44 protein-coding genes and 9 pseudogenes are annotated in these 57,671 nt (G+C 60.6%); 31 read left to right on the forward strand and 22 right to left on the reverse strand.

From position 1 onward, the window contains the following. Positions 1-40: 40 nt before the first annotated feature. The 3 genes from tnpB to ACFFDA_RS12295 form a co-directional block, all read right to left on the reverse strand. Positions 41-394 (reverse strand): IS66 family insertion sequence element accessory protein TnpB, encoded by a 354-nt coding sequence (tnpB, locus tag ACFFDA_RS12285; protein ID WP_404478929.1) that lies wholly within the window; start codon positions 392-394, stop codon positions 41-43. Beyond that, positions 391-834 (reverse strand): IS66-like element accessory protein TnpA, encoded by a 444-nt coding sequence (gene tnpA / locus ACFFDA_RS12290; protein WP_404478930.1) that lies wholly within the window; start codon positions 832-834, stop codon positions 391-393. Before tnpA ends, tnpB begins: the two co-directional genes overlap by 4 nt. A gap of 359 nt (positions 835-1,193) precedes the next feature. Continuing rightward, complete coding sequence (locus ACFFDA_RS12295) at positions 1,194-2,303, reverse strand: IS110 family transposase (protein ID WP_404478931.1); 1,110 nt, start codon at positions 2,301-2,303, stop codon at positions 1,194-1,196. Positions 2,304-2,542: 239 nt separating this feature from the next. On the opposite strand from ACFFDA_RS12295, the pseudogene ACFFDA_RS12300 reads away from it, so the two are divergent. Further along, positions 2,543-3,375 (forward strand): annotated as a pseudogene (locus ACFFDA_RS12300) (transposase); the annotation flags it as partial. A gap of 187 nt (positions 3,376-3,562) precedes the next feature. On the opposite strand, the pseudogene ACFFDA_RS12305 reads toward ACFFDA_RS12300, so the two are convergent. Further along, positions 3,563-4,856: pseudogene (locus ACFFDA_RS12305) on the reverse strand (IS110 family transposase). Between the two features lie 154 nt (positions 4,857-5,010). Between ACFFDA_RS12305 and ACFFDA_RS12310 the strand changes: the two are divergent. The 3 genes and pseudogenes from ACFFDA_RS12310 to ACFFDA_RS12320 all read left to right on the forward strand — a co-directional run. Next, positions 5,011-5,358: pseudogene (locus ACFFDA_RS12310) on the forward strand (integrase core domain-containing protein); the annotation flags it as partial. Positions 5,359-5,570: 212 nt separating this feature from the next. Beyond that, the gene (locus ACFFDA_RS12315) at positions 5,571-6,368 is read left to right on the forward strand and encodes a hypothetical protein (RefSeq protein WP_404478932.1); all 798 of its coding nucleotides are present in this window, start codon (positions 5,571-5,573) and stop codon (positions 6,366-6,368) included. Between the two features lie 68 nt (positions 6,369-6,436). Continuing rightward, positions 6,437-6,850, forward strand: a complete 414-nt coding sequence (locus tag ACFFDA_RS12320; RefSeq protein WP_404478524.1) for a hypothetical protein — start codon at positions 6,437-6,439, stop codon at positions 6,848-6,850. A 1,068-nt stretch (positions 6,851-7,918) separates the two neighbouring features. On the opposite strand, the pseudogene ACFFDA_RS12325 reads toward ACFFDA_RS12320, so the two are convergent. The 4 genes and pseudogenes from ACFFDA_RS12325 to ACFFDA_RS12340 all read right to left on the reverse strand — a co-directional run. Further along, a pseudogene (locus tag ACFFDA_RS12325) lies at positions 7,919-8,217 on the reverse strand (transposase); the annotation flags it as partial. 84 nt (positions 8,218-8,301) lie between these two features. Next, positions 8,302-8,607, reverse strand: a complete 306-nt coding sequence (locus tag ACFFDA_RS12330; protein WP_404478525.1) for a hypothetical protein — start codon at positions 8,605-8,607, stop codon at positions 8,302-8,304. Between the two features lie 97 nt (positions 8,608-8,704). Beyond that, entirely contained in the window at positions 8,705-8,980 is a 276-nt protein-coding gene (locus ACFFDA_RS12335; RefSeq protein ID WP_404478526.1) for a hypothetical protein, read from the reverse strand. Between the two features lie 379 nt (positions 8,981-9,359). Further along, positions 9,360-9,809, reverse strand: coding sequence for an Rrf2 family transcriptional regulator (locus ACFFDA_RS12340; RefSeq protein ID WP_404478527.1), 450 nt, complete (start codon positions 9,807-9,809; stop codon positions 9,360-9,362). 109 nt (positions 9,810-9,918) lie between these two features. Between ACFFDA_RS12340 and ACFFDA_RS12345 the strand changes: the two genes are divergently transcribed. Genes ACFFDA_RS12345 through hmpA form a run of 3 tightly spaced genes read left to right on the forward strand, consistent with a single transcriptional unit; the run spans position 9,919 to position 11,888 of the window. Further along, positions 9,919-10,359, forward strand: a complete 441-nt coding sequence (locus ACFFDA_RS12345) for a group III truncated hemoglobin (protein ID WP_404478528.1) — start codon at positions 9,919-9,921, stop codon at positions 10,357-10,359. Then, positions 10,356-10,631 carry a DUF1971 domain-containing protein gene (locus ACFFDA_RS12350; RefSeq protein ID WP_404478933.1) on the forward strand — a complete coding sequence of 92 codons (276 nt, stop codon included), beginning with the start codon at positions 10,356-10,358 and terminating at the stop codon, positions 10,629-10,631. The genes ACFFDA_RS12345 and ACFFDA_RS12350 overlap by 4 nt, the downstream gene beginning before the upstream one ends. A gap of 45 nt (positions 10,632-10,676) precedes the next feature. Next, positions 10,677-11,888 carry an NO-inducible flavohemoprotein gene (gene hmpA / locus ACFFDA_RS12355; protein ID WP_404478530.1) on the forward strand — a complete coding sequence of 404 codons (1,212 nt, stop codon included), beginning with the start codon at positions 10,677-10,679 and terminating at the stop codon, positions 11,886-11,888. Between the two features lie 260 nt (positions 11,889-12,148). On the opposite strand, the gene ACFFDA_RS12360 is transcribed toward hmpA, so the two are convergent. After that, positions 12,149-12,562: a MarR family winged helix-turn-helix transcriptional regulator gene (locus ACFFDA_RS12360; RefSeq protein ID WP_404478934.1), complete on the reverse strand. Its 414-nt coding sequence runs from the start codon at positions 12,560-12,562 to the stop codon at positions 12,149-12,151. Positions 12,563-12,635: 73 nt separating this feature from the next. Between ACFFDA_RS12360 and ACFFDA_RS12365 the strand changes: the two genes are divergently transcribed. After that, positions 12,636-14,420 (forward strand): chloride channel protein, encoded by a 1,785-nt coding sequence (locus tag ACFFDA_RS12365; RefSeq protein WP_404478533.1) that lies wholly within the window; start codon positions 12,636-12,638, stop codon positions 14,418-14,420. An 89-nt stretch (positions 14,421-14,509) separates the two neighbouring features. After that, positions 14,510-14,800, forward strand: a complete 291-nt coding sequence (locus ACFFDA_RS12370) for a hypothetical protein (RefSeq protein ID WP_404478535.1) — start codon at positions 14,510-14,512, stop codon at positions 14,798-14,800. A 171-nt stretch (positions 14,801-14,971) separates the two neighbouring features. Here ACFFDA_RS12370 and ACFFDA_RS12375 read toward each other — a convergent pair whose 3' ends face one another. Then, positions 14,972-15,106, reverse strand: a complete 135-nt coding sequence (locus ACFFDA_RS12375) for a hypothetical protein (protein WP_404478935.1) — start codon at positions 15,104-15,106, stop codon at positions 14,972-14,974. 397 nt (positions 15,107-15,503) lie between these two features. Here ACFFDA_RS12375 and ACFFDA_RS12380 point away from each other — a divergent pair, with 397 nt between their 5' ends. The 3 genes from ACFFDA_RS12380 (at position 15,504) to ACFFDA_RS12390 (ending at position 19,692) form a co-directional block, all read left to right on the forward strand. Then, the gene (locus ACFFDA_RS12380) at positions 15,504-17,507 is read left to right on the forward strand and encodes a serine hydrolase domain-containing protein (protein ID WP_404478936.1); all 2,004 of its coding nucleotides are present in this window, start codon (positions 15,504-15,506) and stop codon (positions 17,505-17,507) included. Positions 17,508-17,707: 200 nt separating this feature from the next. Continuing rightward, positions 17,708-18,184 (forward strand): hypothetical protein, encoded by a 477-nt coding sequence (locus tag ACFFDA_RS12385; RefSeq protein WP_404478937.1) that lies wholly within the window; start codon positions 17,708-17,710, stop codon positions 18,182-18,184. A gap of 134 nt (positions 18,185-18,318) precedes the next feature. Next, complete coding sequence (locus ACFFDA_RS12390) at positions 18,319-19,692, forward strand: transposase (protein WP_404478921.1); 1,374 nt, start codon at positions 18,319-18,321, stop codon at positions 19,690-19,692. Positions 19,693-20,294: 602 nt separating this feature from the next. On the opposite strand, the gene ACFFDA_RS12395 is transcribed toward ACFFDA_RS12390, so the two are convergent. Together ACFFDA_RS12395 and ACFFDA_RS12400 are read right to left on the reverse strand one after the other, a co-directional pair. Beyond that, positions 20,295-20,729 carry a hypothetical protein gene (locus ACFFDA_RS12395; protein ID WP_404478938.1) on the reverse strand — a complete coding sequence of 145 codons (435 nt, stop codon included), beginning with the start codon at positions 20,727-20,729 and terminating at the stop codon, positions 20,295-20,297. 281 nt (positions 20,730-21,010) lie between these two features. Further along, entirely contained in the window at positions 21,011-21,928 is a 918-nt protein-coding gene (locus ACFFDA_RS12400) for a recombinase family protein (RefSeq protein ID WP_404478939.1), read from the reverse strand. Positions 21,929-23,181: 1,253 nt separating this feature from the next. Between ACFFDA_RS12400 and ACFFDA_RS12405 the strand changes: the two genes are divergently transcribed. Continuing rightward, positions 23,182-24,393 (forward strand): IS256 family transposase, encoded by a 1,212-nt coding sequence (locus ACFFDA_RS12405; RefSeq protein ID WP_404477663.1) that lies wholly within the window; start codon positions 23,182-23,184, stop codon positions 24,391-24,393. A 609-nt stretch (positions 24,394-25,002) separates the two neighbouring features. On the opposite strand, the gene ACFFDA_RS12410 is transcribed toward ACFFDA_RS12405, so the two are convergent. Together ACFFDA_RS12410 and ACFFDA_RS12415 are read right to left on the reverse strand one after the other, a co-directional pair. Further along, positions 25,003-26,025: a ParB/RepB/Spo0J family partition protein gene (locus ACFFDA_RS12410; protein WP_404478940.1), complete on the reverse strand. Its 1,023-nt coding sequence runs from the start codon at positions 26,023-26,025 to the stop codon at positions 25,003-25,005. 923 nt (positions 26,026-26,948) lie between these two features. Further along, positions 26,949-28,130, reverse strand: coding sequence for an AAA family ATPase (locus ACFFDA_RS12415; RefSeq protein ID WP_404478941.1), 1,182 nt, complete (start codon positions 28,128-28,130; stop codon positions 26,949-26,951). Positions 28,131-28,876: 746 nt separating this feature from the next. Between ACFFDA_RS12415 and ACFFDA_RS12420 the strand changes: the two genes are divergently transcribed. From ACFFDA_RS12420 to ACFFDA_RS12440, 5 genes and pseudogenes are all read left to right on the forward strand, one after another. Next, positions 28,877-30,247 carry a replication protein RepA gene (locus ACFFDA_RS12420; protein ID WP_404478942.1) on the forward strand — a complete coding sequence of 457 codons (1,371 nt, stop codon included), beginning with the start codon at positions 28,877-28,879 and terminating at the stop codon, positions 30,245-30,247. A 411-nt stretch (positions 30,248-30,658) separates the two neighbouring features. Continuing rightward, positions 30,659-31,431: pseudogene (locus ACFFDA_RS12425) on the forward strand (ImuA family protein). Between the two features lie 212 nt (positions 31,432-31,643). After that, positions 31,644-33,182 (forward strand): Y-family DNA polymerase, encoded by a 1,539-nt coding sequence (locus tag ACFFDA_RS12430; RefSeq protein WP_404479255.1) that lies wholly within the window; start codon positions 31,644-31,646, stop codon positions 33,180-33,182. Continuing rightward, positions 33,179-36,470: pseudogene (locus ACFFDA_RS12435) on the forward strand (error-prone DNA polymerase). Before ACFFDA_RS12430 ends, ACFFDA_RS12435 begins: the two are co-directional and overlap by 4 nt. A 4-nt stretch (positions 36,471-36,474) precedes the next feature. Next, positions 36,475-36,762, forward strand: coding sequence for a hypothetical protein (locus ACFFDA_RS12440; protein WP_404478943.1), 288 nt, complete (start codon positions 36,475-36,477; stop codon positions 36,760-36,762). 1,606 nt (positions 36,763-38,368) lie between these two features. On the opposite strand, the gene ACFFDA_RS12445 is transcribed toward ACFFDA_RS12440, so the two are convergent. From ACFFDA_RS12445 to ACFFDA_RS12455, 3 genes and pseudogenes are all read right to left on the reverse strand, one after another. Continuing rightward, positions 38,369-39,280 carry an NAD(P)H-hydrate dehydratase gene (locus tag ACFFDA_RS12445; RefSeq protein ID WP_404478944.1) on the reverse strand — a complete coding sequence of 304 codons (912 nt, stop codon included), beginning with the start codon at positions 39,278-39,280 and terminating at the stop codon, positions 38,369-38,371. Further along, positions 39,273-39,970: pseudogene (locus ACFFDA_RS12450) on the reverse strand (phosphoglycerate mutase family protein). Before ACFFDA_RS12450 ends, ACFFDA_RS12445 begins: the two are co-directional and overlap by 8 nt. Positions 39,971-40,409: 439 nt before the next feature. After that, positions 40,410-40,988, reverse strand: coding sequence for a hypothetical protein (locus tag ACFFDA_RS12455; RefSeq protein WP_404478945.1), 579 nt, complete (start codon positions 40,986-40,988; stop codon positions 40,410-40,412). A gap of 124 nt (positions 40,989-41,112) precedes the next feature. On the opposite strand from ACFFDA_RS12455, the gene ACFFDA_RS12460 reads away from it, so the two are divergent. The 3 genes from ACFFDA_RS12460 (at position 41,113) to ACFFDA_RS12470 (ending at position 42,404) form a co-directional block, all read left to right on the forward strand. After that, on the forward strand, positions 41,113-41,523 hold the full coding sequence (locus tag ACFFDA_RS12460; RefSeq protein ID WP_404478946.1) for a hypothetical protein: 411 nt from the start codon (positions 41,113-41,115) through the stop codon (positions 41,521-41,523). A gap of 65 nt (positions 41,524-41,588) precedes the next feature. Beyond that, positions 41,589-42,212 carry a YbhB/YbcL family Raf kinase inhibitor-like protein gene (locus tag ACFFDA_RS12465; protein ID WP_404478947.1) on the forward strand — a complete coding sequence of 208 codons (624 nt, stop codon included), beginning with the start codon at positions 41,589-41,591 and terminating at the stop codon, positions 42,210-42,212. A 6-nt stretch (positions 42,213-42,218) separates the two neighbouring features. After that, positions 42,219-42,404 carry a hypothetical protein gene (locus tag ACFFDA_RS12470; protein WP_404478948.1) on the forward strand — a complete coding sequence of 62 codons (186 nt, stop codon included), beginning with the start codon at positions 42,219-42,221 and terminating at the stop codon, positions 42,402-42,404. Here ACFFDA_RS12470 and ACFFDA_RS12475 read toward each other — a convergent pair. Then, positions 42,379-43,560, reverse strand: a complete 1,182-nt coding sequence (locus ACFFDA_RS12475; RefSeq protein WP_404478949.1) for an IS256 family transposase — start codon at positions 43,558-43,560, stop codon at positions 42,379-42,381. The two genes, ACFFDA_RS12470 and ACFFDA_RS12475, sit on opposite strands and share 26 nt — an antisense overlap. 135 nt (positions 43,561-43,695) lie before the next feature. Here ACFFDA_RS12475 and ACFFDA_RS12480 point away from each other — a divergent pair. The 3 genes and pseudogenes from ACFFDA_RS12480 to ACFFDA_RS12490 form a co-directional block, all read left to right on the forward strand. Continuing rightward, positions 43,696-44,073: pseudogene (locus ACFFDA_RS12480) on the forward strand (nucleoside deaminase); the annotation flags it as partial. A gap of 66 nt (positions 44,074-44,139) precedes the next feature. After that, on the forward strand, positions 44,140-44,772 hold the full coding sequence (locus ACFFDA_RS12485) for an SOS response-associated peptidase family protein (RefSeq protein ID WP_404478950.1): 633 nt from the start codon (positions 44,140-44,142) through the stop codon (positions 44,770-44,772). Positions 44,773-45,258: 486 nt separating this feature from the next. Further along, positions 45,259-46,422, forward strand: coding sequence for an alpha/beta hydrolase family esterase (locus ACFFDA_RS12490; protein ID WP_404478951.1), 1,164 nt, complete (start codon positions 45,259-45,261; stop codon positions 46,420-46,422). A gap of 26 nt (positions 46,423-46,448) precedes the next feature. Here the strand turns inward: ACFFDA_RS12490 and ACFFDA_RS12495 are convergent, their stop codons facing one another. Beyond that, positions 46,449-47,294: an N-formylglutamate amidohydrolase gene (locus tag ACFFDA_RS12495; RefSeq protein WP_404478952.1), complete on the reverse strand. Its 846-nt coding sequence runs from the start codon at positions 47,292-47,294 to the stop codon at positions 46,449-46,451. Between the two features lie 14 nt (positions 47,295-47,308). Between ACFFDA_RS12495 and ACFFDA_RS12500 the strand changes: the two are divergent. From ACFFDA_RS12500 to ACFFDA_RS12515, 4 genes and pseudogenes are all read left to right on the forward strand, one after another. After that, positions 47,309-48,248, forward strand: a pseudogene (locus ACFFDA_RS12500) (transglutaminase N-terminal domain-containing protein). Positions 48,249-48,253: 5 nt separating this feature from the next. Next, on the forward strand, positions 48,254-49,069 hold the full coding sequence (locus tag ACFFDA_RS12505; protein ID WP_404479256.1) for a transglutaminase family protein: 816 nt from the start codon (positions 48,254-48,256) through the stop codon (positions 49,067-49,069). Positions 49,070-49,556: 487 nt separating this feature from the next. After that, positions 49,557-50,459 (forward strand): Ku protein, encoded by a 903-nt coding sequence (locus ACFFDA_RS12510; RefSeq protein WP_404478953.1) that lies wholly within the window; start codon positions 49,557-49,559, stop codon positions 50,457-50,459. Between the two features lie 3 nt (positions 50,460-50,462). Next, positions 50,463-50,720 (forward strand): hypothetical protein, encoded by a 258-nt coding sequence (locus tag ACFFDA_RS12515; RefSeq protein WP_404478954.1) that lies wholly within the window; start codon positions 50,463-50,465, stop codon positions 50,718-50,720. Positions 50,721-50,724: 4 nt separating this feature from the next. Here ACFFDA_RS12515 and ACFFDA_RS12520 read toward each other — a convergent pair whose 3' ends face one another. Beyond that, positions 50,725-51,030 carry a KTSC domain-containing protein gene (locus tag ACFFDA_RS12520; RefSeq protein ID WP_404478955.1) on the reverse strand — a complete coding sequence of 102 codons (306 nt, stop codon included), beginning with the start codon at positions 51,028-51,030 and terminating at the stop codon, positions 50,725-50,727. A 32-nt stretch (positions 51,031-51,062) separates the two neighbouring features. On the opposite strand from ACFFDA_RS12520, the gene ACFFDA_RS12525 reads away from it, so the two are divergent. The 3 genes from ACFFDA_RS12525 to xth are packed head-to-tail and all read left to right on the forward strand — an operon-like array spanning position 51,063 to position 55,368. Beyond that, positions 51,063-51,983 carry a GNAT family N-acetyltransferase gene (locus ACFFDA_RS12525; protein WP_404478956.1) on the forward strand — a complete coding sequence of 307 codons (921 nt, stop codon included), beginning with the start codon at positions 51,063-51,065 and terminating at the stop codon, positions 51,981-51,983. Positions 51,984-52,042: 59 nt separating this feature from the next. Beyond that, positions 52,043-54,559 (forward strand): DNA ligase D, encoded by a 2,517-nt coding sequence (gene ligD, locus ACFFDA_RS12530; protein ID WP_404478957.1) that lies wholly within the window; start codon positions 52,043-52,045, stop codon positions 54,557-54,559. Continuing rightward, positions 54,556-55,368, forward strand: a complete 813-nt coding sequence (xth, locus tag ACFFDA_RS12535) for an exodeoxyribonuclease III (protein WP_404478958.1) — start codon at positions 54,556-54,558, stop codon at positions 55,366-55,368. Before ligD ends, xth begins: the two co-directional genes overlap by 4 nt. Positions 55,369-55,982: 614 nt before the next feature. On the opposite strand, the gene ACFFDA_RS12540 is transcribed toward xth, so the two are convergent. Further along, positions 55,983-56,576, reverse strand: a complete 594-nt coding sequence (locus ACFFDA_RS12540) for a DUF1989 domain-containing protein (protein WP_404478959.1) — start codon at positions 56,574-56,576, stop codon at positions 55,983-55,985. Further along, positions 56,573-57,238 (reverse strand): guanitoxin biosynthesis heme-dependent pre-guanitoxin N-hydroxylase GntA, encoded by a 666-nt coding sequence (gntA, locus tag ACFFDA_RS12545; protein ID WP_404478960.1) that lies wholly within the window; start codon positions 57,236-57,238, stop codon positions 56,573-56,575. Before gntA ends, ACFFDA_RS12540 begins: the two co-directional genes overlap by 4 nt. Positions 57,239-57,671: the final 433 nt, after the last annotated feature.

Genomic DNA, 57,671 nt, shown 5'->3' on the forward strand with positions numbered 1-57,671 from the left:
TCGCCCAAGCAAAAAGCCCGGAATTGGGCCAATTATCGCGTCAAAGTTGGGCCGGTGTGCGCGTTGGTTCGGGCGCCACCGTGCGCCGCCAATCCATCGCCTCGATCAGCAAGGCGAACTGGGCCGGGGTCAGCACAACGCCGCCCTCGATGAGCGGGGGCCACACGAAACGGCTGCGTTCCAAACGCTTTGCGAACAGGCAAAGCCCGCTGCCATCCCAGTGCAGCGCCTTCAGATAATTGCCACTCTTGCTGCGAAATAGGAACATATGACCGCCGTAGGGCTCGACCGCAAACAAAGGTCGCACCAGCGCGGCAAGCCCGTCGAACCCGAGCCGCATGCTGACCGGCTTGCTCGCCAGATAGACCTTGGTGCCCGGCGCCAGCGAGATCATGCGACATCCCGCAAGGCGCGCAATACCCGCGCCAGGGCTTTCTCGTTGACGTAGCTGTCCACGGACAGACGGATGCCGCTGGGCAGATCGATGTCGATTGCACCGGGGCGATTGCCCGGATGCGGACGGGTCAGTTCTTCGATAGTAGCGGGCTGGGGCGGCGCTGGCGGTGGCGCCATCGGCGTAGGGGCAAGCGCTTGGCCTGACGGCTCAGCAACCGAGCCATAGGCAATGAATTGCAGCGGTTCGCCTGAGAGCTTCTCTGCCTCCCGGCGCATCCTTCGCCAGCCATGGATCAGCCCCGGCGACATCCCCAATCGTTTAGCCACGCCCACGATCGTGGCCTTGGGCTCATCGCACATCGCCAGAACCGCCGCGCGCTCCTCGTCTGAATACCGGCGGCGGCGCTCCACCCCGGTGATGATCTCGACCCTATCCAACGCACTCTCCTTACGCAGTGCGAATGGACACTGCGTAAGGCTGGCTCATCGCGGTGGCGCATCAACCTGGCAACACGACCAAGGCCGGACGCTCTGATGTCCGTTGTCAACTCGGTAGACGCGAGGATTGGGCCACGGGTTGTGGCGGCTGAATGTGGCCGCGTACAGGTGGAGGTGGGATCGTTAGACCGTCGGTGATCAAGCTCTGATGCGCGGATTGGATACCGCAGTTCCGAGTATGCGTCCGGGGCTGATCCGTTCTTACTGCGGGCGTCGGCTAGGCCGGCCACAAAACGTCCGTCGGATGTTCCCCTGCCGATGATCCCACCCCCGCCGGTACGCGGGGTCGGTGGCAGATGTCAGGCTGGTTGGGCTTCGCGGGCTGCTGCCCACATGAAGCCAACCAGTTCCCTTGCGACCGCAGTACACACAACAGTGCTCTTCTTGCCCTTGGCCGTGAGGGCGCGGTATCGCGCGGAGAGGCGGCTCTGGGCTTTCCAAGCGATTTCACGGACGGCAGGCGTCGTTTTCTCCAGCAGGTAGAGCTTCCTCGCTCCAACCTTGGGGGCATAGCGATAGCTCCAGGCGCTCTCGACCAACAACTGGCGCATCCGGGTATTGCCGGCCTTGGTTATGCCTCCTCGTCTCACCGTATCACCGGTTGAGCGCTCGCTTGGCACCAGCCCGATGTAGGCCATGAGCTGCCGGGGATTGTCGAAACGCCGCATGTCACCGATCTCGGTGACGAAGGTGATCGCCACGATGAGATCGACGCCCCGCAGCGCTTGCAAGGCGCGCACGACCGGCTCCAATTCCCACTGGGAGAGAAACTCCTCGATTGCGTGCTCAAGGCGAGCCACACGCTCCTTGGCGACGCGCACGGCATCAACCATTTCCTGAAGCGCGATCTGATGCGCAGGGTGGTCAAACCGTTGCTCTTGCAGCCATTTGAGGTGCCGTGCGCCCCATGTTTTCTTGCCCGGGTAGCTCGTCCCGTGCTTCAGAAGCAATGCGCTGACCTGCTGGCGATGTACGCGTAAAATCTCAACTGCTGCGGTGCGGGCACGTATCAGATCGCGGATCGCTTCATGGGCTTCATCCGGCACCCAGACTGCCGTAAGTTCCCCAGCGCGCAGCAGCTTCGCCAGTTCAATGGCGTCGCGCCGGTTCGTTTTCACTCTGTCCCCGGCGCGTTTGGGTATCAGTGAAGGTGCGATCACCGTGCATGGATAGCCCATCGATGTAATCTGCCTGTATAGCCCGTAGCCAGTCGGTCCCGCCTCATAGCAGAAATGCAATTGCTGATGCCGGCTTGCGAGGCGCTGCACCATTCGCCGCATCGCTTCGGGGGTAGCAGCCAGCTCACCCAGATAGCGCACCTCGCCTCCGCGCTCCCCATCCGCCACAGCGACGGCATTCCGTGCTTTTGCGACATCGATACCGACGAAGACTTCTGTAGAATGATCCACGGCTCGTCCTCCTGTGATGAGGATCGACTCGGCCCGTCCGAGGAACCCTCGGATGCGCAGTGTAGGGCGAGCCACTCAAGGCGCGCAGACGGACATACGGTCTTACCGGAAATGCGGCGATTATCGCGTCAAATCTGCACCGGCAGGCGGGGCGGATCAGGGGGCACTGTGCGCTGACCTGCCCCCCGAAAGGTCCCTCATTCTGATGTAGAGTCTGCCCACGAGGAAGGAGCAGACGCATGAGGAAGAGCCGTTTCACCGAGGCGCAGATCATCGGGATGATCAAGGAACAGGAGGCAGGGCTTCCAACGGTCGAGGTTTGCCGGAAGCACGGCCTGAGCACGGCGACCTTTTACAAGCTGAAGGCGAAGTACGGCGGCATGGAGGTTTCCGATGCCCATCGGTTGCGGCAGTTGGAGGACGAGAACGGCAAGTTGAAGCGGCTCCTGGCCGACAGCATGCTGGACAACGCGATCCTGAAAGACCTGCTGGGAAAAGGCTGACGACGCCAGGCCAGCGGCGCGACGTGGCGCTCGGTGTGATGCGGGACTACCAAGTCTCACAGCGTCGGGCCTGCGTGCTGATTGGCGTCGATCCCAAGACGGTCAGGCGCGAACGCCCGTCGGACCACGGAGCCATCCGCGAAGCCATGCGGGAGATCGCAGGGCAGCGCCGTCGGTTCGGCTATCGCCGGATCGGCGTCATGCTGGAACGCAAGGGCATGAGCATGAACCACAAGAAGCTCTACCGGCTATATCGGGAAGAAGGCTTGTCTGTACGCCGACGCCGCGGCCGCAAGCGCGCCCGAGGCAGCCGGACGCCGGTGCCGGGAGCACTATGTCCTGGTGACCGCTGGTCGATGGACTTTGTCGCCGATACATTTGGCGCGTCGCGCAAGTTCAGGATTCTGGCGATCAACGATGATTGCTGCCGGGAGAACCTATGCCTGGCGGCGGACACCAGCATCTCGGGGGCTCGAGTGGCGCGCGAACTGGATGCGCTTGTTCGCCTGCATGGGAAACCTGCTTGCATCGTCAGTGACAACGTCCTGGGTAGGGAAGCAACGGCGAGATTTGGCCAGCAGGTCTCTATGCGCCGACAATGATCGGCACGGCATGCATTCTGAGCCAGATGGCTTCCACCGTCAACGGGATCGCTCTCTGCCATAGCAAACACAGGATCCAGCGGCGCCGAAGCCACCGTGGTCCTCACCGTCCTTAGAATGAGATACGCACCCAGGTGGAAGGCCCGAACATTATCTACAGGGTCGCTTTCGCGCCCTCACGGCACTTGCAGAGAGGGGTCCTTCCACCTGGCACCCGGCCGTTCGACGAACGGCCGGTACTCTGTCCCCGTCTTGACGACGGCGTGAGCCACGCGCGCCATCTTGGCGGTGAGCGCCGTCATCGCCTTGCGGCGGCGATCGGCATCGTCCGCGTGCCCGGCAGTGTATCGTCCGAGCTTGTCGCGGAAGCTGTTGTCGCGCTGACGCGCGGCGACCTGAGCTGCCATCCAGAATGTACGACGCAATCGCGCATTGCCGTACTTGGATAGCTTCGTGCGACCGCGAAACGTGCCGGACTGGCAAGTTGCAAGATCGAGGCCGCAGAACTTGAGGAACTGGCGATGATGGTTGAAGCGGCGAAGGTCGCCTGCCTCAGCCAGGATCGTCAGGGCGTTGATCGGACCGATGCCAGGAATATTGCGCAGCAGCCGGTAATCCACATGCTCGGCAAGCCGGGCATGGGCGAGCCGTTCGATCTCGTCGCGCTGGTGTATGAGGCTGCGACCTTGCGCGATGACCATGCGAAACATGGTGATCGCGATCGAGTCCTCGGGCACCGGCAACGCCGCAGAACTGCGGGCGGTCTCATACACATCGTTGATCAAACGGGCTTTGGAGACCTTGCGCCCGATCAGAGGCCATACCGCGGCAGAGAATTCTTCCCGATCAAGCGAGGTGATGCTGGCTGGGGTCGGGAACCGTTCGATCATCGCCAGGAACCAATCCGACCGACTGTTGCCGGCGAAGCGCGCCATCTCGGGAAAATACAGGGGGAGGTAATGGGTCAAGATGCGATGCCAGGTTTGCGTCTTCATTCTGGAGACGACCTCGTGGGTCTTGGACAGCTCTTGAAGGTCGTTGATCCCAGCGGCGAGCGGATCGACGTAGCGCTGTGTGGCGCCGATCCGCAGCATGTGGAGGATCACCTGCGCGTCCTTGGAATCGTTCTTGTCCCAGCCATTATGGAGCGCTTCGCGGGTTCGAGCGAGCGCGACTGATGAGATGAGGCGCAGCTCGAACCCTGCGGTCAGCAGTCTGTGCGCCAGCGTGCGATGGTAATTTCCGGTCGCTTCAAATCCAACGACGATGGGACGACCGATGGCGGCGAGCTGTTCGGCAAAGCCGTCGTAGTCCTCCTTGGTCGCCATAACGGTCATACGTCGGCGCCGCCCGCCTTCCGGTCGCTCGATGAGAACCTCCTGCCGGTTCTTGGACATATCGATGGCTACCAGCACGGCATCGGCAGGCGTAGGGATGAGCTTGGTCATGGTCGGTTGGCCTCCAAAGTGTTGTCTCGACAACTTCACTTTAGACACATGCTGGCCGGCCATGGCTTGCCCTGATGAAGCCGGCGGCCGCTTCGCGACCTTGTCTTCATCAGGGCCATAGCGGCTCCCGATCCGGCGTTTCCCAATGTGCTATGGCACTGAATTTACGAGCCGGGCGATCCTGCAGTGGGCCAGCAAGAACAAGGTCGAGTGGCATTACATCGACCCCGGAAAGCCCCAGCAGAATGGCTTCATCGAGAGCTTCAACGGCTCATTGCGCGATGAGCTGCTCAACGAGGAACTGTTCGAAAGCCTGGCTGACGCCCGTCGGAAGCTGGCCATCTGGCGCTACGATTACAACCATGTTCGGCCCCACTCATCGTTGGGAAATCGAACGCCTGCACAAGCGCGTCGGACGTTCGTGCAGGACGATAGCATCACGCCCGACGCGCTTGTGCAGGCGAGCGTGCCGGAATATTCAACCGCAAGACTCTCGTTATGACCGAGGGACCGCCGGGGGGCAGGTCATTCGTGCTGGATGACGCGAATGGAGGATCACATAGCAGATCTCGGAAGCAGAGGCGCGACAGTCAATGGATCTCGTGCAAACATGATTCTTGATCTTCGAGTCCAACCTGGCGGAGCATCGGCAGCGCGGTCGCTGATTCAGTTCGGACGCGATAATAACGTAACGGTCGTTATTAAGGAATTCAAATGAACGCCCGATTAGAAAAGCTCAAAATCGTATTAGGAACCTTCGCGATCGAAGGCACCGAGCGCAATTTTTCGGGCGACAAAGTTCGTGAAATACATGCAAATCGGGGAATAGAATTTAAAGTTATCATCGACCATATTGCCCAATCCGCGAAGACCCTTGATATGCCACTTGAGTTCCAGCGGGGGGATGGGAAGATTTTTTCAATATCTGAATTTCAGGATTTCGTAATTCATCGAGGAAATTGGGGCGCAAGCGTATTTTTAGGCAGTCTTAAAGTTCAGGCTGGATTCGTTCCGTCGCTGAACCAAGGGTTTGTTCTTATTGAAGAGGAGGAGTCCGGAGCGGCTCGGTCTTGGGACGTTTGGGTGGAGCCATTTCTGAGTGAACCGAGCTTTGTTGAGGCTTGGGTATCGGATGCGGAGTATGATTACTGGCAGAATGCATCAGATCCCCTTGAATTTGAGGCAGCGGGGAAATCAGTTGACCAGCTTCCCTTGGTGTCGAATGGCCTTCCCGCTCCTCTTGACCAAATGATAGTAGACACGTCGAGCAATCCCGGTCGCTGGATTATGCGAGACGGATATATCGAAGCTGTCGGTTCAACGATGTGGCTCGGGGAAAAATTTTTCGAATGTGTTGGAAAGGAAGGTAACGGCACCGGCCTTGACGATGATGTTTTGAGTATATCTTCGCCCAAGCACGGCATACTGAAAATCGAGAACAAATCTGGTCCGTTTATTAACGTCGAATCCAGCACAATACAGAACTATTTGAGATCGGCATTGTATAATTGACCAAGCTACCGCATGGTAACATTCCACACGCGGGTTCGGCTGCCGACTTGAGAGGGCAGGGAAGGCAAATGATTGCAACGGGTGAACATTATCGCGGCCCAGAGCATCGCAACTCTAGAATTCGAGCTGCTCTGGATAAGGCTAGCGCGACAATAAATCAGCTTCGCCCTAGAAATTATGCTGATGGCACAACCCCTTGGGTCAATCCAATCTTCATTATTGCTGGATCTCTCGGCGAGCCAGACTTTGAGGGCACACGATTGGGCCATTTTGGGAAGAAAGATAAAGGTCTTGTGGTAGAGATTTCCATGCCACAAGCGATTATCAATGCTCGGGATTTGCGCGCGCCTATCGTAAAGGGGCTTAGGATGGCGAATGCCGCGGCGTTCCATTTCTTTCATGACAAGGGGATGGATTTTCCTCTTCGTGAGGCTGAAGAATTAGTCTCTCGCGTTGAGGGGCAATTAGCGGAGTTCGCTTAATTCTGTAATTCACAGTGAGAGTTAGTCGCGTATCGACTGGGTTCGACCGATACGCCGGCAGCGAGTATCACGAACACGTATGACGCGGCCGGAAACGTCCGCAGCACGGTCAGCACCCACGCCGTCCTGAACCTCAACGGCGGCGTGGCATCGACCACTACCGATACCTACTGGTATCGCTATGACAGCATGAACCGCCTCGTCACCGATCGCGGCGTGCTGTCCGGAGCAGCAGGCGCGGCGGGCACGACGATCGTTCGGGCCAGCACCTACAGCTATGGCGCCGCGACGCCGAGCAGCGACTATGTCTATGACCTGACGGGGCAGCGGACCGCGGCGATCCGCACCGACTACATGCCCGGCTCCTACTCCTATTATTTCGGCATCTACGTCCCCGGCTATTACCAGGAAAGCCGCGAGATGTACGATTATGACGGCGCGGGCCGGATCACCGCGATCCGCACCACGCAAGGCGACCTGGCGTCCGAAAACTATGATTACGGCACCGGCGTATCGACGCCGCCCGCCACGATCCCCGCGGCGCCGACGACAGGCGGCTTCACCAACTCGACCTTCGGCTACGACCTGATGGGCCGCCAGACCGCCCAGAGCGACTATCAGTCCGGCGTGACGGGTGCGGTCTACTCCAAAACCGCGACCTATGCCGCGAACGGCGCGCTGCTGACGGAATATACGACCACCAAGCGCTACGACAATGTGATCTACGGGACGAGCAGCACCTACACATACACGCTCTCGGGGACCGGGGAATATCTGCTCGGGGCGGTCGGCACGGTGACGACCGCCAACTACAAGAACAGCAGCTATCAGAACAGCTCGAGCACGGTGAATGCCTATCAATGGTGGGACAGCGCGGTGCAGAGCGCGATCACCTACAAGCCCGACACGTCGAAGAGCACGACCTATACGACTACCTTCACCCTCGATGGCCAGGGCGTGCTGACCAACGCCTATATCGGCGACGGGCGGCCGCGCAGCATCGTGTTCCGCACCAACGGCGACGGCCAGATGATCCGCCGTGACGAGACCGACAACAATTACAACGCCACCACCGGCCAGCTCGCGTTTACGAGCAGGCCTCACAGTTTTCGGCGGATGACATCCTGCAGCATCTCCTTGTCGAGCGAGAGGTCCGCCACGAGCTTGCGCAGCTTCGTGTTCTCGTCCTCGAGCTGCTTCAACCGGCGCATGTCCGGCGGCAGCATGCCGTCGTATTTCTTCTTCCAGTTGAAGTAGGTCGCCTGGCTGATCCCGGCCCTGCGGCAGATGTCTGCCACGGGAATGCCTTCGGCTCCCTGCTTCAGAATGAACGCCTTCTGCGCGTCTGAGAATCTCGATGCCTTCATCGTCCTTCGCTCCTCCCAGCCAAGGGAGTTTACGGCGAAAAACTCTAACTCAAAGCGATCCAGTTTCCGGGATCAGATCATCACTTATGCCCGCCCTCTGACATGGGCGCATGCGTCGATGACCGTAACCGCATCCGCCGAGCTATTGGCGACACCATCCGCCATGCCGAAAAGCTCCACGCGGCCTCCGTCATTGAAGATGCGTCCAGCGACGGTGCCATGGATAATTGCCCGGGATCCTCGTTCCACGGTTAGGCTGCCAGCAATCGTTCCGTGGAGAATGAGCCGAAAACCGCTGCGCAAGGTCGCGGCACCAGTGATGGTACCATAGAGCGCGATATCCTCCTCGATCGTGAAAGGGCCTATGATGCTATCGTGGATTGCTTTCACGTCTGTTCCTCCCAGCAGGCAATAACGGGCGTACCTTCCGCCAATTATGCGGTCGTTACGGTCAGGCCCCCACTTCAATTTCGGATCAGGGACCGCCTCATCGCTCGTCCATTGCGGCAGCGACCATGAAGCGCCAAGTGCTCGCAGCGTCGCCTCGACGGTCCACCGCGGTTTCGACAAGGGCGATGTTGCGGATTACCTCGCCGCCCGCGAGTGCCATTGCGTCGGTGGGTTCGCGGATGGCATGGAATACTGCGCGCACATCACGCTCGATCGCTTCTTGATGCTTGGGGTCCAGGGAATCCCAGTCATCATGCCCGCTAGCTGACTGCGCGAGCGCTCGTGCCGCTCGCTCGATGATCGATCCGGTCATCAATCAAACGTAACACTCTATCTTTCACCGGCCAAGCTCGATGCGTTCATAACCGAGCAATCAGTCATCGCATCCATCGGGAACTGCCCCTGGGCGCCGATCGCATGAAACAGCGGCACCGGCGCGCCTCCGCGCCGCGTAAACTGTCCGGGCCTTTCCGAAATCACTGTCCGCGACTTACCGGAATCGATGTCTGGGGACTTTCCGAAACACGCAGTTCGGCATGGCCGATGCCTTTGACCCTTTTCGAAACAGATCCTGGTCAGCAGGTACGCGGGCCAAAGCGCAAGCTCCCACATCAATCTGCAACCTCGCACACAAACGCATTGGCAGGACGGATCCGGGGATGCGGCGAAGCGAAGCAGTGGAGCAATAGTTTTCAGATTTTGGCTCTGTGTTCTGCCGGCTCAGACACGAGTGGAAACATCGCAGCAAAACCCGGTTGCCGGGCGAGCAGATCAGCAAGTGTGTAGCTGTCTAGAACACCAAGGAAGGCACCCAAGGCTTCCTTTAATACTCCGGTCAAGCCGCAAGCCGGGGCGATGACACAGCTTCCGCAATCGACCAAATCGAACCCCTCTTCGGTATGCCGCACAAGCGTACCGAGGTTAATCGCATTGGGCGGCTTGCCGAGCCGGATGCCACCAAAGCGGCCGCGCACGCTTTCGATATAGCCGCTGCGGACCAACTCGTTGACAACCTTCATCAGATGGTTTTGCGAGATCCCATAGGCTTTCGCAACCTCACCAATCGAGCACAGCCTTTGGTCGCGCGCGCCGAGATAGAGCAGCACACGCATCGAATAGTCGGTGAACAGGGTCAGTTTCATACGCTCCGGGTAGCCCGCTTCATGGCTCACTCAGATAATATGCATTTAGATTGCATATTTCAACGCACAGCGATAGATGCATAAGGAATACATGATTGGAGCCTGAGTCGTGGACACAGTGGCGCAGATCAATGAAGAGAAGCTGGGGCAGCTTGTGCATGCCTTCTATGCTCGTGTCCGCGACGATGCCGACCTGGGGCCGATCTTTAACGACGCGATAGACAATTGGCCGAACCACCTAAATAAACTGGCGGCCTTCTGGTCCTCGGTTATGCTGACAACGGGTCGTTACAAAGGCCAGCCAGTCCCGGCGCATATGAAGCACAGCGGCCGGATCACTCCGGCCCTCTTCAATCGTTGGCTCGCACTTTGGACGGAAACGACCAATGCCCTGATGCCGCCCGCCGCCGCAGCAGCGTTGCAGGCCAAAGCGGCGCGTATCGCCGAAAGCTTGCAACTGGCGATGTTCTTCCGATTGGACGGACCGGCGATGTCGGTTGCCGCAGGAAGCCACAAGACGACTGCGAGCGCGGTGGGGCAACTGTCATGACCGCGCCGACTCCCTACCGCTCGGCACCTGTTTTCGACGAGACCAGCATCCCTGCAGCCTTGCGCGGCTTCCACCAAACCAAAGCGGGGGTCTGGGGTCTTATCCGCGCAATCGAGGGCGAACTTAATCTCACCTATGCCGAGCCCGCCTCCGAAAAGATTCTTAGCCCCGGCAATCCCGGCGTCGTCGAGCCCGAGCAAACCCATTTCGTAACACCGCTAGGCAAGGTCAGGATGCAGGTCGATTTCTACGATCAGCCGCCGGATGGCTGAACCGTCCTTCCCGCTCCCGCAAATTCTTAGCTACAGGAGACGTTGATGTCGCAGACACTCAGCGACGAGACCATCGCGCTCGTCAAAGCCACCGTTCCCGCGCTCGAGGCGCACGGCCTCGACATCGTGCGCGAAATGTATGGGCGCATGTTCGAGAATCCGGCAATCCGCGACCTGTTCAACCAGTCGCACCACGGCGACGCCGGCTCGCAGCCCCGCGCGCTGACTGCGGCGATCCTCGCCTATGCCAGCAACATCGATAATCTCGGCGCACTGGCGCCGGCGGTGGAGCGCATCGCGCAGAAGCATGTCGGGCTTCAGATCCTCCGCGAGCATTATCCCTATGTCGCCGACGCCCTGCTTGGCGCGATCAAGGCGGTCCTCGGCGACGCCGCAACCGAAGAAATTCTCGCGGCTTGGGGCGAAGCCTACTGGTTCCTCGCCAACATCCTGATCGCACGCGAAGATCGCATCTATCACGACCAACAGCACGCTACGGGGGGCTGGAACGGGTGGCGAGACTTCCGGATCGAGAAGGTCATCCCGGAAAGCAGCGTCATCACGTCGTTCGTTCTGCGTCCCGCCGATGGGGGGCCGGTGATGACACACAAGCCCGGCCAATATCTGACCTTCTGGATCGAGATCCCCGGCCATCCGTCGATCAAACGCAATTATTCGATTTCATCGGCATCCAACGGCGAAAGCTATCGCATCTCAGTCAAGCGCGAGCCCCACGGGCTCGTCTCGGGTTGGCTTCACGACAACGCGAAGCCAGGCACCATCCTCAAGGTGGCGGCGCCCGCAGGGGAGTTTTTTTTGGACGGCGCCCCGGATCGCCCCATCGTGCTGCTGTCGGGCGGCGTTGGCTTGACGCCGATGGTGGCGATGCTCGAAGCCTTGGTCGCGGGCGGCAGCGACGTGCCTATTCACTATGTCCACGGCACGCACGATCGAAGCACGCACGCAATGCGCGATCATGTCCGTGCGCTGGCGGCGAAGACCGCAAACGTCAACGTTGTCGACTTCCACCAGACGCCGATCGCGGGCGAGATCGCCGGGCAGGATTACGACGTCGCCGGGATCATTACCGACGCATGGCTCGTATCCAACACACTGGTTGCCGATGCCGACTATTACATCTGCGGTCCGCGCCCGTTCTTGCGCCACGCGGTTTCCGCTCTCTCGCTCGCAGGCGTTCCATCGAGCCGCATCCACTATGAGTTCTTCGGGCCCGCTGACGAACTCTTAGCGGCTTAAAAAGAGCTTGCCGATTGCATCGGCTGACTGACTTTCAAAGATCCGGCCCGTCGTCACCGCCCCATCTTGGTGATGCTTGGCGAGCCGGATTGTGATTGTGTATTCGGGGCGTTTCACGTCCTTCCTGGTAAGAATAATGGCCCCAAGCCGAGGTAGAAGCGACCCGCTTGAGCGCGCGAGTTCGGCTTTAGCGTCCCCGGCCGGCGACAGGACCGCACGGGTTCTCGACGTCCGCCGCCATTCGGTTGACATCTCACATTTCAAACGAAGCGGGCCAACATTTCCGTGAGCAGGGGGCCGAGCCGCCGAATTTCGTCCCTGTGGGCGCTCGAGAGTTTCGACAAAATCTCAGAAGCTTGGGGCGTCAGCCGCAATTGGGCACGGCGCCGGTCATCGTCGTTCGAATGTCTGGTTACGTATCCCTGCTTCTCTAACCGATCAATCAAGCCCGTTGCGCTATGCGGCTTCAACAGCAAGCGCCGTGCAACGAATCCGACTGTAGCATCATCAATGGGGGCAGCGCGTAGCGCCAGAAGGGCCTGATGCTGTTGGGGCGTTAGGCCCTCTTGCGTTGCCCGTTCGTCGCTGAAAGCCTGAAATTTCCGCAAGGCAAACCGCAAATCCGCCAGCGCGGCATAATCGGCATCATCCAACTCTGCTTCTTTCGTTTCCATAGCACCTCCGTGTTGAAATATATCGCAATGCGATATAACTGCCCCAAGCTACTTCTTCAAAGAGGGATTTTGTATGATTCGGGAAGCCTCCTGTTCTGCCGAGGCTGTCAGGCTGGGCGACCATAGCGCGGATCGGCGCATGATCATGTTGGCCGCCATGGCACTGTTCGTTGGGAGTGGTGGCGCAGCAAGTGCATGGGTGCTCCTGAAGCTGATCGCGCTGGCGACGAACCTGTTCTGGTTCGGCCGCCTGTCGTTCGCGGAAGTTGACATGGCGGACAATGCCCTCGGGATGGCTGTCCTTGTCATCCCGATGATTGGCAGCGTGATTGTCGGACTGATGGCGCGCTTCGGCTCGGAAAAGATTCGCGGACACGGGATACCCGAAGCGATCGAGACGATATTATTCGGTGAAAGCCGACTGTCGATGAAGGTGGCAATTCTCAAACCCGTATCGTCCGCGATTTCCATCGGGAGCGGCGGCCCCTTCGGCGCTGAAGGACCGATCATCATGACGGGGGGGGCAATTGGTTCTCTATTTGCGCAATGCTTCCACCTGAGCGCAGCAGAGCGCAAGACATTGCTCGTTGCCGGCGCAGCGGCGGGAATGACTGCGATATTCGGCACACCTCTCGCCGCCATATTGCTGGCGATCGAGGTGCTGTTGTTCGAGTGGAAGCCGCGCAGCTTCGTGCCGGTCGTCCTTGCGGTCCTCGTTTCCTTCACATGGCGACCGCTGCTCATTGGCAATGGTCCGATGTTCGCGGCCCATCTCGCGCTTCCAACCGGATCATGGTCGCTGGCGTATGCATTGGGTATCGGCCTGCTTCTTGGCTTGCAAGCGACCTTGCTTTCAAAGGCACTCTATTGGATCGAGGACGGGTTCCATCATCTGCCACTGCATTGGATGTGGTGGCCTGCATTGGGTTCGATCGCGGTCGGGCTAGGCGGCTTGGTCGAGCCTCAAGTGTTGGGCGCGGGCTACGGCAATATCCATGCCTTGCTGGGCGATAGCCTGGGAATGCGCGCCATCATCATGCTTCTGGTGGTGAAGGGGCTCGTTTGGCTGATCGCGTTGGGGTCAGGAACGTCAGGCGGCGTACTAGCGCCGCTTTTGATCCTGGGCGGGGCGCTGGGTTGCCTCATAGGACAGTTCCTGCCCGGAGACCCGGGTTTTTGGGCCATGATAGGCATGGCTGGCATCATGAGCGGCGCAATGCGCGCGCCTATAACCGGCGCGTTGTTTGCGGCCGAGCTGACCGGGCAGTTCGCTGCGCTGCCGTTCTGTATCGCGGCCGCGGTCTCAGCCTACGCGATCAGCGTCCTGTTGATGCGCCGTTCGATCCTGACGGAGAAGATCGCGCGGCGTGGGCGGCATATCCTCCAGGAATATAGTGTCGATGCATTGGATCTGTTGCAGGTGAGAGATTTGATGACCGCTGAACCGGAGACGCTTGCTGGCGATATGCCGATACGCGAGGTCATCCGGTTCTTCGAGAAGGAAGCTCGCCATCGCAGCTATCCCGTCATTGATAAGAGCGGGCGCTTGGTCGGGCTTGTCTCACGCAGCGACGTATTGCGATGGGAAGTGGAGGGTTGTGATCAGGAGACGCTCCTTGCCGAAAGCCTCTCTGATGCCTCACAGCCTACCGCCTTTCCCGACAGCCCCAGCGGCATTGTGGCCGACCTTATCGTTCAATCCGGCATCGGCCGCATCCCAATCGTCGATCCCGATAGTCGCAAGGTTGTCGGCATTCTCTCGCGCCAAGATTTGCTCAAGGCACGACACAGGATTCGAGTCGAGGAAACGCAGCGGACCCGGCATGTCGGCGGAACCAGGACGACAGCTGGCACTTGATATTTATGTCGTGATACGATATAAAATGTTCGGGGGCAGGATGCTGCCGGATGGCAGCTTAAGCGGGGTCAGGCTGGAAAGGACGACCCATGTTCGTGATTGCCGGAATGGTTGAGGCCATTGGTGCCGTTTTCGGCAGCCTTCTGGCTGTCGCCTTGATGTGCTGCCTTGCGTCAGGTGTGGCGAATCGCTTGCACCACAGCAATTGGGCTGCGTTTCTTGTTCTCGGGCTACTGGCAATCGTTTCGCTGAGCGGCCTGACCCACAGCGGTTTTGTCAGGCTGTGCGCAGCATATGGGCTGTTCGGCGCACTCTTTTTGTGGCTCACGTCCCGAAATAAAAATCTGGGTTCGGAGACGCTTGAACGGGATGGCAAGTAATGGCCCTGCGCTGGTTTTATCCTGCGCTTCTTGCCGCCATCGGCGCACAACGGCGACCAGATAGGGCGGCGCTCCGCTCTCTGGTCCGGCGCATTCGGCAGGAAGCATTCCCCGGAAACGACGACCCTGCTCAACGACGCCGGCAGGTCAGACAAACGATCAGCGCATGCCTCAGAACGTTATAGACCGTATCGCCGCCTCACCGGCCATCCGCTCGACGACACTGGCACCCGGGATGACGATCAGCTGACGCCGCATTTCATCGACGAGCCGATCGGAAGCATTCCACCAGTCGAAGCCGAGCAACACTACTATGCCATGCTGGACGACGTCCCACTGGCTGCCTAATTAACAAAACTGGCCTCCGGCAATCCCGGCGCGGTTCAGACCAGCGACCGATCGTTGGGAACTCCGGGAATGGCGGGTGTTGGATATGAACCTTGCCATTCTCGACCATGAACGTGAACGGCGAGTTTGTCCCACGGCGCGGCGTTCCGCTTCCGTCGGCACGCGACCAGATCCGGTCGTTCCCAATTTGCCAGAAGAACGGCGGGTTTCGCCGCCAGCGGTCCTTCGCCTGGCCATGGTTGACTGGGGAGTCAATGTCCGCTTGCAGGCGGTTACTGCCTGACCGCTTGTTGGGGTCTGATTCACCCATCATAGCCTAGTCGGACTACAGATCCTTGGATGAGGTTTGTGCGCAATGAGACAAATTCAGTCGGCACTCACATTTGGAATAGTGGCCTGCGCCATACTCTCATTCCCTTGCGGAGCACTGGCGCAAGGGAAAGCTGTTAAATCTGACGATCCTGGCTTAAAGACCGGCGATATTTCTGCTTCGTCCTCCCAACCGGCCCAATTCAGCGTGCCCGATGGATGGAGCGTCGAGCGGCGCGAGGAAGCCACTATCCTTCGGCCCGCCGAACAGACCAACTTCATTGCCATCGTCGAAGTTGGCGCGCAGCCAGATGCAGCTGGGGCCGCTGCAGCGGCGTGGAAGGTGCTTGGCCCCACACAACCTTGGCCCGTTCGCCTTGTATCAAATCGCGCCGGGCGAGACGGGTGGGAAGCGGGTGCCATCGTCGACTATCAAGTTCCCCCATCCCTGCATACGGTGGTTGTGGCTGCGCCCCACCTGACCAAGGGCCGGTGGACCGTGCTGATACAGAGCTCCGCGGAGGACGTCGCGGAACGACGCGGTGCGGCCTTTGGTTCAGTCTGGGATACGCTGCAGCCCGCTGGCTATGTCAGGGAAAGCTTCGCAGGCCGTAATGCTCACAAGCTGGATGCGAAGCGCGTGCACACCATTAAGGCGTTTGTGTCTGACGCCATGAAACGGCTCGAGATCCCGGGTGTCGCCCTGGCTCTGATCCAGAATAAGAAGATCGTTTACGAAGGTGGTTTCGGCGTCCGCGAGGTCGGACGATCAGATCAGATCAATATGCATACCCGATTCCTTGTCGCATCCAACACGAAGGGCATGACGACTTTGCTTCTCGCCAAGCTCGTTGATGAGGGGCGTCTGTCTTGGGATCAGCCGGTCGCCAGCGCTTATGCAGACTTCAGGTTGGGGGATCGTGACCTCACATCCAAAGTGCTTGTCAGGCAGCTGGTTTGCGCATGCACTGGGCTTCCGAGGCGAGATTTCGAATGGACTTTCGGCCGATCTCGCGAAACGCCAGCGTCAATTGTGTTCAGTGAACTGGCGACGACCAACCCCACTAGTGGCTTTGGCTCGACCTTTCAGTACAGCAACACGCTGGCAGCGGCTGCAGGCTATGTCGCGGGGCATGTGCTGTATCCCGACGAGGAGATCGGAACCGCCTACGATCGTGCAATGCAAGATAAGGTCTTCAGGCCTTTGGGTATGACAGACACGACCTTCTCGACCGATATCGCTTTGTCAGGTGATCATGCTTCACCGCACGGAGAAAACCTTAGTGGCTCGACCGTTCCGGCCGATCTGGCATTTGAGTATCTTATCGCCCCTTACCGGCCGGCGGGCGGCGCTTGGTCCTCTGCGCATGATATGGCCCTGTATGTCAGGAACGAGCTTCTCACTGGTGCCTCCCCAGAGGGGCCGTCGCTGTTTTCTCGAACAAATATGTTGGAACGACGAAAGCCGGGCGTGCCGATCGGCAAGAATAGCCGGTATGGATTGGGCTTGGTCGAAGACACTAGCTGGGGAGTGCCAGTATACCACCACGGCGGTGGCATGCCTGGCTACCAGACAGATTTGCTGTTCATTCCCGACGCCGGCATCGGTGCCGTGCTTCTAACCAATTCAAACAGCGGCAGCCATTTGGTAGCACCGTTTATGCGAAGGCTGCTCGAGGTTCTGTATGACGGCATTCCTCAAGCGGAAAGTGATCTGGCGAGCGATGCCACCATGCGGCTCGGTCAGTTGCGGCAACTCAGAGCCGATTTAACTACCCCGCCAGATGACAGCCATTTGGGGAGGGAGTATATCAGTCCCGAGCTGGGCCGCATAATCGTGCGATCCGTTGATGAACGACGCATTTTCCAGTTTCCGGGGTGGGAGAGCGAGGTCGCTTCCAAGCGCAATTCAGATGGGACTACGTCCTACGTAACGATCGCGCCTGCAAACAGTGGGTATGAGTTTACAGCAAACCCCGGGCCGGGGGCACAGCCGCTTGTAATCCGGGATGGCCAGCATGAGTACCGCTATACAAACACGAAAGACTAGCTCGCCTTTGTCCCCTTCCCGGTCATCAGGCGACGGCAAGCCGGCGCTCGGAAGGGGAATGACCGCCTTGTATTAATTTAACCCGGAGAGCGGTCCAGCGGCAAACGCCCCATCCTAGTCGTTGACGAGCAGGTGCTTAAGCTTCCAAAGCGGTCGCAAAGCCGGACTCTTCCTGGCGTAGCCTTCATAGTACAGGTTCAATGATGCCTTACGACGCCGGAACAAAACTGGAAGGGAACCTCAAGTTTATCGGACTGATCGGAATGGCCCTGTTCATTGGAGCGGCGCTTTTCCTCGGACCAAAGCCAAAACCTGATCCACTCAACCACCTAGCGTACGGTTGCTTCGCCTCGAAAAGCGCACCTCCTATACGGCTCGAAGCTAATGGCATGATAATCGAGCAGAAAAATTTTCCGATCATCGGTTTCCACTTAGAGCGCCATAAGACAGGGATCGCGCTTACTGCCGAACGCCCTATATCTGCTGACGCGTCAGCTTCTGGATACCGCTACTCTATAGATAAACGAGGCTCAGGAAAATTTCTGAACTTCTATAAGGTCATAAATCAAGAGACATATGGTGTCTTTGATGAAACTGACCTTCACAGTTTTCGGATGCTCGCGAACGATGGTCAATATATTGCTTATTCACGGGCTGATCCGGCGGAATGCGCATGAAGCTACCTTCCGCCTTTGTGCACTTGCCACCCAAAAGCCGTAAGACCGCTACCCACCGATGCTGTTGAAAAAGTTGGTCTTGCGCTCGCGGTGAGCGTCTGATTCAGCATCTGGATGCTGAAGGATGCCAAGCGATGATGGGCGAGCGCCGAGTGGCGCAGGAGGCCTTGTTCTACGACTTCAGCCTGGATCGGCACGTCCCTGCCGATCATCTGCTTCGGGCGATCGACCGGTTCGTGGACTTGTCGGCCATGCGTGAGCACCTGCGGGGTTTCTACAGCGCGATCGGTCGCCCCTCGATCGACCCTGAGCTGATGCTGCGGATGCTGATCGTGGGGTACTGCTTCGGCATCAGGTCGGAGCGCCGGCTGTGCGAGGAGGTACATCTCAATCTGGCTTACCGCTGGTTCTGCCGCCTGGATCTCGAGGGCGACGTGCCGGATCACTCGACCTTCTCGAAGAACCGCCATGGCCGGTTTCGCGAGAGTGATCTGTTCCGCCAGCTGTTCGAAGCCACCGTGCGGCGCTGCATCGAAGAAGGACTGGTCGGAGGCGACGGCTTCGCTGTCGATGCCAGCTTGATCCGGGCCGAAGCCAATCGGCAAATCTATGTCGAGGGCACGCAGGGCCTACCCGCCGATCAGCCAAGGCGGGCCGTTGAGGAGTACCTCGCCGTTCTCGATGATGCAGTCTTCGGCGGGGCAACTCCGGTCGAGCCCAAGCGCGTCTCGCCTGTCGATCCAGCGGCCCGCTATACTGCGGCGCACGGCGGGCGCGCCGATTTCTGCTACTCCACCAACTACCTGATCGACGTCGACAACGCGGTGATCGTGGATGTCGAGGCGAGTACGGCGGTGCGCCAGGCGGAGGTTACCGCCGCCAAGCGGATGATCGAGCGGGCGGCAGACCACCATGGCCTATGGCCGCGCAAGCTGATCGGCGACACCGGCTACGGCTCTGCCGGCATGCTCGCCTGGCTCGTGCACGAGCGTGGCATCGAGCCGCACGTGCCCGTCTTCGACAAGTCTGCCAGGAGCGATGGTGCTTTCGAGCGCAGCGACTTCACGTTCGATCACGAGGATGACAGCTACACCTGCCCGGCCGGCAAGCGCCTGCGTCCACGCAACCGCAACTTTGCCTCGCCACGACCAGAGGCCGACAAGGACGGCTTCATCCGCTACCGAGCCCGGCAGCAGGACTGCAGCGGTTGCGCTCTCAAGCCGCGATGCACGCCCATCCTGCCGTCTCGCAAGGTGACCCGGTCGATCCACGAAGGCGCACGCGATCTGGCTCGGACCCTGTCGCAAGAAGACGAATGGGTCGCCTCGCGCCGCGAACGCAAGAAGGTCGAGATGCTGTTTGCTCACCTGAAGCGGATTATGCGGCTCGACCGGCTGCGATTACGCGGACCAAACGGTGCTCGGGATGAATTCCACCTCGCTGCCGCCGCCCAGAACCTGCGCAAGCTCGCCAAGATCAGCCTCGCCGGGCAGCCGGCGATGACATGAGGTCCGGCATCTGCGCTGGTCCGCTTCAATCAGCAACAACCGCATCGACCAAAAAGCGACTTTTTCAACGGCATCCACCCCTTTTAGCCGCTCCTGCAGCCTGCAACCGCGCCTGAAAGCCGACACTGCCCCAGCGTCCAGTTCGGGGGTGTTGGGGGCGGAGCCCCTGACGGATAGCCCCCTTCATACTTCGGTTCGAATTAGCCCCTCTCGGCCCTGCATCGGCCCTGAGGGGCTTTCTGCATAGCCGCCGCCCGCCAGTCGGTAGCCCATTTTGTTCTTCGTTGTTGCTCCTCGATCCCTTGGGCCGAGGCGCGGCGCGTGCGCCTGGTCACGCCGCAGCGAGCGGAGCGAGCGAGGACGTGACCAAGCGCACAGAGGCGCAGCGCCCCATGTGCATGGTCCAATAACCATGCACATTTGTCTCAAAAATGAGACTCGCTCCACGCGCAACGCCCAGAAAACTGACATTGCACCAAAATGGTTCGTGAGCGGGCAGGGTGGTCTGTGCGGACAACCAGAGGAGGTGTCTGTGCGAGCAGATCGGCCGGGACTGCAGATTTCCGCTTACGCCCCGTTCCAGGCGTTCGGCACATCAACGCTCAGTTTGCGCACCGCTTGAGGTCTAGCCATCGCGAGAACGTTGAGTTCTTGTCACTCACGCCTCCCATCTCCCCATTTTCTCCAGCGACCATCGCATAGAGCGATAAACGGTCATGGTTTAAAGAAAACGATAGCGTTAAGAGCCGAGGCAGGTTTGGGGTGTTAGCTTTTAGAAATTCGTCTGGCTCCATCGAGAATATGAAGCCATTTGGTCTTTGTTGATCAACAGGATTTATAATTCTTCCTAAAGTAGTATTGCCATCTTTGAAGTGGAATTGGAGAAGGCTTTTGTCAAAGCTGACGTAGCTGTCATGACAATCCTGTGAATCATTTGCCCACCGCGACTTTTCAACATCATTAAAGTTATCGCTGCCTTTTTCGGTCGCACAGGCCTGAAGGGCTATCAACGCGATTATGGAAGTGGGAAATTTCATATTTCCTGACGTATGCTGAAAAGGTTTATGTGCCGTTTAAGTGTCCGCTCTCCACCCAAGTCGGCTATTCCGGCGCCGCGATAGCTAGCCTGGAACCGGACGTTCGTTTGGTCGATCCAGCCTCCACAGGCCAACGGCAGGTCTGGCATACTCTGCCGTTCAGCAGCGGCTCCGTGAATGGCGGCTCTGTCCCAAATTACGTCAGGATCGGACTGGTTTATCCGCTTGAGGCCAGCGCCGAAACCTTACCGGCATTCTCTTCTTTTGCTCGCTCTCAAGGCTCATTCGCCACCTTTCTGGCCCGCCAATTTATTGGGCAGAATGCCTAGACCTTGGGCCTGGGAAATGACGCGTCTCACGCCTTCAGGTGACCATTGCATCCCCCCTCGCGGCGTTGGCTCTCGCAAATCCTTACTTAACCAAGCCGCGATGCCGCGCAGCGTCGCGTCTGGCTCGCTTCGGAGTTTATCGGCAACAAGTAAAGCGACGCGACTATCGCGCGAGAGCCGCGGCGCTGTCTCAAGGATCACAGGATTTGCGTAGCCTGCATCAACAAGCGTTCGGCAGGCCTTCACCAGCGTGCGTTCAGAAAACGAGCGTACCGGGGGCTTGAGCGTTCGAATGTGCCGCAACACCAACGCCCAGGGCAACTGCGGCCGCAGGCGCTCAACGAGCGGCAGCCAACCCCGCCGGCCATCGATCAAATCGTGGAGATGCTTTTCCCTCAGGGAGTGACGCAAGTCATCGATTGCTGACAGATCCCGTGCGCGCATTTTCGGATTTCCCGGCTTCGCACCGCGCGCGACCGCCGCTTTGAGGCCCGCGCGCGTACGCTCGCGAATAAGCGCACGTTCGAACTCTGCAAACGCACCAAGCATCTGTGTCATCAGCATGCCTTGCGGGCTGCTGGTGTCGATCGGATCGTTGATCGATCGGAAGTAGGCCCCCTTCCCTCGCAGCTGCTCCACAATTTCCAGCAGATGGACGAGCGAACGCGCCAGACGGTCAATTCTGACCACCACCAAAGTGTCGCCGTGCTCTACCTTCGAGAGAGCTCGCGCAAGGTTTGGTCGGCTTCGGCTCGCGCCGCTCGCTCGGTCCTCGAATATCGTCGCGCAGCCAGCTGCGCGCAGTTCACCAAGCTGTGCGAGAGTATCCTGCTCGTCGGTTGAAACTCGGGCGTAGCCAATCAAAGGCATTTGTCACAATCCATCTAACGGGGTCAACCGTTCGGTTGCCCCCGTATGATAAGTGCTTTGGCGGCCGATGACCATCGCCCCAGAGCGGATCGGGCCTCTAACACCCATCCATTTGAGCCAGGCATTCAGACGTTCAGAAAGGCCCCTGCCCCGTCCCGTCGCAGCCTGCGGATACGGTTAGGTAGGGTCGCTGAAAACGCCGGAACTCTGCGGCGAAGGGTGCAAGTGTCCGACGGTATTCTTCCCGGAATCCGGCCGTATTCTTCCAGAGCAGCTGCCCAAAAATCAGCGGTGACGGAGAGTCCGGTCGTATCCTGAAACCGACAGCACCTTATAAAGAGGGGTCAATTATGCTTATGTGATAACTGCAATTATCGCATGCCTATAAACGGATGATATCAGCAGATGTATACCTATGTGGATTTAGCTTAACTTGAGTAGAAAAAACGGCCCATTTTCGCGCTTTGCCAGGGAGCGTGTAAGGTTTCAGAACACAATACGTATCCTACCGCTGACATTGGGGCTCCAGGTCGTATTACAACGAGGCACGGCCTGCTGTCCTGACACGGAGAATGCCATGAACCACCCTTCCCCGCATTGGGTACGTGACGGCCTTGATCCAGGCTGGTTCCTCGCCGAAGGCATCGGCTCGGTGCGCAGCGCTGTCAGTTATCGCGCCGGTGGATGGTGGTTTCTTCCTGCATGGCTTCCCGACAAGCCCGAACACGACGTCGGCCCTTTCCGTACGAAAGGCTCGGCTTTAGCAGAGGCTGAGCGTAGAGCGAGGACACTTGCCACTAAGGTAAGGGCTTTGGATCACTCCTAGCGCTAGCGGCGCTCATTGAGTGCTTATCAGGCACAAACGATCGTCACTGGAATGCCGCGCCCACGAGATGGAAGCCAATCATCGGATGCGCGTCGAGATGTCGCCTCAACGCGATCCTCGGATGCCACCTGTTTGTTCACAAACTTCGGTATCATCCACGACGCCTGGAGGTTTCCGTGATGAGTTAAGATTGCGCTCTGAGCAGCGCAGATTGCGAATAGCCACACGTTCGCGCCGCCGGTCCGATTGCCCAGGACTGCAGAGAAGGTTAGCGTCCGCGCTCGTGGTGTAATTTCTGGTGTAGATTGAGGTGATCGCATCGGGTGGGGCATGCCCCACCCGATGCGATTTCGATCTCGGTGGCCACCGGGCTCATCGGTAAGGTGGAGTTACCACACTTCACACGCCCACCGAGGAGTTGATCCCGATGACCGACGACAGACTACCGCTTGCCGAGCTGATGGCGAAGACCGGAGATGGAGATTTCCTGCGCACGATCGCCGAGAGCGTATTGCAGATCATCATGGAGGCCGACGTCGACGGCCTCGTCGGCGCTAGCCGACACGAGCGCTCCGGCGACCGGACGACCTGGCGGAACGGCTACCGCGACCGCAGCCTCGATACCCGGCTCGGCACGCTCAACCTGAAGATTCCCAAGCTGCGGACCGGCGCCTACTTTCCCGGCTTTCTGGAGCCGAGGAAGACCGTGGAGAAGGCGCTGGTCGCGGTGATCCAGGAAGCGTGGATTGCCGGCGTCAGCACCCGACGCGTCGACGAGCTGGTGCAGGCGATGGGCATGACCGGCATCTCCAAGTCCTCGGTGTCCAAGCTGTGCAAGGATATCGACGAACGCGTCCATGCCTTCCTTAAGCGACCCCTCGCCGGTGAGTGGCCCTATCTCTGGCTCGATGCCACCTACCTCAAGGTGCGCGAGGGCGGGCGGATCGTCAGTGTCGCCGCGATAATAGCCGTTGCCGTCAACATCGAGGGCAAGCGCGAAATCGTCGGCCTGCACATTGGCCCCTCCGAAGCCGAACCGTTCTGGTCGAGCTTCCTCAAGGACCTCGCCCGGCGCGGCCTGAGCGGCGTTAAGCTGGTCATCTCCGATGCGCACGAGGGCCTCAAGGCAGCGATCACCCGCGTGTTCAGCGCTACCTGGCAGCGCTGCCGCGTTCACTTTATGCGCAATGCCCTGGCTTACGTGCCCAAGGGCCAGAACACCGTGGTCGCCGCTGCCATCCGCCAGGTCTTTCTCCAGCCCGATCATGCCGCCGCAACGCAGGTCTGGCGCCAGGTCGCCGACCAGTTGCGAGCCCGCTGGCCAAAGCTTGGCGCTTGCATGGACGACGCCGAGCACGACGTCCTCGCCTACATGACATTCCCCGAGCAGCACCGGGTCAAATTGCATTCGACCAACCCGCTGGAGCGCCTGAACAAGGAGGTGAAGCGTCGCGCCGACGTTGTCGGCATCTTCCCGAACGAGGATAGCATCATTCGCCTCGTCGGCGCTGTCCTGCTCGAGCAGAATGACGAATACCAGCTCCAGCACCGCTACATGCAGATCGAGGGCATGGCCGCCCTTGCCACACCAATGATCGAGGAGGTCCAGCCGCTACAGATTACACCCAAGGCCGCCTGAAAATGCAGCCCGCTGGCCACACCCAATTTTACACCACATTGACGGACGCGACCGCAGAGAAGCCCTGCTACCGAGCAGGATGCGACCTCTTAAATGTGCACGCACCCTTCCCCCCAGGATCGTTGGCCGCGTCGACATGAGGCCCGACATCCTATCCTGTCCGACCATTGCTATATCCAGTCGCGCAGTGGTGGCATCTTCATCGCCGCCTATCTCAGGCCGTGATACGGTATCCGCCCCTCCCCTCCTCCGTCAGCGACGAAGGCGTAAAAGGCGTAAGCTAGCTATTTGATCCGAGCCAAGAAGCCGAAGCATGGTTGATCATTGGTGACTGAACTGCCCGCCACTCTGCGTCGACGGCGGCATCGCTAATGGCAGAACTCACCCCTTCCTAAGGCGCTTGCTTCACGCGAGAGGAATTATGACGGTCACAGCCTGCCGAATGGCTCGGTTAGCTCGAAAGCTGTGGGAAAAACAATCCCAGAAACTGGGCTTACAGCGCGAAAACGCCGATTGGCCGATCCCTAAGGGCCTAATGACCTCGAGCGCGCTCTAATGCCGCCAGAAAGCCAAATCGGCGTGGTTCCGGCTATGTTCCTCTTGAGCACATCATTTCCTGCCGGCCCCAAACAGCTCATCCAACAAATGCTGAAATGCCGCCTCGACCTCGCTCCGATCCGCCGAGAGCTTTGCGGACAGAGTGATGGACATCCCCTTCTTTTTCGATGGCCTAGTGTAGGTGAGAATTTCGCCGCCGTCGGCTCCGCCGATCGTAAACGAAGTGTTCTCGATCACCAGAGGCCGAGGCGGCTTCGCAGCTTGCCGAAAGGAGGCAATGACCTCCGCAGGCGGGATGAGGGACACCTTTTCCTTCAGGCGCTCGCGCTGGACGTCTGCTAGCCGGACAGCCTCCGCACGTACCCTTTCGGCCACCTGCCCCCCCCCTTTTACGATCGAAGTGATCGCGCGAGGATGAGAGACTGTAACAACCTTCGCATCGCCGAATGCGTTGATGTACGTATCGTCCAGATCGGCAAGCGACATGTATCGATAGATCGTCGCTCTCCCCACCCCGAGCCTTTCCGCCATCGCGGAGGCATCCCCTTTGTAATGGGCATGCAGGGCCATCTGATAGCTTCTCGCGCGCTCGATGTCCGAGACATCCGCGCGTGCTCTGTTTTCGAGATCACTCAGCCGGAACGCCGCCTCGTCGTCGAGCGGCTGAACATCGATGAGATATTTGAAGTCAGGGTAGTTGTTCGCCCGCAACCAGGTGATTGCAAAATGCCGCCTGGAGCCTGCGACGATCTCGTAAGGCACCGCAGAGTCATCGGTACGACGCACGATCGCGGGCATACGCTGACGCCCTTCCGACCGGATCGATTGGATCAGCTCTTCGCAGTCCTCATAGGTGAGGTCATCGTAGCGTCGCGCATTCTGACGCGACGGCTTGCACAAAGCAGGGTCTACCCATTCATACTGTTCGTACTGAACATCGGCACCAAGCTTGGACAAGGCCTTACCACGACTGACCAGAACATCGCCAGTCGGAAGGGTCGGAGCTTCACCGCTTCCGAATGCCTCGACGACCTCCGAAGCGATCGAGGCTCCAAAACCCGGCTTGCGAGCCATACAATGTTCCCTTCTTCCTAACCTGATAAGATGTCGCGACCGAATCTCGCTCCCGACCTTCGGGAGGTGATTATCGGAACAGACAATCGGAGTGCAAGACCGCGCCTTCTCGTGTGCCCAAATATCGGCTGCAGTGAAGCCGCGCGCCATCTCCATTGGGACGCGGCGCGACGACGTCAGGAGAGCCGATCAGCAGTGGATTTGCTTGCGCCCATGTCAAGCCCTACCCCCTCCCCCGCCGAACTCAATGTGTCACGGACTGGCAAGCCGAACTGAGGAGCACAGACGGCAAGCGGCTATCACGGAAAGTCTGTAGCCAATGGTGCCTGCTGACCAATGTCTCCAATGGAGACGACGTGAAAAATTGGCCTTCGTAGCATCGAATGGCGCTTAAATCCGCCGACCTCGGACATACACGCCGGGTCACGGCACCGCAAGAATTCGGTATTCTCCATTGGAGAATCCCCGCTGCCGACCTCCGAGCTACGGCTGGTGTCGACCCCCAACGATCTCGTATATCCATTCGCACTCGCCCTCGCTCGGGCACACGGCGGGGAGATTCTCCAATGGAGACTCGATCGATCCCGGCCGATATTTTGCTGACCGGAACTGCCGCCATTGCGGGTCTGTCACATCTCCCGCCCGCCTGTCTCCAATGGAGACGGACGCTGTGCTGCTATGAAGATCGGGCGAATTCAGAGATAAATGGCCATGCGCGGCCCGAGCAATCGAGGGGAGCGCCCCATGGTCTAGCGAGCGCGATCGAGCAAACCGCCAAAGGGAAAGACGCCGACCGACCATAGTCGGTCGGTTGCCAAGGCCTGGAGCAGGACGAGAACGGGAGCAGATGGTTCGCGATCAAAGAAAAACCCCGGCGACTCGCCGGGGTTACAGGCACTCGGAATTTGCAGATTGAGGCAAGCTCATTCCAGACTTTGCTTGGACGGCCACAACTTCTTGATGTTCCCCTCCAGTTCCCATCCGAGCTGGTTGAGTTGGTTGAGACACCGCGTCCGTACGGCGTGATTGGTTGTCGAGGACGTAAGGTCGAACACAGTCTTAAGCTGGCTCGCAGCATTATTGAACTCCGCCGAGCTTCGAAGCTCCTGGGAGAATACACTACGCCCAAAGACCGCGTTCGTGATGTCCACGATCTGGCGTTGCGATTCGATGTTCGCTTCGCTCTTTGATATCACCATCCCGACAAACCCATATTCGGGTTGAATATCATGCTCCCCAAGGGCGCCCATTGTCTCCTCAAGCATCCCGAGAAACGCCGTTGTCGATGCAAAGTCGACGATGCTTGGCGGCACCGGGATCAAGAGCGCATTGGCTGCATACATAACCGATAAGGATACCATGCCCAGTGCTGGCGGCGGATCCATGACGATGACGTCATATTGCGACGAAATCTTGTTAATGTCGCGGGCGAGGGTGGTCAGGACATCGAACCCGTGCACACCGATCCGGGCTGCCACCTCGTATTCAGCATTGTAGAGCTTGAGGTTTGCTGGAATGAGATCGAGGTTGTGGAAATGAGTCTTGCGCACGATCTGCGCAATGCCGCGTTCCGGCTTGCCCTGAAGCAGGGCATATATGCTGTCGAGCTCATCCAGATCCTTGTCCGGGATATAGCCGAACTGCATCGTTGCCGAGGCCTGTGCGTCGGCATCGATGAGAAGCACGCGATATCCGTGTATCGCAAGATACTGGGCCATGTGGACCGCGATAGTGGACTTGCCAACGCCGCCCTTAAAATTCTGACAGGCAATGATCGCCGGCGGATCGGACTCCTCGCGCCATGGGCGGGTATCGAAGACCTGCCGCATGGTATCCAGGTCCATCAGGGTGTAACCCTTCCGCCGGCCTGTTAGGTTTCGCTCCTGATGAGGGAGGCGGCCTTCCGCTTCGGCGATCCGGATCGCGGATGCCGAACGTCCTACCAAGCTCGCCGCCTGCGAGATGGAGAACATCGGACCGCTTCGCGGAGGGTTATGCTGAATGTTGCGTTCCTGGAGCTTGCTCAGCACCATGCTCGCCATGTGATAATAGCGGGTGATCAGCTCCTTGGTGGTGCTGCCCAGATCTGAGGGAAGGGACGCCATGCTTGTCCTCGTTTGGCTCTCAAATTACCGGGGCAATCATCCCCTTTGTCACTTTCCTCTAGAATCTTACCGAAAATTCGACAACGAAAATCTCCGATCGTCACGCTTCCCGCACCGGAAGCGATTTCGGTAATTGTCGAAGATACCCAAAGCAGCGATGAGTTGTCGATTTATCGACAATGAATGAGCAAAATCTGACAAGCGAGATGAGCTGGTCTGTCGCTGTTTACGGTACGGCTGGAGCATATCTGAGCTTTGACCCTGCCGTGACTTTGCCGGCCCACAAGGCTGCATTTCTCAGGCTAAGCGCTGTCGACTATACCGCAATCAGCGATCCCTTGGCATTTTTCCGGGCTATTTCTCGTCAAAAGCGCAAAGCGGGCGAAGGGGAATTTGGCCATTCGCACGGAGCCTGTGGATAACCCTGGCCGGTCGCTGGCAAAGGTACGCACAGCCGCTGCTTAGGGTACGATAGAGCGATGAATAAGGTACGAAAGGGCGCTGATTACGGTACGCCATCTAACCTACTACCGATTCCTACTCCCTTTGGGAGATACCTTCCTCCGGAATGACGCGTGAGGCTGTCTCGAGAAATGACATGGCTGGCAGTTGGCTGACCATACTTTAATCAGCGATCTCTTGGCACTTTCAAAGGCCATAACCAGAAAAAACCGCCAATATCTTGCGTCGATCGCGATTTTCGGCAAAATCTCGCCACCGAAAATGATTTTTCCCAAGGTGATTCTGTGGCAAGGCGCAAAACCGGCGAGAGCGATGCTCAGATCATGCTTCCTCTGGGAGCACAGTTTGTCGAGGCGCTCAAGTACAGTCCGGCCGCCGAGGTGCGCGCGCTTGCCGAAACCGAAGATGCACAGCGCATATTCGATGCCGTACACTTCGTCATGGAAGAGGAATCTCTTCCCAACTTCATGCATTCGGCCTTGTGCGCGATGTCGCTCCCGGTCAAAGCCCCGAAGGACCAGTCGGCACCTGTGATCCGGCGGGACGGGAACATCTCGCTGATCATCCAGCCCATGGAACGGCAGGAACCCATTGGTCCGGATGGCGAATTCGTAGCCGTGAACAAGGGCGTGCCCTACGGCCGCCATGCCCGGCTTATCATGATCTATATCATGACAGAGGCTGTGCGCACCCGAACCCGGGAAATTTACCTGGGAAGCTCGTTCTCAAGCTGGTTGCGCCGGATGGGCATCACCAACACGTCGTCCGGAGGCAAGCGCGGGACACGGACAAGCGTCCAGGATCAGATTGACCGGATACTCAACTGCCAGTGGACAATCCGCTGGGATGACAGTGTTCCGGCGTCCAGCAAGGGCAAGAAGTGGCAAACCGCGCCTGCACAGCAAGCACGCGCTTTCGCTGTGAACGACATGCGCATCGTCAACCAGTATGCCGGCCTGAGAACGGGGGAGGGCACCTTCGTCTCACACTTCGTCCTTTCCGAGGAATTCTACGGGGAACTGCTGAAGCATTCGGTACCGTTTAACGAACGGGCGATCGTGGCTCTGAAGGACAGTGCGACAAAGCTCGATCTCTACACTTGGCTCGCCTACCGTTTGCCACGGATCCCTCAAGGGACGGAAGTTCGGCTCAGCTGGGCGGATCTGGCAAAGCATCTGGGCAACCAGTCGAACACTATGACAAAGTTCCGTCAGTCTGTCCGGGCTGCCTGGGAAGAAGTCTCCGGGGTGTATCAGCAGGCCCGCCACTCTGTGGACGTCAGTGATCTCATCATCCGGTTACGACACGCTGAAAAGCCTACGAAGGGGATGCTGCTTCTCCAAGGAGAGGGCAGGGGACCCAGACGGCAAGTTTCAAGCACTGCGGAAGAGACGGGACTTCTCCGTGTGTACAGTGCGGACAAGCCGATGCTGCCCAAGCCTGCGGCGGCGATCCGTTTTCCTACGAGCGGGGCTCTCGAATTTGCCGAACCTGAGCTGTACCGGATCGGCAGGGACTTTGGCTCAAATAATTCCGTAACGATAATGGCCGACGCATTCCGTAAGCTCCTTGGAAGCGAGCTCGAAACGCTCGAAGGCGACGCGTTGAAGGATCGCTGGAAACGGTACGTCGAAAAATGGCCTAAACCGGCCTGATCCGGGGCTTTTGAGCCGTTTTCTCCATTGGAGACAACTGACGCCCTAGCCGCGCCTTCCGGCTTTGGATTCCAGACCGTACCGTAATCAGCGATCGGAGACGCCGCTAATGCGCCATGCCGGCAGTGGTCCTTCCCGTCGCTTTGCATGGCAGGGCGATCGCTGCTTAAGGTACACCTCTAGGAACTTTGGGCGGCCGCGCATACCGCAATCAGCGATATACACCTGCGGGCATTTGGCGATGTCAGGCGTCGCTTCCCAAACTACGGCCAAGTTTGGCTGACGGACAAAAAGCCGCTCCCAAGCAACCGTTGGCTCGCCGTCAGATGCGGCCGCAGAGGTATATGGGTTGACCACGGACAAATGAAAGTTAGAACATATAGAGAACGAAATCGAGTCTCACGAATCGCCGTGTCCTCCCGATCATCACACCTGCATCCTAACATCGACGCCCTCCGCGCACTGGCAGCGCCGCTCGCCGAGCATCGTGTAATGCCCTTTGGCATTGATGCTCTGGATGATCACCTGGGCTGCGGCGGTCTGCGAGCAGGGGCCTTGCACGAGGCGACGGCGCTGACCTGCTCGCTGGTTGACGATGCCGCAGCCACGCTCTTTCTTGCCGGCATTGCTGCGCGCGAAGCCTGCGCGGCGGCGGCGTCTGTCCTGTGGGTGAGTTGCCGCAATGACCTCTACGCACCGGGCCTCGAACAGGCGGGTCTTGCCTCCACCGACGTCATCCATGCGCAGCCGCGCGATGATGCCGCGCTGCTCGCGGTCGTTGAAGACGCAGTGCGCGACGGAACACCGGCTGCCGTGGTCGCCGAGGCGAGCAAGGTCTCGATGATCGCCACCCGCCGCCTGCAGCTTCTCGCCGCCGAGGCCGATATCCCGGTGCTCCTGCTGCGACGTCACCGCGGAAGAGACCGTGACCCGTTTCCGACACGTCTGCCGCCTGGACACGCTGGCGGATTTCCAGCGCACCGTCCGAGCGCCTTGGCCATGCTGGTAGCGGGGCTGGCATCGGTCGCCCGCGCTGGCTGGTCGAACTTGCCCGCCAGCGGGGCGGCGAGGGCTTTTCCCTGATTGTGGAGGGATGCGATGCGACAGGTCGTCTCGCTGTTCCTGCCGTACCTGGCCATCGAACGGCTGAGACGGCAGGACCAGTTCGCCGCGCCGCGGCCTGAGCCGCGCGCGCTCCAGTTTCGTGTCGACGACAATCTCGGTGCCTGCTCGGTCCCTCGCGGGGGTGGGTGGCGCCCCGGTGCGCGGTGGGCCCGCCAGGAGCAACATGCAACTGTGCATGGGATGGCTCAGGGGATGGCTCAGGCCCGCGACCGCTCGCGGGCCGACGTCGAGCGCGAGATCGCTGGGCTGCCCCCTGCACGCCAAGCCGCCGATGCGCGAACTGGGACGCCGCTCCGAAGCCGCCGAACATCCGTTCAAGCGAACGGCATCGCCAGCGTCGTCCGCGCATCTGCAGTCTGCACCACAGGTCGCGGCCGCCCCGCTGGCGCTCATCGGCAAAGTCGGCCGCCGCGACGAGATCGTCTCGGCCTGCCCGGCAGCAAGGGCGCTGGGCATCCATCCCGGCATGGCGGCAACCCATGCCCGTGCGCTGGTGTCCGATCTCGACTTCCGCGCCGCAGAGCCGGAGGCCGACGAGGCGCTGCTCGATCGCCTGGCGCTGTTCGGCATTCGCCACTCGTCGCCGATCGTCGCGGTCTCGCCGCCCGATGGTATCTGGCTCGACCTGACCGGCGCGGCGCACCTGCATGGCGGGGAGGAGCGCTTCTACCAGCGGCTTCAGGCCTTCTGCCGCCGGGTTGGGTTCACGGCGCGCATCGCGATTGCCGATACCCCCGGCGCGGCGCACGCGCTGGCTCGCTATGGCGCCGAGGACATCGCCATTGTTCCCGCAGGTGGTGTGGCGAAAGCCCTGTCACCGATCCCGGTCGCCGCGCTGCGCCTCGACAGGGGCGCGCTGGCCGCGGCGCGCAAGTTCGGCTTCGAGACCATCGCCGACCTGCTGCCGGTCGCGCGAGGCCCCCTGGCGCGCAGGCTGGGGCTGGCTGCGATCGACCGGCTCGACCAGGCGCTGGGCGGCAAGGCCGAACCGATCACCCCGCGCGAGGATATCGTGACGCCTGCGGTCGAGCGGCGGCTGCTTGAACCGATCGGCACAGCCGAAGCGATCGCGCAGGTCATGCACGACCTGCTGCAGGATCTGGCGCAAGTGCTCCAGCGCAAGGGGCTGGGCGCCCGGTCGCTGCGCCTGGTTGCCCTGCGGATCGATGGTGGCGAGCAGGTAGTAGCGATCGGCACGTCCCGGCCGAGCCGCGAGGTGCCGCACCTGCTGCGCCTGCTGAAGCTCAGGATCGAGCGCATTGACCCCGGCATGGGCCTTGAACAGTTCCGCCTGTTGGCGCCGCACACTGAGCCGCTCGATGCCGAGAACCTGGGGGCAATTCTCGCTGGGGAAAGTACGGTGCGCGATCCCGCGCGTCTGGTCGACGTTGTGGCTGGGCGGATCGGACCTGGTTCGGTGTTCCGTATCGCGCCCGTCGAAAGCCACGTCCCCGAGCGCGCGGTCAGACTGACGAGCCCGATCCTGCCTGCCGGCTCCTGGCCGGCGTGGCAGCGGCCGGTGCGGCTGTTTGCGCATCCCGAACCCTTGCACCGGGTCATGGCCTTGCTGCCCGACCAGCCACCAAAGCGCTTCGAATGGCGCGGAAAGTCCCACACGGTGGTTGCCGGCGATGGCCCGGACCGCATCCATGGCGAATGGTGGCGGCGAAACGCGGAAGTCTGGGCGGTGCGCGATTACCACCGGGTCGAGGATGACGCGGGCGGGCGTTACTGGGTGTTCCGGCGCGGCGATGGTGTCGCGAGCGAGACCGGCGATCTCTCGTGGTGGATGCACGGGATCTTCGCATGATCGCCTATGTCGAACTTCAGGTGCTCACCCACCTCTCGTTTCTGCGCGGGGCCTCGAGCCCGGACGAATTGTTCTCGTTTGCGGCAAAGCTTGGATATCGGAGCATCGGCATCGCCGACCTCGGCAGTGTCGCCGGCGTGGTGCGCGCCTGGGAGGCCGAGAAGGCCACCGGGGTCCGGCTCATTGCCGGAACCCGGGTCGATCTGTCCTGCGGTCGCCGCCTGCTGCTCTATCCGACCGACAAGCGCGCATGGTCGCGGATCACGCGTCTCCTCACAATCGGCAACCGCCGGGCAGGGAAGGGGGCCTGCCTGCTGCACTGGCATGAGCTCGAAGCCTGGTCCGAAGGGGTGATCGCCATTCTCCTGCCGCACGAGGCAGATGCCGAGAATGCCGCGGCGCTGGCGGATGTGCGATCCGTCTATGGACGGCGCGCGCATATGGCACTGTCCCAGCGGCGGCGCCCTGACGATGCCGTGCGGATCGATGCGCTGGCACATCAGGCGCGGGAGGCCGGCGTGCGCGCGGTCGTCACCGGCGACGTGCTCTACCATACGCCCGATGTCCGGCTGCTGCAGGATGTGGTGACCGCGATCCGGCACAATTGCCGGGTCGATGATCTTGGCTATCGCCGCGAGGTCAACGCCGATCGCGCGCTCAAGTCGCCTGAGGAAATGCAGCGCCGTTTTGCCGCCTACCCCGATGCCCTGCGCGCCAGCGTCGACATCGCCAAGGCCTGCACGTTCTCGCTCGGCGTTCTCACCTACCACTACCCTCAGGAGCAGGTGATCGAAGGGCTGACCGCGCAGCAGGCCCTCGAGAAGATGGCCCATGAAGCGCTTCTCGCGATGTTCGATGGCAATCCTGCGCAGGAGTATCGCGACCAGATCGCCCATGAGCTGAAGCTCACCGCCGAACTGGGCTATGCGCCCTACTTCCTCACCGTTCATTCGATAGTGACCGAGGCGAAGCGCCGGGGGCATCCTGTGCCAGGGGCGGGGATCGGCGGCGAACTCGTGCGTCTGCTTCGTGCTGGGTGTCACCTCGATCGATCCGATCAAGCACAAACTGCTCTTCGAGCGCTTCGTTTCAGGCGAGCGGCGCGAGCCGCCGGACATCGACGTCGATTTCGAGCACGAGCGGCGCGAGGAGATCATCCAGTGGATCTTCGATACTTACGGGCGCGACCGGGCGGCACTGACGGCGGTCATCACCCGGTTCCGAGCGCGCGGCGCGGTGCGCGACGTTGGCAAGGCGATGGGGCTGCCCGAGGACCTGACCTCGTCGCTTGCCGGGCTGGTCTGGGGCTGGTCGGCCGAAGGCGTTGGCGAAAAGCAGGTCGAGGAACTCAATCTCGACATGTCCGACCGGCGGCTGCGCCTGACGCTCGATCTCGCATGCCAACTGATCGGCGTGCCGCGCCAGTCGAGCCAGCACCCCGGAGGGTTCGTTCTTACCCATGATCGTCTCGATGATCTCGTGCCGATCGAGCCGGCCGCCATGGTCGATCGCCAGATTATCGAATGGGACAAAGACGACATCGATGCCTTAAAGATGATGAAGGTCGATGTGCTGGGGCTCGGCATGCTGGGCTGCATGAACCGGGCCTTCAACGTGCTCGAAGAAACCAAGGGCCTCAAAGTGGGCCTCGCCGATCTGCAGAGCGACGATCCCGACGTCTATGCCATGATCCAGAAGGCCGACACGCTCGGCACCTTCCAGATCGAGAGCCGGGCGCAGATGTCGATGCTGCCGCGCATGAAGCCGCGCCGCTTCTACGACCTGGTAATCCAGGTCGCGATCGTGCGCCCCGGCCCGATCCAGGGCGACATGGTCCACCCCTATCTTCGCCGCCGCGAAGGGCTGGAGAAGCCGGAGTATCCACGCCCCGAACTGCGGGCCGTCCTAGAAAAGACGCTGGGCGTGCCGCTCTTCCAGGAGCAGGCAATGAAGGTCGCGATCGTGGGCGCTGGGTTCACGGCGGTAGAGGCCGACCAGCTTCGCCGCGCGATGGCGACCTTTAAGATGACTGGCGGCGTCTCGCATTTCTCCGAGAAGCTGATCGAGGGCATGGTTGCGCGGGGTTACCCTCGCGACTTTGCCGAGCGTACCTTCCGCCAGCTGGAAGGGTTCGGCTCCTACGGCTTCCCGGAAAGCCACGCCGCGAGCTATGCGAAGATCTCCTATGCTTCGAGCTGGATGAAGCATCATCACCCCGACGTCTTCTGCGCCGCGCTGATGAACGCGCAGCCTATGGGCTTCTATGCGCCGGCGCAGATCGTCGGCGATGCGCGCCAGCACGGCGTCGAGGTGCGCCCCGTTTGCATCAATGCGAGCCGCTGGGACTGTTCGCTCGAGCGCACGCGAGGCCGATACCATGCCGTACGGCTCGGCTTCCGGCAGGTGAGGGGGCTTTCCAATGCCGATGGCGCCAGCATCGTCGGTGCGCGTGGGGCAACTCCATTCGAGTCCGTCGAAGACGCCTGGCGCCGTTCCGGCATTCCGCGCGCTGCGATCGAGAAGCTCGCCGATGCCGATGCCTTCCGCACCTTCGGGTCTGACCGGCGACAGGGCCTCTGGAAGGTGAGGGGGCTAGGCGAAGCACCCCTGCCGCTGTTAGCGGCAGCGGACGCAGCGCAACGTCGGGAGCGCCAGCCGATCAGCGCTCAAGGACAAGAGCCCGCCGTTGCACTGCGCCCACTCACCGATGGCCGCGAGGCTATCGAGGATTACCGCGCGCTGCAGCTCTCGCTTCGCGCTCATCCACTGACGTTCGTGCGCGAAGAACTGACCCGGCGTGGGGTCACGCGCTGCGCTGACCTTGCGAACATCCGCGATGGTCGCAAGGTCGAGGTGGCCGGGATCATCCTCGTGCGCCAGAAGCCCGGCTCGGCTAAGGGCGTGCTCTTCATCACCATCGAGGACGAGACCGGAATCGCCAACGGGATCCTGTGGTCCGATCGCTTCGAGGCGCAGCGCCGCACGGTGATGTCCGCATCGATGGTGGGGCTCAAGGGCCGGGTGCAGAAGTAGGGCGAGGTGATCCACGTCATCTGCGACAGCATCGTCGATCATGGCGACCTGCTGCACAAGGTGGGCGAGATGTCGTTCCCGCACTGGACGGGCAGGGGGGAATGGGCGCGGTACGCCAGCGCGCCGGATCGGGGCGACGTGGTTCGGGCTGACCGGGACTGGAGCCCGAAACCCCACAACAGCTACTGGCCGCCGCATGCCGATGGGTGTGATCCTCAGGACGTCGTGCGCTTCAAGTCACACGACTTCCATTGACCTCATGGCCACGCTTGCCAAACATCAGCGCGTCATCATTGCGCTTTCCGTCCACATCTTGCGCGGGGATGTCACTCGCTGCAGCGCTGCCCGTGTGGATACGGTCGAAGTCCGCCTGGCGCTGCGCTGTCTGCTTCCCCATTGCCGCGAGCGCTGGCCGCTCGAGCTGTACTGGGACGCGGCGCGCCAGGAGAACGAGATCGGCCGCGCGCAGGGTGTGACCGCGGCATTCAACGGAATCGTGCGCCAGTTGCGCCTCGCCGGGCGTTACCACGAAACGGACGTTGCGTAGCGGCTACATATTGATGATTTAAGGCATCGGCATCACTTCAAGTTGATGGCGACGGATGCTAGTCCATTTCGGTTCAAAAACCAGGAGTCTCGCACGTCATCGAGCTTCCGCGGACCAGACGCATGGCGTGAGCCTCGTAAGTGCGGGATATCGCAGTCAATGTCGCCGAGACCTTGGGTTCAACTCTTTGCAAGGCCGCCGACCGGTACCGCTCGGCACATCCACGCAAGTTCAAAACGTGCCGTTCAAGCTGCTCGCGCGTCTGAGGTGTGTTGATCGAGAGGCTTGGCGCAGGCACTTTTCACTTTCCCTCAGGCGTGGAAGCAGGACCGCCAAAAGCTGTGGCGTGTGCCCGCCTGCAATGCAACGATACTTGGGCAAGGTGCGCTTTCCATGACCTTGAAATTTCATCGACAAGCGACGGTGGCAACTTTTGCTTGCCGTTCGCGCCTTCGGGGTATCGTCCAAAATCCATGTTCAACGCCGCTGCAGAGAGTTTGTAGAGAACAGCCCTCCGCAGCTACGGTTCCCTGAGAGAACCGCTGCGGATGACGAACGATCCGGCAGCCTAAAAACGGCGCCCGCGCAATCGGCATCGCCAACCCATAAATCATGAATCCGGGACTACGCTGCCCTTTGCGATAATGCATTGTCACTCGTCAGATCACGTTGCCAGCGATGCCATTGGTCTTTCGTGATGCTTCTGAGGGTCCGAAGCATCGAAAGATCTCCCATTGAACGGTGTTCGTGAGCAGCATTGATGGCGGCCTCGAGCCTGGATAGCTCGCGGGCGAACAAGGCGTCCAACTCCGGTGGCATGATCAAAGCTCCTGCCAGGATCCGCTCGGGGGTCCGCCTTCCAAAACCTGAGGAATATTCGGCCGTGACGACGCGGATTGTTCGCGATCCGGCAGCCAGCGGGCAACAATGGCGCTAAGAACCTCGGGCTCGACGCGGGGGCGCGATGCGCTGCCTAGAGGGTGGTGATTCTGAGAGAGGGGCACTGCATACCTCCTTTCACAACAATACATTCCTCTCGACCGCACCTGACTTGCAGGTGCGGTCGAGAGCAAAATAATAGGCGCCCAGAAGCTTTCAAGCCTGAAAATGCAACGTTGTCGAACCGGCTTCGGGATGTGCCGCCCGGCGTTAGTGGAACGGTTCAAGGCATCACGAAAGCGGGACGCGTACCTCGGGGGCTGCTCTTCCCCTGCCTGCGGCGCAATACCACTGCCTACGAGCGATCGCGGGCGGCCGGCGGGTCCCTGCTTTGATCAGATGATGGATGGACCGCCAACCATTCTGGAGGAGAGGGTTGTTCGCGCTTCCGTGACAGGTATCGTTATGCGGATGATCGCATCGGTATGCGGCCGAGCTGAGGCTTATCGCGAATTGGTTGGGCTGACCCTATTTGTAGCGGACGAGCTTCAGCCCGTGTGCATGAGCCGTCCGCCGTCGTCATATCATCTCTCGTGGTTGGGTTGGTGGCAGGAAGGCCAGCAGGTCGGGGCAGGGCGGATTTTGCTATCGTATTTATCTGCACGCGATCGCTCTGCACCGCCTGCGGGTTCGATGCCCGTCCCAGAGTGGCGAGGATTTCTCAAGCCTAGTTTGCTCGTCGTATCAGCCCGGGAATCGCGCCCAATAATTCGCGCGCAAGAAACCCGATCGGGCTGATGTTGCGAGCGCATTCCCGGCCTGCTTCGCCGTGTAGCCAGACCGCCCATATTGTCGCTTCCAGAGGGGGGCAGCCGCGCGCGAGAAGCCCACCGGCTATTCCGGCCAGCACATCGCCCGACCCACTGGTCGCCAATCCTACGCCGCCCCCGTCGTAACGAAACAAAGCGCCCGAGGGTGCGGCGATTACGGTCTCGCCACCCTTCAAGGCAACGACTGCGGCAAAGCGTTTCGCTGCAAGCTGGGCTGCGGCCGTTCGGTCGCGTTCAATAATATCGACATCCGTGCCCAGCATTCCCGCCATTTCACCGATATGCGGCGTCAGAACAGCCGGGCGCCTGCGATCTTTCAGCCTTCCAGCAATATCGCTCAGAGACATCAGTGCCGCCGCATCGATTACGATGTCGCCGTGTGGACCCAAGATTTGCAGCACCGTTGCAAGAAGGCGCGACGCGTGGCCCTGGCAGGACATGGCCGGGCCCAGCACGACAGCATCGCAACGTGCAAGATGGGGCGAAAGTATGGGCAATGGTGCATCGATCTCTCCTTCGGCACTGACCGGCAAAGCGGCAATTGCCACCTCCGGAAAGGCCGCCCCGAGGGCGATGGCAGCCGAGGTCACGGTGCCGATGCGAACCTTGCCCGCGCCGGCGCGAAGCGCAGCTTCGGCAGTGAGGGCCACGCCGCCAGGCACCTCTAGGCAGCCGCCGATGACCATCACCCTTCCACGACCGTTCTTGTCCGTGCCTTCAATCGGGGAGGGCAAGGGATGATCGCGCAACCAGTGCTGGTCTATCCGGACTTCCGAGGCGGTCGGCTCAAAGGGGCAATCTTCAGCCACGAGCTGCGACCATAGGATCGGGCGCCCGCGTCGATGGCTTCCCCTCGCGTTCAAGAGGAGCGACGACGTTATACCGATCCAGCTTCATTGCTGGAATCGCCGGCATCGAAAACGTACTGGGTCACACTGCAATTGGCCACATCGCCCTGGGCATCGATTGCGAGTATCTGTGCCTCGGTAAGATGTTCCAGCACGTAGCGCATGCCCAGTACGACGACCTGGTGCGCGACTATCATCACGCGCTTTCCCGCATAATGCAGCGACACCGTATCAAGGAGTGCGCGCACCCGGAAGATCCTGCAATGCGAGAATGCCTGCGCTCGTCAGGCCATCCAGTATGCCGAATTCCTTCTCGCGCAGGCGCTCGTCCAAGCAGATGCGCAGGTCGCCGTGACACCCTCCGGCAGATCGAAAAAGCTCGGCAGTCTGGATCGCGCGGACATAGGGGCTGCAAAGGATGATCTCGGGCTGCTCGCCCTCCTCGCCCGCTGCGAACCAGTGGCCCAAGGCCCGTGCCTGATCTTCGCCGAGCGAGGACAGCGGGACATCAACATCCCGATGGTCAAGCTCGATCCGCGCGTGTCCAGCCTCATGGGCCTTGTCACGCGCGAGGTTACCTGCACTCTGGCCATGACGGATCAGCCACAGCGTTTCGGGCCAGCGAGACTTCTGGGGTGGCGAGAGTTCCATGGAACGCTAATCCACGGCGTGCCGCGGTGGTTCCGACATCGTACATGCTTGCCGGCAATGCGGTGCTCGATTGGAGTTCGCGGCGATTATCGCTCCGCGTGGCGCTGGCATCAGCGATGTCCGCTTTTCTTCGGACAAATTTCGTAATCCTGCGAATGGGCGAAGTGGTATATTCGACGACACTGTCGCCTTGTTTGGGAGGGCCAAGGCCGCCGGCCCATTGGGCGCGTATGGTCCCAAGCACCCAGCCCCAGGATTGGGTTTGAACGCGCGTCAGGCCTGCAACTCGGCAAGGCTGAGCGCGCTGCAGCCTCTTTGTCTGCCGCGGCCACTGCGACCGGGGTCAGTGGCTGGTCGGCGCCACTGTCGGCAAACAACGGCTGTAACGTGGAGCAGATGATGTTGGACGGGCTGCGGTTCGCTAGCGCGAGGATCGCCGTCAAGTATCGTCGCTCGGATCATGAATCGCCAGCTCGAATTGCCATCCTTCGAACGTGAGCAGCATCTCGCCAAAGTCATTCCAGCTGATTTCGCGGCCATCAATGATTACCACGGGCGTGCTGGTTGGGCGGTCCAGATCGGACGTGATCCTGCCGCGAACAAGCCGGTCGTCGATTTCCCAGCGCTGGCCGCGCTCTACCAGATGTGTCTGCGCAAGTGCGCGTCGAATGCGCTTGAGCAGCCGCGCAAGAAGGTCGAAGGGATCAACCCCTGCTTCTCCAAGAGCCTGGAACTGGTAACCATCTCGCTCATCGTCGCGCACCTCAAGGGCATCGAGCGTGACTCGATCGCCGAGATCTAGCAGTCGCAGGTGAAATATGTGGCGCAGTCCTCGAGCATCGGTAAGCGCAATCGGCTGAAAAGTCGTAAATACCGAATCTAGAGCCGCGCCGCTTGCAATCCGGTCATTGAAACAGCGACTACACATGTCGCGGTAACCCGTTTCCATATCGCCGTAATGAACGATGTCGAAGCCGGGAACCTCGCGGCAACAATTCTGGCAAGCGATCAGATTCATCAACGGCTCCTCCATGCCATTTCGTTGTACTGTCTTTCTGTCGCAGCGGAATGCCTATCCCTTAACCACAGCCGAACGCGCGCATCTTGCCAAGCCTGTACGGCGCAATCCAGCAGCCGCCCCGATGATCGACGCATCGAACGGGTCGCATAGGCCCAGCGCCCAGATCGACATTGCCAAAGCAGCCATCGTTCGATGGAGAAGGGTAAATCACAGCTTTTCCAATAAAATTAGGAGTCGCTGCGACCATCCTTGCCGTGATGCGTTGAGTATTTCGATGCCTGAGATCGAAAACTCCCTTCTGATTGCCGCCAATCGTCTGCACCATCGCGGCTTCACCACGCCCATCATGTATTGTCGCCTTGAGGACGTTCTGATTGGCCGGATTGAAGGCATAGGGGACGACGTCTCCTGGCGCACTGTTGATCTCGTGGCTTTCAAGAGCGCGTTCATGGCGCACGTCGATGCATACCTTCTAAGCCAAGGAATGCCGGTGCACGCGGATCGAGGCAATAAGCCTATTCCCATGATGTGAAGGCTCCGCGGACCAACCGGGCATGAGCCAACAAGGTTCATCGCCCACGTGGAAAGGATGACGAAGTGCTCGAACACGTCCCAGCCTGGCTGGGTAGTCTGCTCAAGGATGTCCGCGCCGGACATTCTAAATTGTCAATTGTTCGGGAAGACATCGATGACCGTCTGTTTCCGTTATCGAGCCCCGCATTCGCAGATGGTCAACGCCTCCCTATGCGCTTCACGGCGGACGGGGAGGGCGTCTCGCCGCCTTTGAGCTGGGGACCTCTTCCGCCGGGAACTGTATCGCTGGCGCTGCTTGTCGAGGATCCCGATGCGCCTACCCCCCATCCTCTCGTTCACGGTCTTGTCTGGAACATTCCGCCCGATATCGCAGGGCTGCCCGAAGGTTCAATCGTGCCGGACGGCGATGGCGCTTCGAACGGCAGCGATGTCGGTCGAAACAGCTACCTGGCGGAAGGCTGGCTGCCGCCAGATCCGCCGAGGGGCCACGGCGTGCATGATTACGTATTCCAGCTTTTTGCGCTCTCGCAGGTTCCTGTCCTCAATGCCAACCCCGGCCGCTCGGCGTTCCTTGATGCTATCCATGGCAAGGTTCTTGCCGCCGGCTTGCTGATCGGCACCTATTCCCGTGATGAGCCGGTAACGCCAGGCATTGCGGGAACCGGCCTACGGCCTGCAAGTGCCTGAACCCCCATGATCGACGAGAACGACAGAGCCTGGATGCGTGAGGCCATTGCGCTCGCAAGAACGAAAGGTACCTCACCGCAGGACACCCCTATTGCCGCCATCATCGTGCTCGATGGGCTTGAGCTGATTGAGCAACATCACGTATGGAAATTGAATCGTGTGGGGGTCACGCATCTCGGCATTCCCATTTGATGTAGGCCTTGTTGTCGCAGGCCCATGTTTCGTCGATTTCGACGAGAACGGCGGAGACCAGGCGCAGGAGCGCCTGTTCGTTGGGGAAGACCCTGACCTTGACGGTTCGGCGCTTGAGTTCCTGCTGGACGGCGCGCTCGATTGGGTTTGAGGTGCGCAGTCGCCGGCGATGGTGCTCAGGCAGGGTGAAGACAGCCAGGCCTTCGGGGATGGCGTTTTCGAGCCACGCGGCGAGCTTGGGCGCGTTTTTGCAATAGCCCGCGACGAGTTCGTCGAGTGCTGTCTGTGCCTTTGCCAGCGAGCCGGCGTTCCAGACGCTGCGCAGTTCGGCGCCGATACGGGCACGGATAGCAACGCTCGGAGCGTGATGGATGGCATTGGCGGCAAGGTGGAACTGGCAGCGCTGCCAGGTGGCCGATCCGAGGACCGCCCGGCGAGCTGCGCGCAGGCCTGCATGATCATCGGACACGATGAATTCGACGCCTCGCATGCCGCGGGCGACCAGGTCATCGAGGAAGCTGCGCCAGTGGACTTCAGCTTCTGACAGGGCAACGCTGACACCGAGCACCCGGCGGCGTTCGTCAGATCCGATCCCGATCGCAGAGAATACCGCAGCATCGCGTACAACGCCGCCCTGGCGCATTTTCTCGTACCGCGCGTCGAGGATGAGGTAACGGATCTCGCCCAGTGGACGCGTGCGCCAAGCCTCGAGCTCTTCGTCAAGCAGGGCCGCGGCGCGGCTGACCTGCGAAGAGGACATGCCTTCGATCCCAAATTCGCCCAGCACCGCCTCGGTCTGACGGGTGGAAACACCCTTCACGTACATCTCCGCCACAGCCAGCATGACCGCCCGCACGGAGCGGCACCCACGCTCCAGCGATTGCGGGTAGAAAGGTTGCCCGTCATGGCCGGCGGTCTTGGGGACCGCCACGTGTACCGTGCCCGCTGGCGTATCGATCCGCTTGGGCTTGTAGCCGTTCGCATAGCCACGCCGGTCGGGCGTTCGCTCATAACGCTGCGCGCCCAGAAAGCGTTCACGCTCGATACGCATCGCCATCTCGAAGGTGCGCGCGAACACGGCCGCAATCCCTTCGGGGCCGTGTTCGATCAACTGTTCCAGAACAGCTTCGATCGCTGTATCGTCACGTTTGTCCATTCGTCTGCTCCATGGTTGTGTAGTGACTCCATGGAATGCTGAAGATGGGCAGCCGGTGCCGGGGCATGCCCCGGCACCGGCTTAACGGTCCCCACCCGAACGAATTTCCAGACCTCTGGTTACACAACCCTTGAGCTCGCTCGTGGCGTCAACAATACGCTGGAGACCTGCGATGCGACGGCCCATGCCGAAATGATGGCCTTTCGGGGAGCAGGGCCTGCCCATGGGGAGATGGACCTTCGCGGCGCGACACTCTACTCGACGCTGCAGCCGTGCGGCATGTGCACGATGGCCTCGATCTGGGCCAAGGTCGGTCGCATAGGCTATGGTACGGGTCGCGGTGACGTGCACCAGATGTATTTCGAGGATCGTCACGTCGACACGATGGACTTCATCAGGGACGCGTTTCGCGACGACCTTGTGCTCGAGGGCGGATGTTTGCGCGCGCAATGCGCTTCCCTCTACTTTGCCCCGGACGACGATGTACCGATGGATGAACAAGGCAATCTGTAAAATGCAAGGTTGGCAAGCACCAGCGCTGACAGCATGGATGACTTTCGTCGCGCAGGAGTCATCAGCATGTGCAACCGGGCCCGAATGAAGGGCGAGATAGAAACGATCTGGGGGTCCATCGCCGAACTTTTCAGCGAGCGGCCGCGCGACAACCTTTTCGATCCAATGGAGCTCAGGCCCAAGGGGAGGGCTTACGTCATCCGCGAACAGGATGGAGTTCGCGCGTGGGACGTTATGAACTGGGACGTTCTGGGCGGCAAGGCGCCCTATCCGATGACCAACGTACGCAACCTCGCGTTACCGCAGTGGAAGCGGCTCGCCGAGCGGGCCGAAAATCGGTGCGTCGTGCCGCTTACCGAGTTCTGCGAGTTCACGCCGGAAAAGCATGACCTTGGCGACGGCAAGCCGCCGCTCAAAGGCGAGATGTGGTTTTCGGTTACGGATCAGCCGGTCTTTGCCGTAGCCGGTTTCTGGCAACAGGCGGCAGGGGGGAACGGCTTCACCATGGTGACCTGCAATGCCAATTCGCTGGTCGAACCGATCCATCCTAAAGCGATGGTGACAATCCTCGATCATGAGACCATCGATATGTGGCTGCGCGGGTCCTACGACCGAGTCGTCTCGCTGCAGCGGCCGTTCGATGCTGCAAGGATGCAGGTTCGCGGGCCGGTTTTTCCGACACGCTCCGCGCAGCGATAGGGCTGGCTTTGCGCATTAGGGCAAAGTCCCCCAAGCTTGGCGCATTATTCCGGAGACGAGCCAGCTCAAACATTCGGCCGCCTTTTGAGGGGCGGTAGGCCAGCTTTCCTATTTCGGATGTCTCCGCCAGATGGCTGGTGGACTCAGGACGGCCACCTTCGGATAGCTGCCTTCGCACGGTCAAGGATCCGACCTGCAAGAGAATGGGCGGTGAGCTTTGTCAGATTTCTGCCAGAGGGCAAGGCGTGATCCACTAAGTCAGAGTCATGCAAGTTGGGCGTCGGGCAAGCGAGCCAGACCTCTAACGCGGACCGCCATATGGACGATAAATTGGGTGTGCCAGTTGACCCCGCCAGAAACGCATTAATCCACATCAATGCTCCGTCTTCGCACCTTGCGCGTGGGAGCCTGTGCCCCATCTATTGTGCAGTGCAGCATAACTTGAGGTTCTGACGCAAACAGCGGGCCCGAAACAAAGGAATTGGCATGCGGAAGATTTCCGACACGATCAACCGGCTTGCAGCCCTGCGCGCGGCTGGTACCGCAAATGGTTTTTCTTCAGCAAGCAGCCGGCTCACACCGCTCGCCGATTTCGGTCCAAATCCCGGGGCACTGAGCGGATACGTCTATATCCCCCAGACACTCGAGGCGAACGCGGCGCTGGTCGTCGTCCTGCATGGCTGCACGCAAAATGCCTCCGGCTACGACCTTGGCGCGGGATGGTCGGACATGGCGGACCGGCACGGATTTGCGCTGCTCTTCCCGGAGCAGCAGCGTCAGAACAACCCTAATCTCTGCTTCAACTGGTTCTCACCCGCCGACATCCGGCGGGACATGGGCGAGGCGAGCTCGATCCGGCAAATGGTTGCAGCCGTCACCGCGCGGCACGGGCTGGACCCGGCCCGCGTCTTCGTGACCGGTTTGTCGGCCGGCGGCGCGATGACAGCAGTCATGCTCGCGGCCTATCCGGAGGTCTTTGCGGGCGGCGCGATCATTGCTGGCCTTCCCTACGGATGTGCAAGTACGGTCCCGCAGGCATTCGACCGGATGCGCGGACACGGGATGCCGAGCGCCTTGGAGCTTACGGCACTTGTTCGCAGTGCTTCGGACCACGAGGGACCGTGGCCCACGCTCTCCATCTGGCATGGCACCGCCGATGCAACCGTGAGCCACGACAATGCCCAGGCTATCATCGACCAATGGCAGCCCCTGCACGGCGCGCGAATGGCGCCCGATCATGTCGAGGCGATAGGCGCCCATGCGCGGCGGGCTTGGACCGACACAGCGGGTCGCGAAGTGATCGAGGAGTACACCATCCATGGCATGGGCCACGGGACTCCGCTCGACACCCTGAGCGAACAGGGTTGCGGTGCCAGCGGGGCCTACATGCTGGAGGCGAATATCTCCTCAACCCAGCTCATCTGCCGCTTCTGGGGACTGGCTCAAGAGACCGAGAGAAAGGCTGCCACGGTTGCGAGGAAGCCTGCGCTCTCCCCGTCAGGGCAGGAGGCGGCTCATGACGCGATCATCAGTGCCATGCCACCGATTTACGCCCGCCGCCCCTTCGCCCATGACCAGTATACGCAGCGCATCGGCGGTTTGCGCAAGGTCATCGAAGATGCACTGAGGAGCGCCGGACTGATGCGATGATGGTCGGCCGTTCAAGGGGGCGCCGATTACGCCCTGCTTCTCCAAATACGTTCGTGTCCGCGAGCGGGCGTCTCTTGCGCTAAGTCGGCACGTATCGACGATATTCCTGCGGCTCGTCGTGCCGCCTCGGCCAGATTCATCGCCCATGCCTTTTGTCCAGACAGGTCGCGAATAAGGTCTTGGCGTACCTCGATCTCGGCGTAGGGGAGGTTTCGCGGGAACGCGTGGATCGGTACGGTATAGTCGGTCTCGTCCATGGCGTAAGGCTCGTTATCGCCAACGATCAGGCCTGCCTGCTCCCCAAGTGCATCGCGCAGTCCACGGGCAAAATCATTCCGTCCCGAACCGTGCAATACCCCGGCGTCCCAAGGTCGGGTCACTCCGTTCAACTTCGGCGTGAAGCTGTGCAATGAAAGCAGGATCGTCTGCTCGCCGGCAGTGCGGCGAGCGTCAAGGAGCGTAGCAATCGCTGCATGATAAGGTCCGTGGATCGCAGCGGTCCGGGCAGTGCGCGCCCGTTCACTGAGATGCCAATTTCCAGGAATGGCGGTGCCGTCCGAAAACTCAGGGATGGCATCGGGCCTTACGGGCAGGCGATTGCAGTCGACGACGAGACGCGAGTAGGCCTGATGCACGAAAGGCGCATCCAGCAGACGCGCCAAAACCTCGCCGAGGCCTTGCACGCCGATGTCGATTGCTATGTGGCGCCTCAGATCATCGAGTTGCAGTCCGAGGGATTGCAAGCGCTGCGGAACTGCAGATCCGGCGTGGTCACCGATTATCAGGAACGGCGACTTTCCTGCGGCGTTGATTACAGCAAACGGCGCCGGATCTCCTGGACCCAGCACGCTCTCCACCGTGCGCCCGGTCATCAGGAAATGCCTCCATGCCGTTGCTGACGATCCATCACACAACGCTGTATCGCTACCAGCAGCCTGTCTCGCTCGGTGAACATCGCATCATGATGCGGCCGCGCGAGGCGTTTGACCGGCAATTGCTGTCCGCGCGCCTCATCATCGATCCCGAGCCTAGTGAGCTGCGCTGGCTGCACGACGTATTCGGCAATTCGGTTGCCGTCGCCTCGTTCGAGCGCCGCACCACAAACCTAACGATTACCAGCAAGACGACGCTTGAGCATGCGCCGCTTTCCCAGACGCAGGTGGACGTCGAGAGTTATGCGCGTCTGTTTCCCTTTACCTATTCGGCGGAGGACATGCCCGACCTTCTGCGCTCGATTGAGCGGCAGCACCTCGACCCTGAGCGCATCGTCGACAACTGGGCGCGCGCATTCCTCAAAGACGACGCAAGCACCGGGACTATCTCCCTGCTGACCGAGATGGCGACCAGCATCAAGCGGGACTTCACTTATGTCCCCTGCCATGAAAAGGGCACTCAGTCGCCGATCGAGAGATTGAAGAAGCGCCAAGGGGACCTGCCGCGACTTCGCGATGCTGATGATCGAAGCGGTACGCGCGCTCGGCTTCGCGGCGCGGTTCGTCTCGGGGTACGTCTACAATCCATCGCGGTCGGAAGGCGTGCTCGGCGGAGGCAACACCCATGCCTGGGTCCGCATCTTCCTTCCCGGCTCCGGCTGGGTCGAGTTCGATCCCACCAACGGCATCATCGGCAATCGCGGCCTCATCCGCGTCGCCGTGGCGCGCGATCCCTACCAGGCGTTGCCTCTGTCCGGCACCTGGTTCGGGCTGCCTGCCAGCTTCCTCGGCATGGACGTGACCGTCGACGTCCACCGGGCCGATCCCGACCAGTTCCCTTCAATCGGCCATGGCGCCGTAAACAGCCGCCGCTCCGGCGCTTCAGGAAAGTGACACCCATGCTGATCCGCTGTGGTTACGATATCCGCTTTGAGACCGAAACCAAGACCGCGATGATGGCGATGCTCAGCCTTCACCCCTCGCGCCACCAGGACCTGCGCACGCCCCAGCGCCTGCTGGCCAACCCCGATATCCCTCTCTATCAGTTCGAGGACGCCTTCGGGAACGTCGCCACGCGCCTCAGCATACCGGCAGGCGGCGTGACCCTGTCCTGCGACTTCGTCATCGAGGACAACGGCGAGCCGGATATGCGCCCTGCCAACGGCCCGCAGATGCCGGTGGAGGACCTGCCCGATTTCGTGATGCCGTTCCTGCTGGGCAGCCGTTACTGCGAAACCGATCGACTCATGGACGTGGCCTGGAGCAATTTCGGCCACTACAGCAGTGCCCGCGACCGGGTGGACGCGATCGTTGACTTCGTTCACCGACATATCGAGTTCGGGTATCATCACGCCCGGCCCGACAAAACCGCCTGGAACGGCTATCAGGAGCGTCGGGGTGTGTGCCGCGATTTCGCTCATCTCGCTATCACGCTGTGCCGCTGCATGAACCTTCCAGCGCGCTACTGCACGGGTTATCTCGGTGACATCGGTGTACCCGCCTCAGAGGCGCCGATGGACTTCAGCGCCTGGTTCGACGTCTATATCGATGGTAGCTGGTACACGCACGACGCCCGCCACAACAAACCGCGCATCGGTCGGATCCTGATGGCGCGGGGGCGCGACGCTACTGATGTCGCCTTGACGACCGCGTTCGGGCCCGCGACCCTCGCGCGCTTCGAAGTTTATACCGACGAGGTCCAGTTCCTTGAATAATCTGCTAAGCAACCCGTCTATGCTTCTCTCAAGGGACCGCTCAGCGCATCGCCTTTGCGCAGGTGCGGGCCGGGAACGTGCTGCCCGCTTTCAAGGACCCGACCGCATGGCACTGCGCGGTGGTGGCGAGTCACACGGAACAGGCACAAGCGCGGACGGTTGAGAACACCGTCGCTGTCGTGGAGCGGTCGGAAGCAGAGCGAGGCCCAAGCTACCGCCTGCTCTCACTGCTGTCCTTGGTGAGAGGGCGGCCGGCAACGGCCACAACCATCATAACGTTGGAAGTTGATCGCGGATGCCGGCATGACCGTGCGGATTGCTGTACTAAAACTGCAATGGAAAAGAAGAATCGGTCCGGATCGCGCGAAAATGCGGAAGGCGAGAACTATTGCGCCGTTCGGGAATTTTCAGGGCAGCGAGAGCGCTCGAGGGAGGCCAATCCCCCAGGCGATCTTGAGGAGTAACGATGTCTGCGAAGGAGATAGCGATGGCCGCCCGTCCCTACTGGAAAGGCCAGATCCGGCTGGCTCTCGTATCGATTCCCGTCGAAATCTATTCGGCCACGCGCAGCGGCGCTACAATCGCGTTCAATCAGATCCATGAACCCTCGGGCCAGCGCATCAAGTACGAGAAGGTCGTGCCAGGCATCGGACCCGTCGATGTCGATGAGATCGTCAAGGGGTTCGAGTACGCCAAAGGCGAATATGTCCTGCTCGACGATGAGGAGATCGAGGCAGTCAAGCTGGAGAGCAAGAAAACGCTCGAGCTGACCCAGTTCGTCGACAGCCATGACATCGACGCGATCTATTTCGAAAAGCCCTATTATGTCGTTCCCGCGGACGATCTTGCCGAGGAGGCCTTTATCGTCCTGCGCGAGGCACTGCGCCGCACCCGCAAGATCGGCCTCGGTCAGCTTGCGATGCGCGGCCGGGAATATGTCGTGAGCATCAAGGCCTGTGGACGCGGCATGGTGATGGAAACGCTGCGCTACGCCGACGAGGTCAACAAGGCTACGAGCTACTTCCGCGAGATCGGCGACGCGGATCCCGATGACGAGCTGCTCGACCTTGCTACCACGCTGATCGACAAGAAGACCGGCAAGTTCGATGCGAGCGACTTTCACGATCGCTATGCAGACGCGCTCAAGGAGCTGATCGAGCGCAAGAAGAAAGGCAAGACGCTCAACATCGAGAGCGACGACAAGAGCGGGGATTCTCGCGGCTCCAATGTTGTTGACCTGATGGCGGCGCTCAAGAATTCGCTCGGCTCTTCCGGGGGCAGGTCCTCCAAGCCGGCAGCGAAGAAGCCGACCAAGACCACAGCCAAACCGGCCGCCAAGAAGAGCGCGACGAAGTCGAAGTCAAAACCGACCACGCCCAAGCGGGCCTGACCGATGGTCAACATATCGAACCCGGCATCAGCGCCGTTCGACGACGATTCCGCGTTCGCCGAGGGCACAATCACATTGTGGGCCAATCTCCTCACGTTGATCGGCACGCATCTTCGCGAGACGGGCACACCGCGTCAGGAGGTGCTCGACATGCTCACAATGCTGCACGAAACTAACGAGGAGACGATCCGGTCGCCCCGCGCTCGCGCCGTGGCCTCGCGCCATCTGATGTCGGTGTATCGTGCCCTTGACGAAGCCTGACTTGTCACACGTTCGGTCCGAAACGCCGACGTTCGGGATCGCGCACGTAGCAGAAACGATCCTTGATGCGTTCGTTGAAGAAGGTCCCGGCCGAGCCCGCGTTACAAAAGGCTTCGAACAGCGCCGCCGGAACGCCGTAATAAAGGTACCTTCCGGTATCGCAGAACCAGATCGACAGGGTGCCGGCGGCATCATCATAGCCGATGCAATCGATCATCGAGGATTGGGGAATGCGTATGCGCATGTTCCCAAAAGCGCACGTTTGCGCCTGCTGTTCCGACTGCAGTCTCTGATCGGATTCGAAAGACACAAACCACGCTGCGGCGCTCGTAACCGCGCGGCTTGCAGTTCGATCGTGATATGGCGCAGGTAAGCGATGAACAGCTGCGTGAAATGGCCCAGCACCGCGGGCTCAAGCTGCTCAAGTCGCGCCGGCGCAAGCCCGGCACCGGCGATTTCGGCAAGTACGGCCTCACCGATATGGGCGGGAACGCGCTCCTCGGCGTCAGCGACAATGGCCTGACTGCGAGCGCCGACGAGGTTCAGGACTATCTGCGTCGCAGCGAGCAGAACACCTGGAAGCAATCGGCCGACACGACGCCCGATCGAGCTGCGAACAGGAGGATGCGCCACCCCCGCGAGCCTGAGGACGAGGACGAGCCCATCCGCCGCCGCGCGAGGCGGGTGTCTCCGGCTCGTCTCGCGCGGCGAGAACAGGAAGGTACGGCGCCTGCGCGAACGAAAAGCTCCGCAAAGGCCAGGCCTAGACCTTCCCTCCGGCTCGTTCCAAAAGCTCCGCCAGAGCCGGAGCCCAGACGAGAGCCGACTCCCGAGCCGGTGCTGCGGGTTCGAGCGGCCACTGCAGAGGATGCCGATGCCCTTGCGGCATTGTTGAGCCAGCTCGGCGGTGTGTCACTGAAAAGCGAGGATGTCGCAGCAAATCTCGCCAGCGCGCGCAAGGCAAAAGCCGGAATGCTCGTCGCAGACCGCGGCGAAATCGTCGGTTGTTGCGGGTGGGCGGTCGTCGCCACCATCCATCGCGGCGCGATCGGCCGGCTGACCGTACTTGTCGTCGCAAAGGGCCATCGTCGCCAAGGCGTGGGATCTAAGATGCTGGAAGCCGCCGAGACCGCGCTGGCAAAGGCCGGGTGCGGTCGGATCGAGGCCATGAGTGATATCTTGATCGACAACAGCCACAATTTCTTCCGCGCGCTGAAATTCGAGCAAGCAAGCTATCGGTTCATTCGCACGATCAGCAAATAGGCGTCCGGGGAACGAGTCCACGGGCGGATCGATTATTCAGAAGATCGATCGGAACCAGCATGGCACGAGGCAGGGCAGCGAACACCACTGCGGCGGAAGAGCGTCTCGCCAAATATCGCGCGAAGCGCGATTTTGCGCGCACGGCCGAGCCGTCCGGCGCGAGCGAGCCTACGGCGGGCAACGGGTTCGTCGTCCAAAAGCACGCGGCCTCCCGCTTGCATTATGATTTTCGCCTCGAACTCGACGGCACGCTGGTGAGTTGGGCGGTCACGCGCGGACCGAGCAGCAATCCCGACGACAAGCGCCTCGCGGTTCGCACCGAGGATCATCCGCTCGACTATGCCCGGTTCGAAGGTACGATCCCCAAGGGCGAATATGGCGGCGGCACCGTGATGCTGTGGGACAATGGCACATGGGAACCGGTTGCGGGCAAGGATCCCAGCCAGACGTTGCCCGAGGGCCATCTTCATTTCAAACTTCACGGTCGGCGCATGCAGGGCGAATGGGTGCTGTTTCGCCTGAAGCCGGGCGGCAAGGAGAAGGCCGAGAACTGGATCCTGCGCAAGGTCGAGGATGCGTTCGCCGGAGGCTCCGACGACCTTGTCGGTTCCCATCTCATCAGTATCGACACCGGACGCACGATGGAAGAGATCGCTGCCGGTAAGGCCGTACCCAAACGCAAGGTGAGCGCAAAAGCGCCAGCCGCTATCGCCCCGGCCAAAAAGGCGACCGCAGCAGCGACCCGCCGCAAGAAATCCGGTGTGCTGCCGCCCTTTCAACCTGTGCAGCTCGCCGCACTCGTCGATCGCGTCCCACCCGGTGAGCGCTGGCTGCACGAACTCAAATACGATGGATATCGCACGCTTCTCGCTATCGGCGGCGGCGAGGGTCGCGCCTATACGCGTTCGGGACTTGACTGGTCCGATCGGTTCGCCCGGCTGATCGCCGAGGCGCTGAAACTGCATGTCGGCAGTGCCCTGATCGATGGCGAAGCGGTCGTCATGCTTCCCGATGGCCGCACCAGCTTCCAGGCCTTGCAGGCGGCGTTAAAGGGAAATCCAGGCACCATTGACTATTTCGCGTTCGACCTGCTTGAGCTCAACGGCGAAGATCTGACGCGCCTCCCGCTGATCGAGCGGAAGGAGAGACTGGCAGCGCTCATCGGCAAGGCGAAAGGGCGTATCCGCTACTCCGATCATATCATCGGCAATGGCGAGAAGCTTCTCGACAGTTTTTGCGACGCCGGCCTTGAAGGGGTGATCTCGAAGCGGGTCGATGCGAGGTACAGCGGCTCGCGCGCAGGAACCTGGCTCAAGACCAAATGCATCCGCCGTCAGGAGTTCGTCATCGTCGGATGGACGCCGTCGGACAAGCAGCGCGGTTTCCGCTCGCTCCTGCTGGGCGTGAACGAAAACAGCCAGCTGCGCTATGCAGGCAAGGTGGGCACCGGATTCACGGCCGACGAGATCGAGCGGCTTATGGAGATCATGGCGCCGCTCGAACGCAAGGCTGCGACAGTCGAGGCTCCGCTCGCCGCCATTCGCGGTGCGCACTGGCTCGAGCCCAAGCTCGTTGCCGAGATCGCCTATATCGAATTCACCGACGAGGGCGTGCTGCGCCATCCGAGCTATCTTGGCCTACGTGAGGACAAAAAGCCGGAAGCTGTAGTGATCGAGGCCGAGACACCGGTGGCGGCCGCGACGGCGCCGGTACGCAGTAGTATCAAGATCAGCAATCGCGGCCGCGTCATTTTTCCCGAAGGCAAGATCACAAAAGGCCAGCTCGCAGATTATTATGAGATGGTCGCGCCCATCATGCTTTCCTGGGCGGGCAGCCGGCCGATCAGTCTCGTGCGCTGCCCGCAAGGCCGATCGAAGAAATGCTTCTTCCAGAAGCACGATGCCGGGAGTTTTGGCGACGAGGTGAAGCAGGTCGGCATCCGCGAGAAGGACGGCCATGACGAACCTTATCTCTTCGTCGATACGCCGGCTGGGCTGGTCACCTGCGTGCAGATGGGCACGATCGAATTCCATGGTTGGGGGGCACGGATCGAGGACGTTGAAAAAGCTGATCGGCTCGTCTTCGATCTCGATCCCGATGAGGGGCTGGACTTCCAGAACGTCGTCTCGGCCGCCTTCCATGTCCAGGACGTGCTCGCGCAGATGGGCCTCACCACCTTCCCGATGGTCACCGGCGGCAAGGGCGTTCATGTCATCGCGCCGCTCACGCCCTCGGCCGAGTGGCCGGTGGTGAAGGACTTCGCGCATCGCTTCGCCTTGGCGCTCGCGCAGGCCGAGCCGGAACGCTTCACCGCAGCGCTGGCCAAGGCGAAACGAACCGGCCGGATCTTCATCGACTATCTGCGCAACCAGCGCGGCGCGACGGCGGTGATGCCCTACAGCGCACGGGCCCGCGAATATGCTTCGATAGCAGTTCCGCTCGCCTGGGAGGAATTGCGCGACCTCGACAAGGCCTCGCACTGGCATATCGGTGACGCGGCGGAGATGGTGAAGCGGGCCGCCTCGAAAAACCTCGCTCACTGGGGGCGCGCCGATCAGATCCTCCCCGACCTGTGAAGATCGCGACGTACAATGTGAACGGCGTCAATGGCCGTTTGCCGGTGTTGCTGCGCTGGTTGACCGAACGCGAGCCAGACATCGTCGTCCTGCAGGAGTTGAAGGCGCCGCAGGAGAAATTCCCGCTTAGCGCGATCCGCGAGATTGGCTATGATGCGATCTGGCACGGCCAGAAAAGCTGGAACGGCGTCGCCATCCTTAGCCGTGTCGGGGAGATCCATGAAACACGGCGCGGTTTGCCGGGCGATCCCGATGACACGCAGAGCCGCTACATCGAAGCGGCGGTCAACGGCATCCTGATCGGCGGCCTCTATCTGCCGAACGGCAATCCTCGGCCCGGACCCAGGTTCGACTATAAGCTGCGCTGGTTCGACCGGCTGATCGAGCATGCCGCAGGTCTGCTGGAAACCGGCCTGCCGATAATGATCGCCGGTGACTTCAACGTCATGCCGACCGAGCTCGATGTCTACAAGCCGGAGCGCTGGCTCGACGACGCGCTGTTCGCGCCCGAGGTAAGGGCCGCCTATTTCCGTCTGCTCGATCAGGGCTGGATGGACGCGCTGCGCGCGATCCACCCAGGCGACGTGATCTACACCTTCTTCGACTATTTCCGGAACGCTTATGTGCGCAATGCGGGCCTGCGCATCGACCATCTCCTGCTGAGCCCGGTTCTCGCCGATCGCCTCGTCGACGCACAAGTCGACCGGCATGTTCGCGGCTGGGAAAAGACCAGCGATCACGCGCCGGTCTGGGTCGAGCTTGCCGACAAGCCGAAGCGCCGGCGCAGGCCTGCAGCGACCGTAACTTAAGCGCGGGGGTCACCATAAAAAACGGCCGCTTTTTCGATCCGATCGTGATGCTTAGCCGTCATGCTACTCGCCTGCGCGAGAACAGACTCGCAGCAGTGCGGCGCGGCTGGTGTGACCAGGGAACGGCAGGTATCGCCCTCGTCCTTCCCAACGTTTTTGCTTCCGGCCTGACATGACATCCGGGTCGAAAGTCTCCTGGACGCCCTCAGCCCATGACCCGGCAGCGCGACAGGGCGTTCCGCCGGCGGGATCATCTTTCGGCGGTTCGGGGTCTTTAAGCGAAGACGCAACGCAAGCCGGAAATGACGGGACACTGGGGTGAAGGATTTGAAACCGATTGCAGACCCGGGCCACCCAACCCTTCCGCCCGGCGGGCGTCTGTCGGACCCCGAGGTTCGTCGCCGGGCTCAATATCGAATTACACCCATCGATATAGTTGGCGCTGATGGTTCACGTAAGGTCTGAAGCTCGCGGTGCCGAAAGCTGAGATGCGGCGAACACTTCTGCGAACCGTTGTACTCCTCGCGTGTTGGAGCGCCGTCTCGTGTTGCCTTATGAAGTCTGATGCCAGAAGTCTTCTGGAATTCCAACGATAGGCGAGCCGGTCGGACGGGCTATTGCGCCTCGATCATATATTCGATCGGTTTGAAGCTCCCGCCATTCGAGGCATAAGCCGAGCAGGCTGTAAGGCCAATGACACAGTCCTGCTCTGCCCGCAACTTGATGAAGTCACCCGGCATGCTGGGCGGCGGCAGGACTTCAAGCCGCCCGGTATCGCCATCTACGGGAACATTCATGAACAGATTGAATGCCGTAGGAATGGCGTCGGGCTGTACGCCGAATGGCGACAGTGCTTCGGCAAGATTTCCAAAGCAGCCACGGTGGACAGGATGCTCGGGGTAGAAATGGCGGAAAGTGGCTTCGCTGCACGGAGTGAGAAGGAAATCGTGGCAACCCACAGTATCCTCGACGATATCCAATAGCACTCGCGATCTGTTGGACCAGAGCCTGTTTCCGGTGGTCAGCTTGATCGTCTCCTCATAGTCGAACGTACGACCGTTGGAGATCACCTCGCGAATATCATCGGCACAGAAAGCCAATAGATCGGATACCTGGCATCCCATAGGGTCGAAGACGGTGAGGATATCGCCTGCCTTTACCACGAACGCAGCGCCGCTGCGGGGAGGTATGGTGACCCGCGCACTCATTCGCGAGGATCCCGAAAGGGGCATCCCCAGTCCGGACCTACCAGACGCCCGCTGTATTGCCGCGCTTCGCTCGTTTCCCCATGGCGGGCGAGCATGGGATTGACCGAACCGGCGATCGCCGTGTCCCGCTCAAGGATACGTGTCCGCATTCGTTCGTACTTTCCTTCCTCGCGCAGTCGTTCGAACTGCTCATGAAGGTTGAAGACCAGCGTGGGTCGTGCAAATCGCCGCGCCGGCCTCGACGCGTTCGGATGGAGTCCAACCACGAAAAAGGCGCTGCCTCCGAAGCTCAACGAAAAATGCGGGTCGTCCGGGTCGGGGCTGACGGACGCATCATAAGGTTGTCCGAGCCAGGCATCCTTGTCGGCAAACGACTGAATCCGCTCCCACATCGCTGTTTCGAACTCGCGTTCACTCAGTTCGAGCGGGCCTTCGAAGACTATCGCCAGACTGCGCAGGCCGCTTGGGTCCTGTTGATACCCCTTGCTCCATGCGAGCAATTCGCGGTGGATCACCACATCATTCCAGGCGCTGGTCAGATTGCGCGCTGCCACGATCTTCAGTGATCCTTTCGCCAGCGCTGATTTCGCGCCCACACAAGGAAAGTCGGGCTCCTGAATTCTCGCCCGGAATTCGTCACCGAGGAGATCATCGGCAATCATTGGCTCTCTCCGGTTTCATGCGATCTACCAACACTTGGGACAAACCCTAACGCAGCAAGGGCGTCGGCCAGCGCCTTGGCATCGGTCTGGAATCGCGAACGCCAGCCCGAGTGTTGAAGATTGCCCAGGGCGGAACGTTGAAGCATTCCAGCGGTGCGCGCGGCTTGCGCCAGCAAGTCCGACGGCATGAATTCGGAATCGACCGCCGTTAAAGGCTGTCTGCGCAGCATTGGAGCCGCAATACTCGCCGGCGGGGAGCTCCCGTTTTCGCCCGTTGCCGCGTTGCCGGCTTCCGGACAGACCTTCCTTGCAAAAGACACCATCATCTCCTTTGCGGATTTTATAAAACCCGCGTGGGAACCGAAATGATTAGCGGTTTAAGAGGTTCCTGGGCGGTCTGGGGAATCGTCTTAACCCAGGTCAATTTGCAGGC

It is taken from the genome of Novosphingobium sp. BL-52-GroH, from assembly GCF_044813085.1.
In the GTDB taxonomy this organism is placed as follows: Bacteria; Pseudomonadota; Alphaproteobacteria; order Sphingomonadales; family Sphingomonadaceae; genus Novosphingobium.

Excerpts from the sequence above, each read along its gene's own strand:
- ACFFDA_RS12510 (WP_404478953.1), top strand. The coding sequence starts at position 49,557 with ATGGCCGCCCGTCCCTACTGGAAAGGCCAGATCCGGCTGGCTCTCGTA.
- ACFFDA_RS12360 (WP_404478934.1), bottom strand. The coding sequence starts at position 12,562 with ATGGAAACGAAAGAAGCAGAGTTGGATGATGCCGATTATGCCGCGCTG.
- ACFFDA_RS12410 (WP_404478940.1), bottom strand. The coding sequence starts at position 26,025 with ATGGCTCGCAAGCCGGGTTTTGGAGCCTCGATCGCTTCGGAGGTCGTC.
- ACFFDA_RS12495 (WP_404478952.1), bottom strand. The coding sequence starts at position 47,294 with ATGACCGGGCGCACGGTGGAGAGCGTGCTGGGTCCAGGAGATCCGGCG.
- ACFFDA_RS12365 (WP_404478533.1), top strand. The coding sequence starts at position 12,636 with ATGATTCGGGAAGCCTCCTGTTCTGCCGAGGCTGTCAGGCTGGGCGAC.
- ACFFDA_RS12485 (WP_404478950.1), top strand. The coding sequence starts at position 44,140 with ATGTGCAACCGGGCCCGAATGAAGGGCGAGATAGAAACGATCTGGGGG.
- ACFFDA_RS12540 (WP_404478959.1), bottom strand. The coding sequence starts at position 56,576 with ATGAGTGCGCGGGTCACCATACCTCCCCGCAGCGGCGCTGCGTTCGTG.
- ACFFDA_RS12320 (WP_404478524.1), top strand. The coding sequence starts at position 6,437 with ATGATTGCAACGGGTGAACATTATCGCGGCCCAGAGCATCGCAACTCT.
- ACFFDA_RS12455 (WP_404478945.1), bottom strand. The coding sequence starts at position 40,988 with ATGAATCTGATCGCTTGCCAGAATTGTTGCCGCGAGGTTCCCGGCTTC.
- ACFFDA_RS12315 (WP_404478932.1), top strand. The coding sequence starts at position 5,571 with ATGAACGCCCGATTAGAAAAGCTCAAAATCGTATTAGGAACCTTCGCG.
- tnpB (WP_404478929.1), bottom strand. The coding sequence starts at position 394 with ATGATCTCGCTGGCGCCGGGCACCAAGGTCTATCTGGCGAGCAAGCCG.
- ACFFDA_RS12405 (WP_404477663.1), top strand. The coding sequence starts at position 23,182 with ATGACCGACGACAGACTACCGCTTGCCGAGCTGATGGCGAAGACCGGA.
- ACFFDA_RS12390 (WP_404478921.1), top strand. The coding sequence starts at position 18,319 with ATGATGGGCGAGCGCCGAGTGGCGCAGGAGGCCTTGTTCTACGACTTC.
- ACFFDA_RS12395 (WP_404478938.1), bottom strand. The coding sequence starts at position 20,729 with ATGAAATTTCCCACTTCCATAATCGCGTTGATAGCCCTTCAGGCCTGT.
- ACFFDA_RS12490 (WP_404478951.1), top strand. The coding sequence starts at position 45,259 with ATGCGGAAGATTTCCGACACGATCAACCGGCTTGCAGCCCTGCGCGCG.
- ligD (WP_404478957.1), top strand. The coding sequence starts at position 52,043 with ATGGCACGAGGCAGGGCAGCGAACACCACTGCGGCGGAAGAGCGTCTC.
- ACFFDA_RS12440 (WP_404478943.1), top strand. The coding sequence starts at position 36,475 with ATGGCCACGCTTGCCAAACATCAGCGCGTCATCATTGCGCTTTCCGTC.
- hmpA (WP_404478530.1), top strand. The coding sequence starts at position 10,677 with ATGTCGCAGACACTCAGCGACGAGACCATCGCGCTCGTCAAAGCCACC.
- ACFFDA_RS12470 (WP_404478948.1), top strand. The coding sequence starts at position 42,219 with ATGATCGACGAGAACGACAGAGCCTGGATGCGTGAGGCCATTGCGCTC.
- ACFFDA_RS12340 (WP_404478527.1), bottom strand. The coding sequence starts at position 9,809 with ATGAAACTGACCCTGTTCACCGACTATTCGATGCGTGTGCTGCTCTAT.
- ACFFDA_RS12515 (WP_404478954.1), top strand. The coding sequence starts at position 50,463 with ATGGTCAACATATCGAACCCGGCATCAGCGCCGTTCGACGACGATTCC.
- ACFFDA_RS12400 (WP_404478939.1), bottom strand. The coding sequence starts at position 21,928 with ATGCCTTTGATTGGCTACGCCCGAGTTTCAACCGACGAGCAGGATACT.
- ACFFDA_RS12460 (WP_404478946.1), top strand. The coding sequence starts at position 41,113 with ATGATCGACGCATCGAACGGGTCGCATAGGCCCAGCGCCCAGATCGAC.
- ACFFDA_RS12475 (WP_404478949.1), bottom strand. The coding sequence starts at position 43,560 with ATGGACAAACGTGACGATACAGCGATCGAAGCTGTTCTGGAACAGTTG.
- ACFFDA_RS12335 (WP_404478526.1), bottom strand. The coding sequence starts at position 8,980 with ATGACCGGATCGATCATCGAGCGAGCGGCACGAGCGCTCGCGCAGTCA.
- ACFFDA_RS12505 (WP_404479256.1), top strand. The coding sequence starts at position 48,254 with ATGCTGATCCGCTGTGGTTACGATATCCGCTTTGAGACCGAAACCAAG.
- ACFFDA_RS12370 (WP_404478535.1), top strand. The coding sequence starts at position 14,510 with ATGTTCGTGATTGCCGGAATGGTTGAGGCCATTGGTGCCGTTTTCGGC.
- ACFFDA_RS12430 (WP_404479255.1), top strand. The coding sequence starts at position 31,644 with ATGCGCGAACTGGGACGCCGCTCCGAAGCCGCCGAACATCCGTTCAAG.
- gntA (WP_404478960.1), bottom strand. The coding sequence starts at position 57,238 with ATGATTGCCGATGATCTCCTCGGTGACGAATTCCGGGCGAGAATTCAG.
- ACFFDA_RS12380 (WP_404478936.1), top strand. The coding sequence starts at position 15,504 with ATGAGACAAATTCAGTCGGCACTCACATTTGGAATAGTGGCCTGCGCC.
- ACFFDA_RS12385 (WP_404478937.1), top strand. The coding sequence starts at position 17,708 with ATGATGCCTTACGACGCCGGAACAAAACTGGAAGGGAACCTCAAGTTT.
- ACFFDA_RS12350 (WP_404478933.1), top strand. The coding sequence starts at position 10,356 with ATGACCGCGCCGACTCCCTACCGCTCGGCACCTGTTTTCGACGAGACC.
- ACFFDA_RS12415 (WP_404478941.1), bottom strand. The coding sequence starts at position 28,130 with ATGGCGTCCCTTCCCTCAGATCTGGGCAGCACCACCAAGGAGCTGATC.